Origin of the sequence: Siphonobacter sp. SORGH_AS_1065, from assembly GCF_030818595.1 — a bacterium.
Classification (GTDB): domain Bacteria; phylum Bacteroidota; class Bacteroidia; order Cytophagales; family Spirosomataceae; genus Siphonobacter.
This window is the reverse complement of sequence record NZ_JAUTAM010000007.1, coordinates 57,672-115,342: the sequence shown is the minus strand read 5'-3', so window position 1 is coordinate 115,342 and position 57,671 is coordinate 57,672. Positions and strand designations below refer to the sequence as shown.

The window sequence follows — 57,671 nt, the reverse complement described above, 5'->3', positions numbered from 1 at the left end:
AATGTTCGTCTTAAAAGTATAATCCCATTCCTCGCTGCTGATTTCCTGAATGGATTCATGCGACATCTGAAAAGCGGCGTTGTTGACGAGAATATCAATTTGACCAAATTCGGCAACAGCTTTTTCAATAATAGCCTTGCAGTGAGCCTCCTCACTAATATCGCCGGACACTAAAACGGCTTTTCGTCCAGCTTCCTTAATATATTTGGCCGTTTCTTCGGCATCTTCGTCTTCATTCAGGTATGAAATAAGTACATCGGCTCCTTCGCGGGCAAAGGCAATGGCAACCGCCCGACCAATACCTGAATCACCACCCGTAATAATCGCTTTTTTACCCTCTAATTTTCCGTGCCCCACATAGGAGTTTTCGCCGTGGTCGGGTGTGGGTGACATTTTGGATAGATGTCCAGGAACATTCTGCTCCGTATTGTCATACGGAGGCGTTGGATATTTTTCCTTGGGATCTTGCTGGGTTAATGCCTGTGTTTCTGATAATAGAGTCATGTGGATTGGAAATTTAAGTGAAACCATAGACCTGTTGGTCTTGCTTATCACCCAAAAAGACACGTACCAGAAACTCCAAAATAACGATCAGAAAGGAAGAAAATACCTTACATCAAGCGTAAGGGTCACGCCGTTACAGCCATTTTTCCAGTTGAGAACGATACGAAGAACCAATTGGAATCTGTCGATCTGGTAACTGAATGTCGGCCCGTCCGATGCGTTCAACGTGCTGCATATTAACGACAAACGAACGATGTACGCGAATGAAATTTCCCGGTGGAAGCATTTCCAGCAGTTCAGGTAAGGTACTACGAACAAGTACCGTTTGCTGAGACTGGCGAATTTTTACGTAATTATCCGCTGATTCCAGGTAATGCACCTGTTCAGGCTGAATACTTACCCATTCATACCCATCTTTGATGAACAAAGGCATCACTTTTGCAGGTACGCGAGACTGCCGAGCCTCCTGCACTTTTTGACTGGCTTGCAGAAAACGGTCAAATGCAATGGGTTTCAAGAGATAATCTGAAACCTCCAGTTCATACCCTTTCAGTGCGTGTTCGGGATAAGCCGTTGTGAAAATAACAGAGGTCTGACGACGAAGAATTTCCGCCATTTCCAAGCCATTAATAACCGGCATATTCACATCCAGGAAAATCAGATCGACGGGTTGGGTTTTCAGGAATTCCAGAGCCTTACGGGGATTCGTAAACGTCGCTTTCAAATCCAGAAAGGGAACCCGATCGGCAAAGGTTTGAATGATTTCCAATGCGATAGGCTCATCATCGACAGCCAGACAGCTTAACATAGGTGTACACGATTAAATATTTTTCAACTGGATCCTCAAATCAACCCGAAACGTTTGTTCATCCGACTCTATTTGTAAGGTATGCTGAGTAGGATACATCAACTCCAGACGCTTGCTCACATTACTTAAGCCAATCCCAGATTTTTCCTGTAATATCGTTTTAGGCACAATGGTATTAGCTAACTGCATAGCTAACTGTTGCTCATTGACACTGATTTTCAGACAAATCCAACACGGAGCGTCCGTTCTGATGCCATACTGAAACGCATTTTCAACAAAGGGAATCAATACTAACGGAGCTATTTCTTTAGGAGGAATGTACGAAGGAAATTCAACTTGAAGGTCAATATCGGCATCCGTAGGTAACCTTTTTCGCTGAAATCTGATGTACTCATCAATAAAATGAATTTCTTCCGCAATCGGCACCTTGGTTTGTCCATCGGTTTGTTGTACATAGTCCATTAAACTTATTAATTGTTGCAAACTTTCCTCCGTTGCAGTTCCTTTTAATTCCTCTTCTATGCCTAATAAACCCTGCAATTGCGTTAATAAATGGCTATTACTCTCCTGCTTTTTCTGTTCTTTCAATTGCTTTTCCAGATTTTTAGACTGGGAAATCCACATAAGGGATGTATAGATGATAGCGGTAATTACGTAGGGAATAATACTAGTAACGCATATGACTACAACACTTCGAATGATTCCTACATAGAAATCTACATTTATTTCCTTCTCCCAAACATACTTCAAATCAGATCCAGGTAAAGATGGAAGTGCATAAGGTGATTTCGTTCGTATTAACCAGGTATTGAGCTCATTTTGAATATTCATAATAATCGAATAAAACACAGCTAAAATGAATAAACCTAAAACATACAATGGCAACTTATAAAATATCGTATTTCTATTTAAATTAGTAAACCAAATCGGTTTAAAAACTTTTTTAAAGTGCACTAAAGTAAAAATTGAAAAAAGAATAGAACTAGCCAAAGCTCCCTGAGGATTCAATATCATCTTAACCCAAGCATGAGCAATAAAATTTGCCTTTTGGGGGTCGCTAGAAAAAAAAGAAATAAGCAAAGAATGAATAAAGGCTAATGTTCCAATAGCAATGGAAACAATGTATAGTATTGTATTTTCGGAATAGGTAACCGTTTTATAATCAGACTCTTTCAGAACTTTCTTTCTGGCTTGCAAAGCCATATGCTGGATTAAGTCAGCAAAAGTATCCAATCTTTCTTTTATAGCCTGCCCATAAATTGTGTTGAGTGCATTGTATAAAAAGTGTGGATTAATCTGAGATTTCAGCAAAAAAAGCTCTGATTGTTGATTAGCTATGTACAGTTCTCTCTTTCTATAATAACTATCCACTAATAAGTAAAAAAAGCCTAAACTTATAAAAAATATGGCAAACTTCATCAAGCCAACTAGCAACATGCTCCTTTCGGGACCGCTATGCAAAGCCCGATTAAACATGGCTATATTCTTTTTAAAATCAATGAGGTTATTTAAATATTGTTTAACGTCAGTACTTTCCTGATTTCCTATGATTGAATCAATAAATATACTTAGACCTAATACACTAATAAATAATAGTAATTTATATAAAGTGGTTTTATTAAAATTATTGATAAAAATAGGTTTAATGAACAACTGATAGCTCAACAAACCCATGGAACAATAGAATAGACTAAACAGCCCGTATTTTATATAAAAGTACAGTTGATGCTCTATATACTTTGCAAAATTAAAAAACAATAGCAACAAGCTAAGTTGGGCAATAAAAACGGTTTGGTGTCTGGGTAAGCCGATCATGTTCTTGTCATAAATGGTTCAGTGACAAAAGAAGTGCCCTGAATTCGTCCCTAAAAATAAATGGGATGAAGCCCTAGACTGGTGGGGTAAATGCATGAATCTTTTCATGTAAAGGTAAATGCCACAACCACGACGAATGAAAGTATACTTGCCAGATCATTAAAACTGCCCTTGACAATACTCTATATTTGGCGATGGCTTTACGTGCAGCCATTGCCACTATTTTTATGCAAACCAAAATTCTGCTGGTAGACGATGAAACCCGGCTTAGAAATTTACTGGCCCGTCTGCTTCGATTAGAAGAATATGAAGTGCTGGAGGCTGAAAATATTCAGTCGGGCTTAACCTTGCTTCAACTCCATCCAACGATTAAAGTAGTCTTGCTGGACGTTCGACTTCCTGATGGAAATGGGCTGGAAACGGTTCCCAAAGTGAAACAGATTAATCCATCTGCCGAGATTTTATTACTTACTGCGTACGGAACGATTCCTGATAGTGTACAGGCCATAAAAAATGGGGCATTCGATTACCTGGTTAAGGGCGATGACAACGATAAAATTATTACCCTGGTTTCGAAGGCAGTCGAGAAAGCGAACCTGCAATTCAGAATTCGTGAACTGGAAAATCAGGTCAGCGAAAAACTCATTTCATTGGAAGATATTCAGGGAGAATCACCGGCTATTCTTAAGGCAAAAGAATTGGCTCGAAAAGTTTCTCATACGGATACGACCGTTTTGTTAATTGGAGAAACAGGTACGGGAAAAGAACTCTTTGCCCAGGCCATCCATCGCGAAAGTAATCGTCGGACTAAAACATTTCTGGCCATCAACTGTGGGGCTTTTTCTCGGGAATTATTGGAAAGTGAACTGTTTGGCCACCGGGCCGGAGCTTTTACCGGAGCCACCAAAGATAAAAAAGGGCTCTTCGAAGAGGCTAACGGCGGTACGTTGTTTCTGGATGAAATGGGCGAAATGTCACTGGATCTTCAGGCTAAACTGCTACGGGTGCTGGAAAACAGGGAGTTTTTCCGAGTGGGTGACACCAAACCTACGCAGGTGAATGTACGCATCATTGCAGCTACCAATCGAGACTTGTTAAAAGAAAGTCAGGAGGGGCATTTCCGGGCAGATTTATATTACCGCCTTTCCGTTTTTCAGATGGATTTGCCTCCTCTCCGCGAACGGCTTAGTGATTTACCGATCCTGGCCCAGGGACTTGCTCAAAGTTTATCTCGCCGCTTACGAATCCCCTTTCAAACGATAGAACCTGATTTTTTAAAACAATTGAGTCAACATAACTGGCCGGGCAACATACGAGAGCTTCGAAACGTAATTGAACGGGCTTTAATTCTGTCAGATACTGGCTTATTAAAAGCAGAAACGTTACCTTTCCATACGCAAAATCAGTCAATCGATTCTTTTGAACTTTCAGTGATCGAGCAGCAACATATCAGGAAAGTTCTTCAACATACAAAAGGTAATAAAACCGAAGCAGCCCGATTATTAGGCATTGGTTTGACCACCTTATACCGAAAAATTGAAGAGTACCAGTTGAATGAATAACCCCCTTATTACGACAGTTATGAACAAAGAATTGATTGAAAAGTACATTGAGGCTTACAATTCCAAGAACGTACCCGGTATGATTGCTCTCCTGGAAGATGATGTTCTGTTTGAGAATGTTTCCAACGCTTCTGAAGGCATAACAACGCATACTAAAGTCGAATTTGAACGCCTAGCGGTGCAATCATTAGCCTACTTTTCGGAGCGAAAACAAACCATTCGATTTATAACTGAATCCCAGAATTCCATAGCTATTGAAATTGATTACCAAGCAACTTTTGCTGCTGACTTTCCAGATCCTACCAAAGCAGGACAACAACTGAACCTTCGGGGAGTTAGTGTTTTCGAAATAAAGAAAGGCAAGATTACCCGAATTAGTGACTATAGTTAGACAATACTAATGTAAGCTATCCTTCACTCACTCTGCGTAACAAGCTTGGAAGTAACGACAGATGGGAACCTGTCTTAGGGCAGGAACGAGATGGGATCTCGTTCCTGAGTAGTTATAAAAGAAAAGAGAGATCCAGTATGGTCTCTCTTTTCTTTTAGGATCTTATTCTTAGACCGCCTCTTCCAATAGTAAACAAGTTATTTACTATGAATAGCTTAGCTTTATTTCCGCTATGCCTTAGGCAACTACTCATTTTATTATGAAACACTTTTTCTTTCTATTCACATTGTTTTTTAATCCCTCCGTTGCTTTAGCTCAACAGAGTCTGAAATTTGAGTCTACCCTGGCAGTAGAATACTTTAGTCATTTAACCACTATGCTACAAGTAGACCCTGGCCCTGGCTGGAAAGGCTATTATCTACCAGAAGACAGTCAGGGATTCAAGATCACCTCTATGAACGGAATCGTTAAGAATCAATCTTTGCATATTGGTTTAGGACTTAGTTACGCCAGACTTGCTCAAGTTGATGGAGCTTTAGCTTTTGTGGATATGCGTTTTGACTTCAGTAAAAAACGACTGGCTCCTTATTTCTATCTCAATCCCGGTTATTCTCATTTCTGGAATCAGTACGAGGGCGGAACGGGTTCATTTAACTGGGAAAATGGTCTGGGTGCACGTTACCGCATCAGAGGCAAAAGTAGTGTACTGGCCAGTGTCGGCCTGGCTATTATGCAACAAGGGAGTATGTTTCTAACGACAAAAGTGGGCTATACCTTTTAATATTCGGAAATGTCTACCTAAGCTTCAGAAAATTTCTGAAGCTCTTGCTTTATTAGGTAGGTAAATTACTCGGATGCAGGCAGCTTTTCCAGTAATTGTAAATAGTTTGAATCTGCTCTTTTAACTCTATGAATGAACTTCCTTTTCGGTAAAATCCCTGTATCATTTGCTGGTAAGCTTCGTCAATTAGTTTGGCATTCGCAGCTGTTGTAAAAAATATGAAAGGGATAGATTTTTTCTTTAATTCTTCGTTTGAAATAAGATGCATATGTAACTCCAGCCCATTCATGATAGGCATATTGACGTCACAAATGATGAAGAAAGGTTGTTCTTCCGTAACCAGTAAATAATCAAGAGCAGCTTTTCCATTATTAAAAAACAAAAGCCTGTTTGTAATACCTAATTCATCAATTACGGACTGAATTAAGTATTGATCGTCTTCGTCATCTTCGACTGAAATGATTGGACCTTGCAAGGACATAATGATATTCTATTCTGTTTAAATGGGTTGCTTAAACATGTGTATGCTTAGGCAAATATAATTCAAATCCACTTTCTAAACAGCATTATCGATTCGGTATTAGATTAATTATTATTAATTAGATAAGTTATTTTTTAAATACTCACGTATTTCTACTTTATAGGTATTTAGTTACCTACAAGGTTACTAGTAATTTTTACAGTTATCATACCTACATTTGACTTTTAAATCTAGAAAGCCTGTCCAGATTCCGAACAGGCTTTTGTATAATAGCGTTTAAACCGCCAGGATTAAACACTGAGTTAATAAATCCAGGGCCTAAATTATAGGCATTCTCTAGTTTCTGCAAATCACATCCTATCTAAAGTCAATATTTATCGACCAAACGAATAATAACGTATACCCATACGGTTAGCACTACGTATAGTATCAAAGGTTAGACTTTATTCCCTAGTGGCATTTACTTTATAATTGATTTAAATAAAGATATTCTTACAAAATTGTTTCCGTGATTACACGATAAACCCTAACCGGAACCCAGTCAGGGTTTATGATAACTTAAAGTCTGTACAAATCTCACTAGAGAGCCCTACAAACTCCAAGTGTTTACGATGTTAATATGAGGCATATATTTTATAAATTCTAACTAAAACCTTTTTTGTTTGGTCGTTCTGCTACAATTAGTATGTCATTTAACCATCTAATATTTAAGCATTAATAGCTATGCACTTTCCCCCTCAGTTGGTACCTAGTTATTCTTTTGACCTAACTATTGGCATCATTACCCTACGCTCAGAAAATAAATAAAATTCTTCTGTTCTTATTGGTATAAACGCTATGCTTTTAATGGATTAGTGTGGTGATCTCAATAGTCAATAAGTGCTATCAGATAACTTTATTTGACATCTATAAATCCCACATAAAATTAAAAAATCGGGTAGGTTAAGTATTTATACAAGTCAAAATTAGCATTAACACTTATCCATTAATTTAATTTGTGGTAACAATACTTAAAATTACCTTAAGCAACGAATCCATTTGCGAAAAAGTAAGTTATCTGTCTATGGATAGACCCTTCTACTGGTACTCGGTTTGTCTTGAAAATTAGATTTTATGTTGGGATTATTACTTTCCTTTTCCAGCCTGATTTTTTCGCCACCTCCTAATCTGACTGATCTGAGGCGGGAAGACTCGCTTAAGCCTTCTCCTGTCAGAGCCGTCTTTAACCTGGATTCGAGAAGCTCCTTTATTGAACATCAACCCGTTAACATTTGGGGAGTAAACGCGGGTATTTCCTTTGGGGCTAAACGTAACCAGCTCACGCTGGGTTATTACTGGATGAATTATGCCACCTATATGCGTCTGATTAACTGGCGAAAGGAAGCTGCCCACCGTATTAATCTGGACTATTATACGCGTACCGATTTATGGTTTACGAGTCTGCTTTACTGGTGGAATCTCAAGAATAGCAAACGCTGGATGATTAGTATTCCTATGGAAGTAGGTGGAGGGTTAGCCTACGCCATCCCGCATGATTTAAAAAGCGACGTGCCGATTGATCGTACGACCCGTCATTTCTTTGCTCCCGTTCAAATGGGTATGTACGTTCAGTGGAAAGCTACCCGTTGGGTAGGTTTTGGCATTCAGGGGGGGTATCGCTATTCTGTTTTCCAGACTGATATAAATCAGCATTTCAACGGAACGTATTACAGTTTTGGAATGACCATCTACCCTACCTTTCTGAAAGATTCCTGGCGTTTTTTAAAATATAAAGACCGCATTTCTCCTTTTCACCCACCCCGCCCACGCAATAAATCAACGGTTCCTCAGTAGATAGTCTTCATCTGCATTGTTAGAGCAATCCATCCTTTCCCTGCTTTTTACCGACTTTCACGAACGGGCACTTGCCCTCAGATTGGTATTTGCGTTTTCCAACTAACGCAGTCCATTCGTACCTATGGATTGTTGACTTCGACTGGTTCATTAGAGGTCACGCTTCAATTCTTCTCCAAGCGTTTTTCTTGCGTTTTAAGCCCCTGTTACGTGAGATTCGAAAGCGAATTGATTTCCCTCTCCATCGTCCACCCTTCCAAAATGAAAAACTGACCTTTTCAAAATGAAAGACCGATAAGGATCAATGCTTCAACCAATTCTCTTATCTATCTGATTTTCAATAATATATAAACACTTTTTCAAGTTGGCACGGGGCTTGAATAAATACAGACGTACAAACATTTTTCCCATGCTCATCACCATCGCATATCTTCTGGCTGGCCTGCTCTGCTTCGGGCTTTTCTTCAAATCCGTCGACTATTTCGAAAAAATCTGACGCCATGTTTATCGCACTTTTCATACTGTCGCTACTGGTTTTTGCTTACATGATTTACGTCCTGCTGAAACCCGAAAATTTTTAAGAAATGAATTCTGAACTTCTGGGCATCGGTCTTATTTTTCTCATTACCCTTGTCCTTTCTATACCTCTGGGTCGTTACATGGCCCGGGTTTACGCCGGGGAACGCACCTTTCTGGATCGTATTTTAGGTCCTCTTGAGCGACTATTCTTCCGAATTTCTGGCATTGACTCTCTTCGGGAAATGACTTGGAAAGAGCACTTAAAAGCTTTGCTAACCATTAATCTCATCTGGTTTTTCTGGGCCATGTTTGTGTTAATGAATCAAAGCTGGCTGCCCTGGAATCCCGACGGTAACCCTGACATGACCGCCGACCTGGCCTTTAACACGGCGATTAGCTTTCTGGTTAACTGCAACCTGCAACACTATTCCGGCGAAACGGGCGTGTCTTACTTTAGTCAGATTTTCTGTCTGAATTTCCTTCAGTTCGTTTCTGCGGGCACGGGTATGGCGGCAGCAGTCATTGTCTTTAAAGCCATTCGTGACCGTCAGACTACTCAATTAGGTAACTTTTATGCTTTCTTTCTGAAATCCTGTACGCGGGTGTTGTTACCGCTTTCACTCGTCGTAGCAACGATTCTGGTGTTTAACGGAACACCCATGAACACCGCCGGGAAAGCCTCTTATGTTTCGATGCAGGGCGATAGCATGCAGGTATCGCAAGGACCAGCCGCGGCCATGATTGCCATCAAACACATAGGTACTAACGGGGGCGGTTACTTCGGCGTAAACTCTGCTCACCCCCTCGAAAACCCCAATTACTTGACCATGGTCGTTGAGCTCATTGCTCAAACGGTTATTCCTCTGGGGATGATTTTTGCTTTGGGTTATTACATCCGAAACCGCCGATTCAGTTACATGGTCTTTGGCGTAATGACGCTTGGATTTCTCCTCTTGCTGGCTCCAGCCATTTACAGCGAAACACAAGGGAACCCTGCTATTGCACAAATGGGGATTAATCAGTCTGCGGGGGCAATGGAAGGAAAAGAAGTTCGGTTTGGTACCGTGGCCTCGGCTTACTGGAGTATCATTACTACCGTTATCTCTACGGGTTCGGTTAACGCCATGCATGACAGCACCATGCCGCTATCTGGGATGGCCGAATTATTAAGCATGATGACCAATGCGTTTTACGGAGGTTGCGGCGTTGGCATTCTGAACTTCTACATATTCATTATTCTGGCCGTATTCATTTCGGGATTGATGGTGGGTAGAACGCCTGAATTCATGGGTAAGAAAGTAGAAGGCCGGGAGATGAAAATCGCCATGATTGTGGCCCTCCTTCACCCCCTGTTAATCATGGCCGGGACCGCCATCGCTAGTTACCTTGCGGCCAACGACGTAAACATGGGCTGGTGGTACCTCAATGCCCAAGGACAACCCAACACCGCCACTGCCTGGCTGAACAACCCCGGATTTCACGGTTTTTCAGAAATGCTTTACGAGTATACATCCTCGTCAGCTAACAACGGTTCGGGCTTTGAGGGTTTGGGAGATAACAACCCATTCTGGAATGTTACTACGGGTATCTGCCTGATTTTCAGCCGATTCATCCCCATCATTGGGCCCATAGCCATTGCCGGATTGCTTGGTTCCAAGAAATACATTCCAGAGTCGGCCGGAACCTTACGCACCGACACTGGAACGTTTGGCATCATGGTCTTCGCCGTCATCGTCATCCTGGCTGCTCTGGCCTTCTTCCCAGCCCTAGCCCTCGGACCTTTAGCTGAATATTTCTCTTAGTTGAGTCTAGAGTTTTGGGTTGAGGGTTTGGAGTTTATGCTTCACCCAAACACTGAGCCCCTAACTCATAGCATAATTTCCATGATTGGGTAAAGTGTTTGGGACGTAGAGATTAGGCTTAACTCATAACCCAAAACACTAAACTCCTAACTCAAAACTCTAATCTCATGAACAATTCCACCCGGTTGTTTGAGCCTGCTTTGGTTCAGACTGCCATCCGGCAGGCTTTCATTAAACTTAATCCCCGCGTCCAGTTTCGTAATCCGGTTATGTTTACCGTTGAGCTGGGTACAGTGGTGATGCTGCTGGTGACTCTATACATTGCCGCTACGGGCGACCAAAGTCAGGGATCGCTGGCTTACAACCTGATTGTGTTTGTAGTTTTATTATTGACCTTGCTCTTTGCCAACTTTGCCGAAGCCCTGGCCGAAGCACGGGGCAAAGCTCAAGCCGACAGCTTACGAAAAACCCGCGAAGAAACCCCCGCCCGGCTCATCCAGCCTCTGGGCGAAATGTACGTCGGAGAAATCAAAACGGTTCCTTCGTCTCAACTGCGAAAAGGGGACGTCTTTCTGTGTGAAGCAGGAGACATCATTCCATCCGACGGTGAAATCATTGAAGGGATTGCCACCATCGACGAATCGGCCATTACGGGAGAATCAGCTCCGGTTATTCGGGAATCCGGCGGGGATCGTTCCAGCGTGACGGGTGGAACAAAAGTGCTTTCTGATCAGATTAAAGTGCTGGTGACGACTGAACCGGGCGAGAGCTTTCTCGATAAAATGATTGCTCTGGTCGAGGGAGCTTCCCGCCAGAAGACTCCCAACGAGATTGCCCTGACCATTCTGCTGGCAGGATTTACGCTGGTTTTCGTCATTGTTTGTATTACCCTGAAACCCTTTGCCGATTACGCCCAAACCCCCATTCCCATTGTAGCCTTCATCTCGCTGTTCGTTTGTCTGATCCCTACAACGATCGGGGGTTTATTATCCGCAATTGGTATTGCCGGAATGGATCGGGCCTTACGGGCCAATGTCATTACCAAATCCGGCAAAGCGGTAGAAACTGCTGGAGATGTAGATACCTTGTTATTGGATAAAACCGGCACTATCACGCTGGGCAACCGCCGGGCTACGCATTTCTGGCCCGCTACGGGCATTAGTGAACAATCGTTCATCGAAACGGCTCTGCTTTCTTCGCTGGCGGATGATACCCCTGAAGGTAAATCCATTGTCGAACTCGCCCAGCAAAAGGGTAGTAAAGCAAGTTTACCCGAAGGCGTTGAACTCATTCGCTTTACCGCCGAAACCCGTTCCTCGGGCGTTAATCTTCCTTCTGGACTACGGATTCGGAAAGGAGCCCAGGATTCGATCCGCAATCTGGTCACTCGTCAGGGAAATGCCGTTCCGGCAGACATGAGTGATCGCGTAAAAGCCATTGCTCAAAATGGCGGAACTCCGCTGGTGGTAGCCCAGAATGAAGAAGTTCAGGGAGTGATCGAATTACAGGACATTATTAAACCCGGCATGCAGGAACGCTTTGATCGACTGCGGAAAATGGGAGTAAAAACGGTAATGGTCACGGGCGATAACCCGTTAACAGCCGAATACATTGCCAAAAAAGCGGGCGTTGACGACTTTATTGCCGAAGCCAAACCCGAGGATAAAATGCAGTACATCCGCATGGAACAGGCCAATGGTAAGTTGGTAGCCATGATGGGTGACGGTACTAATGACGCCCCCGCCCTAGCTCAGGCCGATGTAGGAGTAGCCATGAACTCGGGTACGCAAGCCGCCAAAGAGGCGGGTAACATGGTCGATTTAGACAATGATCCAACCAAGCTGATTGAGATTGTAGAAATTGGGAAGCAGTTATTAATGACTCGCGGCACGTTAACGACCTTTTCCATTGCTAACGACGTAGCCAAATATTTTGCGATTGTTCCGGCCTTATTCATTCTCAGCATTCCCGGACTGCAAAGCCTGAATATCATGCACTTGCATAGTCCAGAATCGGCCATTCTCTCTGCCGTCATCTTTAATGCGATTGTCATTCCCATGCTGATTCCACTGGCTCTAAAAGGTGTGGCGTATAAACCCATCGGTGCCAGTGCCCTACTCCGCCGCAATTTGTTCATCTACGGTTTAGGCGGAATCATTATTCCTTTCATCGGTATCAAATTATTAGATCTGGCTGTTTCCGTTTTCTTTTAATACATGGATGAGCAGCTATCTAAATATGAAATTTTATGAAAACGTATCTGTTTCCAGCTCTCAAACTTACCCTGCTTAGTATTGTCTTTTTCAGTGTAATCTATCCGGCAGTCGTTTGGGGCATTGCTCAGTTAAGTCCGACTAAGGGTAACGTAGCCTGGTTTGAACACAAGGGCAAGGTCGTTGGAGCAAAGCTCATCGGACAATCTTTTACTCAGGATCAGTATTTCCAGAGTCGACCATCGGCGGCGGGTTATAATGCTGCAAGTTCAGTCGGCTCCAACAAAGGCCCGACGAATGCTGATTACCTGAAAGAAGTTCAGGCTCGCATTGATACTTTTCTGGTACATAACCCAGGTATTCCGAAAAACCAGATCCCGGCGGATTTGGTAACCGCCTCAGGTTCGGGCCTTGATCCTGACCTTAGTGTGCAGGGAGCTTTGGTGCAAATTCCACGCATCGCCCGTATTCGTCACATTTCCGAAGAACAGCTTCAACAATTAGTAAAAAACCACACTCAAAGGTCATTCATTGGGGGTGTTGAAACGGTCAATGTTCTTGCTCTCAATGCGTCTTTATAGGAGAAGGTTGGGAGTTGAGGAGGTTATGTTTAGGGTTTAGGGTTTTGAGTTGCTATTAATAGAATTCTCTCCATGCCGCTGCCAGCTTTTCCGCTGGCAGCAACCACCCAGGACTTTGTAAAAACTTCCTAATCCCTACTCAACGCAGCCGCTGCCAGCGTGGCCGCTGCCAGCTTTTCCGCTGGCAGCAACCACCCAGGGCTTTATAACAAACCTCCTAACCCCTACTCAGCGATGCCGCTCGCTGCCAGCAAAAAGCTGACTGAACCACACTAACAACCTTCTCCCGACTTCTACACAAAATCTGAAAAACACAGTTTATAGTATTACATCACTTTATTCATGAAAACCATTCTTACTGCTCTATTTGTCAGTGCATTTGCCAGTACCATTCATGCTCAGACTGATTCTACCAAAGCCCTAACCGTCAGCGGTTATGCAGAGGTATATTACGGATATGATTTCAACCGTCCGGCCAATCATACCATGGACGGTTTCCTCTACAATTATAACCGCCATAATGAATTCAATTTAAATTTGGGCTTCGTAAAAGCGGCCTATCAAACCGATCGCGTTCGCGGAAACATAGCCCTGATGGCTGGGACGTATGCTCAGTATAACCTCGCCGCCGAGCCTGAGTTACTGCGTCACGTTTACGAAGCGAACATCGGCGTAAAACTGGCTAAAGATTTCTGGCTGGACGCCGGGATCATGCCTTCTCACATTGGTTTTGAAAGTGCCGTTGGCAAAGACAACTGGACGCTAAGCCGAAGTTTACTCGCCGAAAATTCTCCTTATTACGAAACCGGGGCTAAACTTTCCTACACTAGCGGGAAATGGTCTTTCTCCGGACTGGTTCTCAATGGCTGGCAACGCATTCGTCGGGTAGACGGCAATCAGACGCTCGCGTTTGGCTGGCAGGTGCAATACAAGCCATCGGATCGGATAACGCTGAATTCCAGCAGTTTCATTGGGAATGACAAACCGGACTCAACCCGGCAGATGCGTTACTTTCATAACTTCTATGGCATTTTTCAACTCAGCTCAAAAGTTGGCCTGATCGCCGGATTTGACAGCGGCTGGCAGCAGTCGGCTAAGGGTTCAAACGATCTGAATTTCTGGTATTCTCCCGTAGCTATCCTGCGGTATGCCATTACTGATGCTTTTTCACTGGCGGCCCGGGCCGAGTATTACCAGGACAAAAAAGGCGTTATCATCACCGCTCCAGCTCCGTTTAAAGTGTATGGATTTTCAATCAATGCTGACTATAAAGTAAGCCAGGAAGTATTGGTTCGACTGGAAGCTCGGCAGTTAACCAGCTCCGAAGACGTATTTCAAAAAAATGGTACGTATACGAATACCAATACCAGCGTGAAAACCGCCCTTTGCATCGCCTTATAACGAACTATTTTAACCGTGGAGACGCGATTGATCGCGTCTGGGTATAGGCCGACTATGGATTTGATGAAGAGACGAGTTAGGTTTCCCTTAACTGGATCTCAGCCAGACGCGATAATTCGCGTCTCTACATAAAAAGATACACTTGCTCTTCGCAGTCGCTCGATTCTGCCGAGTGGCAAAATGAACATAGGCCTCTGGTAGGATAGTATTGAAAAACATTGGAATCTGGCAAACATTGGTTTGTCTACGGTCTAGCAAACGACAAAGCCGAGCGACTGTAGGGTAATCTAAATCGCTTGTTAATCAGACAAACGTTGCCTCTACTCAGACGGAATCCATCGCGTCTTTACCTATTACAATCATGGAACCGAATACCAGCCATTTTCTGGAACTCATTCAAAAATCCCGACGTGGGAAATTCAAAATTTACATTGGAATGAGTGCCGGTGTAGGGAAAACCTACCGAATGCTTCAGGAAGCACATGCTCTGCACCGGAATGGTCTGGATGTTCGCATCGCCTTTGTTGAAACCCATCGGCGGTCAGAAACCGAGGCCCTGGTGGAGGGCCTTCCTTTATTACCCCGTCGAAAAGTTTTTTACAAGGGCAAAGAGCTCGACGAAATGGATTTACCCGCCGTGCTGGCGGCTCATCCCCAATTAGTAGTAGTCGATGAGTTAGCTCACACGAATATTCCCGGCAGCAAGAACGAAAAACGCTGGCAGGATGTGCTAGAAATTCTGGATCAGGGGATTAGCGTTATCTCAGCGGTTAACATCCAACACCTGGAAAGCCTTAACGAAGCCGTTGAACGCATTTCGGGCGTGTCGATTACTGAACGTATTCCCGATCATTTATTACGGTTAGCGGACGAAATTGTGAACATCGACCTTACCGCCGATGAGCTCATTACCCGCCTCCGCGAAGGGAAAATTTATCAGCCTGACAAAGTAGAACAGGCCCTTCGTAATTTCTTTCAACCCGAAAAAATCCTGCAACTGCGGGAACTGGCCTTACGGGAAGTGGCGACTCAGGTAGAGCGAAAAATTGAAAAAGAATTACCCGGTACCTTCGAGGCGGAGCGTTTTTTAGCCTGTGTTAGTTCTTCCGACCAAACCGCCCGTAAAATTATTCGCAAAACCGCCCGGCTGGCCTCGTATTACAATGCCCAGTGGTATGTGTTATACGTACACACGCCCCGCGAAAACCAGAATAATATTTCCCTGGCCTTACAGCGACATTTGATTAATAACTTCAAACTCGCCACCGAACTGGGGGCTGAAATTATTCAGATTCACGACCCAGACATTGCCCAAACCATAACTGCTACCGCCGAAAAATACAAAGTAACAACCATTTGTATCGGCAAGCCTCATCTGAACCTCTTCCAGGTTATCTTGCGTACCAACGTTTTTAATCGACTGCTGAAAGAACTTAGTGCGTCGGACATCGATTTGATTATTTTATCATGAAACTCAAGGTTAAATTATCGCTGGGCTTATGGTTTCTGTTTCTGGTAAGCGGGGCCCTGGGGGTGCTGGGCGTTTACTTTTTGCGGGAATTAGCCCAGGATTCGCAGGACATCATCAAGGCTAATTACGAGTCGCTTACGTATGTCGATGAACTAAGTTCGGTGATTGATGCTCAGGAAATGAAATCGTCTATTCCTGATTTTCAACAATTTGAATCTTTATTAAAACGACAGGAAAAGAACGTTACCGAGCTGGGCGAACGGGATTTAACCCGGCAAATCAGGCTGGGCTATGAGCAATGGAAAAGGAATACTTCCCAATTTCAGTACTTAAAGAACCTTCGCCTACCCCTGCATCGCATTGCAGAATTAAACCGAGAAGCCATTTTCAGAAAAAGTGAAACGGCTCGGGAAACTGCCGATTCGGCCCTTTTATTACTCACCTGCATCGCCACTTTTTGTCTGCTCGTCACCTTTTCATTTGCCGTTAATTTTCCTTCCTTTATCGCCAATCCCATTCGGGAATTAACGCAGAAAATTAAGGAAGTAGCCGCCCGCAATTATTCCACACGACTAGGTTTTCGTTCCGACGATGAATTTGGCGAGCTGGCCGAGGCCTTTAATACCATGGCCATTAAACTCGATCAATGGGAAAACAGTAATCTGGCGAAAGTTCAGTTTGAAAAACGTCGCATCGAAACCGTCATTGCTTCCATGCCCGAAGCCATAATCGGCTTGGATGATCAACGGATCATCCTGTTTGTGAACGAGCTGGCTCTGGGATTATTAGGCATGAAAGAGTCCGATCTGGTTGGCAAGTATGCTCCCGACGTTGCCCTTCGTAACGATCTGTTGCGAACACTTTTGCAGGAAAAAGCGGAAGATTTACCCATTGTGGTGGATGGACAAGAGCAATATTTCAGCCGGGAAAAACAATCTGTCATCAATGGTACTACCGTTATTGGGGAAGTCATTGTCCTTAAAAACGTAACCCGTTTTCACCAACTCGATCAGGCAAAAACGCATTTTATTGCTACGGTGTCTCATGAATTAAAAACACCCATTTCCGCCATAAAAATGAGCTTACAGCTTCTCGGCGATCCCCGCATTGGTTCCCTTTCGGAAGATCAGCAACAGTTATTATCCAGTATTCAATCTGACACCCAGCGATTGCTCCGCATCACGGGAGAATTACTGGAACTGTCGCAGGTAGAAACGGGTAATATTCAACTGCAAATGGCTTCGGTAAATGTACAGCAAATTGTACAGTTAGCTCAGGAAAGTATCCAGAGTACGGCTCAACAGCGTCACGTTACCATTCAAGTAAACCGTTCTGAGTCCCCCCTTTCCGTCTATGCCGATGCTGAGAAAACAGCCTGGGTATTAATTAACTTTCTGACCAATGCCATCCGGTACAGCCCTGAGCAAAGCACCGTTGAAATCAACATTCAGCCGCTTGATTCCTGGGTTGAATTTCAGGTAAAAGATCAGGGTAAAGGTATTGAAGCGACGTACCTCAGCAAAATTTTTGACCGCTATTTTCAGATTCCAAACGGGCAGGGAAAAACAGGGACAGGTCTGGGACTAGCCATTTCCAAAGACTTTATCGAAGCTCAAAATGGATCCATCTCCGCCAAGAGTCAGGGTTTGGGCTATGGAAGTACTTTTGCCTTCCGACTGCCAAGAGTAACTTCCCAAAATTAATGAAATAAAAATTGCCAGAATCGCTTCAACAGAGGAATGAGTATATAGATATGAAATAGGAGACAGAGAAGCACTAGTATTGCCCAGGTATAAACGTTATACCACTTTATCGTCGTTTTTCTTTTGTGCATGGATAGATTTGTGGTTGGGTTAATTAAAGCTAATCCATGGCGGTGGGGACTTTAAAGATATGGTAGTTTTTCCATAGAAGATGAATTTTTTAATTATATAATTATCAGTAGCTTACTTTATAGCTAAAAATACCCAAAAATAATATATATCTTTAGAAAAAGTAATCATATCTGATTATCAAATATTTAACTATAAAAGGGACAAATCTGCTGAATTTGAGGAAATATTGGCCAAAAGTCTCTTAGTTGTTAGCCTACTTCATTAGGAAAATAGAGAAGAGCTAAACTGGTTCGATGGAAAAATATAAATTTCAAAAGGTTTTCTAAGAGCTTCACTTTTTCACGATTTGGTTATAATTAATTAATATTCAACTATTTACCTATTTTCAAAAATACACTTTTTCTGAGTTAGGCTGTATCTATAAAAGAAAAGGCCGCCATCGAATTTACGTAGCAGCCTTGATAGAGTATAGGGTTTATTAGCTATTCAGCCTCAACCATTACAGTAACCTTAGCTGAAAGAGCCTCGATGAGATTTTCCAGCGTCTTAAGACCAAGTTTGCGGGTACCTTGCTCGATATTCCCAATGACTGGTTTGGGATAGCCGATGGCCTCCCCTAGCTCTGCCTGGGTCATTCCTCTGAACTTCCTCAAAGCCGAAACCAGAGTTGGTATTCGTTCGACCTCGCAGGAAATTTTGAATTTGCTGCCATTAAGAGAAGCAATGAATTCTATCAGATCATCGGTCCCATCAAACCAGGCAGCCGTTAGTTTGCCTGGTTCTAATTCATAATAAACGAGAAAGTTAGGGTTTACCTCAACTTCTTCAATTTCTAGAGCAGGGTAATCTGTCGTAGGAAGAGGCACGGCGGTACCAAGTCCTCCGCTCTGCATACGTTCTTTTAGTGTTGACATGTCATTAGGCGTCGTTTAGGTAAACTTCTAGTCCTATAATTTGCCCATTAAATTTTCGTGGGGATATCTTCATTACGATAAACGAAGATGGTGCCCTAAACAATACTTCGTCTTCTTGAGGATAGTGAGCCAATTCTTTAATATGGCGTCCTAGCCTAGACGAGATAATAAACATCACATTACCTCCAAATTTAAGTGCCACTCCTTTTGATCTGGAAGTACTGGTAAAGGCAGGAAATGTAAGTAATCGGTTCTGCTTGAGATAACTAATATATCCAATCAGATCTTCCTGCGGAATTGCAATGGATCTGTAAAACTCTCCTTCGATTGGAGGTAGTTTCGATAATGCCTGATTCAGTAAATTAATACCGGCTTGGATACTAGCCGAAACTTCGGTTCCTGAGTTTAGTGGATAGTTTAGATCACGGTATCTTTCTTTTGTGTACTCGTAGATCGCTGAGAGTTCTTCTGGCGATAAAGACATGGTCTTGAGTTAAAGATTATAGTCTGCATACATCGAACGTTTTATGTTCCTGATAAAAATTAGTCAAACAAAAATAATACTTATTTATATTACTTAAAACAATTAGGTAATATAAATAAGTATTATTTCAAAATTTCCGTTTCGAGGTTACGTGTCGAAGGGCTTGTTGCTCTGTTTCCGCTTCCCTAGGTACTCTATTTTGAAGCATCTATTTATCAAGATCAGATCGCAGGAAGTACATCAGCTTACCACTGGGTTTATAGTATAGTAAGGAATCATGCGGGTGCAGGTCATATTCCGGAGAGTACCCCGGGCCAGCCCTGTGCACCAGGATGCTTCCTCTACCGTCAGAATACGCTTATTATAGTATTCCGGGAATTCGGGTTTTACGGTTTGCTTTTTCATAATCTGATAAGTTTAAAGGCTTGAAGGAAAGTTAGAGAGAATCCCACTCACCTTCAAGCCTTTAAATAAATACTACTTACTTTAGAAAAAGTTAGTGCTCCTTACTTGACGTTAAGTAATGGCACTAATTTCTCCGCCATTCGCTCATAACCCGTTTCGTTGGGATGTAGCCCATCCGTAAAAAGTGTCTCATCAATTTTGCCATTAGCAAGTAAAAGTGCCTTACCCGGTTGCGTAAATAACACTTGTTCATCGCCCGCCGCTTTTGCTAGCTGAAGATTTAATTCCTCCAGGCGACTTTCCTGGTTTCGACGCGGTAGGATGCCAATCAGTACAATTCTTGCTTTCGGCTGTTTCCGCCGAATGGCCTGTATCAAAAACCGGAGGCCTTCCACAATCTCTTCATTTGTGTTCCATTCCAGGTTATTGGTGCCAATCATTACGGCCACTGTGTGGGGCTGATAACCGTCCAATTCACCGTGATACACCCGCCAGAGCACATTTTCAATCCGGTCCCATCCAAAACCAAGATTCTGAACCCCTAAAGGCTCCATGTATTTAATCCAGGTTTTAGGACCATTGGAACGTTCGCTCAGCGGTTCTCCTCCCCAGAAATGTGTGATGGAATTTCCCAGAAAAACGATCGGTGGTTTCTCTTGCTTCAACCGCTTCAAAATAGCCCGATGGCGAGTTTCATAATTATAAAAATCACGACTTTGGGGAATGGGCCTCGTCGTAGAAATACTGCCTTGCGGTTCATTCCAAATCATACGAATCTTTCGCTGGTAAGCATCCGCGTAGGCCTGCATGCCTAAATCGGAAGGGTGCGTTCCATCCACCATCGCATCGTTACTCAGGTTAATCTCAGATTTTGACAACAGATATAATCCCTCAGGAAAACTGGCTTTCAATTCCTGATAAGCTTCCTGTAAAATCGCATTTACCTGAACGACATACTCATTTCGAAGCAGATTCATGCCCGCATCCGAATAACCCGCGTGTTCGACTACTAATACGGGCACTTGGGGGTGCTTCTGTTTCAACGCCTTCACCGATTCCACGATTCTCTTTCTGATTTCTTCGGGAGCAATCCCCACACTGGCCACCAGATTAGGCAAGCAGTCCAGCACAAACAGCCGGGCATCGATTTCATTCACATAGTGCAGTACCTCTTTCTCAAGTCGTCCATTTCCCGAAAAACCCAGGTTAATAAGCGGATGGTCCAATTGCCGTTCGAGAATTGAGGTCCAGGCCATGCCGGGACGGGATGCACAGGCTCCCTGAGCAATGGAAGTGCCGTATACCACCATCGGCTTCTCTTCTCTCAAGGCCAGCGGCGTTAACTTTTCCTGTTCAGGAACACCAATTTCCAGCCATTCTACCGAATTATAAAGGGGCAGATACAACCTGAACTCCTGCCCTTTAGCCACGCTTTTGAGGTTTGAAAATTGATAGGTAATGGTATCTCCAAAGGTGTATTTTCCACCACACCAGGCAAAAGCTCCATGCGGATCACGGGCGTATAAATCCACTCCACTAACCCCTGTAGCGGGCATGTGCGGCAAACCCGGCTGCTTTTTGCCTACGGTATACCTGACCTTAATTTGGGTAGCATTACTAATAAAGCGAATGAACATTCCCGCCGATTGTCGCGATAAATCCCAAACGGGCAGACGGACCTCTTTTTCAGCCGAAGCAGGTAAACGATCGTAGAACTTCTGTAGCCCCTTAGACCAGCCCTGGCCTTCAATCACTGGAAATGAATGACTGGCTGGATTCCACCAGGAAATTTTAGACTGAGCCTGAACGGCAAGGTTGAAAAACAGAAGTAAGACTAAGGAAATTTTATGCATAGAAATCAAAAGTCAATCGTAAGAATTACCTCAAACCGATCAAAATAAATGCGAACGTTTATTCTTAGAGTCTCCAATTTTAGCAATATCTAATCATTTATCAATGAAAATAGCTCAACGCGATGTCATTTATCGAGCAAACACTACCATTCATCGAATAAATACCTTACCGGCTTCAATTATACACAAGTTTGTATTACATACTCGCTAATTACTCCGCTCATGCTCCGCCATTTCTTACTTATCACGCTAGTATTAACTTGTTTCCTAAGCTCTGCCGTACCTCCCAGAGAAATGCATTTGCCTTTCGGAATGAAGTTCGGAATGAACGCTCAAGAGCTGACTCAGGTACTTGGTAAAAAAGTTATTTCAGAGTCTAAGGATGAGTCAATCGAGTATAAAGGAGTTGTATACCAGAATCGACCTGCGATCCTGAAAAGTTATTTCAAAAACAACCAGCTTTATATGGTTTCTATTGAAATGCAGGCGAAGACAGATATACAAGCGGATTTTAACCAATGCAAGCAGGAGTTAAGTACGCATTATGGTCAAGCATCTAAAGAGTCCGGTTTTGATGCTCGTTTACAAGCCGCTACCTGCCAGTGGAATTATAAAAACGGCTTTTCTACATTAGTATTAGCAGATCAAACTCTTGAGGTTTTTTTTGTAGATACTTCTGATGTATTGACTGCACAGGTTACGCATTAGACATTCCCCCTTTTATTGCTATACGAAGCCAGTAAGAAACCTCTTACTGGCTTTTTTGTGCTCTTTACGCTCCATGCCTTTGATTAATTTGAGGCTTAAGTAACTACCTTAGTGTTTCTAGTACTCAAACTTTATAGATTTTACAGACTTCCCTAAGCCTTATGTCATCTTTAACGCAAGAAAAACCCAGCCTCAAAACTCAGCTGAAATCCATTGTCGGAGGGTCTATCGGCAACATGATAGAGTGGTACGACTGGTACGCTTACTCGGTATTTTCGCTGTATTTTGCCGGATCATTTTTCCCGAAAGACAACGAAACTGCTCAGTTATTAAATACGGCTGGAATTTTTGCCATCGGCTTTCTCATGCGACCCGTTGGCGGCTGGATTATGGGAGCCTATGCGGATCGTAAAGGTCGGAAAGCGGCTTTAACCCTTTCGGTTTTATTAATGAGTGCGGGTTCATTAATGATCACGTTTGTACCGAATTATGAGAAAATTGGCCTCGCGGCTCCGCTCATTCTCGTGTTAGCCCGAATGATTCAGGGAATCAGTATTGGCGGCGAATACGGCACTGCCGCCACGTACTTAAGCGAAATGGCTCCGCCTCATCAGCGGGGATTTTATTCCAGTTTTCAGTACGTATCAACCACGATGGGTCAGTTAATTGCTTTGGCAATCCTATTGGTGTTGCAACGATTTTTATTGACCGAACAACAACTCAGCGACTGGGGCTGGCGAATTCCCTTTGGGATTGGAGCTATTCTGGCCGTGTCAGCGATATACCTAAGAAAAGAAATTTCCGAGACCGATTCGTTTCAACAAACACACGTCAAAGCCGAACAGCGGGGTACATTCAAAGAATTGCTACGCTACAAACGCGAATCTTTGCTGGTGGTGGGGTTTACTATTGGCTTAACCGTAGCCTATTATACGTTCACTACGTATATGCAGAAATTTCTGGTAAACACGGCGGGCTTCAGCAAAAACGAATCCACTACAATTACCGTCATAACCCTCATTTTATTCATGCTCGTACAGCCCTTATTTGGGGCATTAGGCGATAAAATTGGGCGTAAGCGACAAATGATTATTTACGGCAGCATTGGGGTTTGTACCAGCATTCCGATTTTAACCTGGCTCGGTGAAACGCAGAATTTCTGGATGGCCACGGGATTAATTACCCTTGCTTTGCTCATTACCAGTTTATGCACGTCGATTTCGGCCATTATTAAGGCCGAAATGTTCCCAGCGAACGTGCGTTCGCTGGGGGTTAGTTTTCCGTATGCTCTGGCCGTTGCTCTTTTTGGCGGAACCGCCGAATACGTGGCTTTACTTTTCAAAAATGCAGGTCACGCTCATTGGTTTTACTGGTATCTGACGGGCTGTCTGGCCGTTTCGCTGATCGTCAGCATTAACATGCGGGATACCGAGAAACACTCGCAGATGAGCGAATCCTAACGTACGGCATCTCTTTTCAGTACGAAGTAATAAACCGGAATTCCCAGTAAGATGATTCCCAAACCTGGTAAGGTGTATTCTGCTTCAAAAATTAGTAATAAGACGGCTAGGGTTGCTGCTACCACCACATAAATGGCGGGCAAAAAAGGGTAACCAAACGCCTTGTAGGGACGGGCCATATCGGGCCTTTTCATTCGCAGAATGTAGATTCCCAGAATCGTCAGAATATAGAATAGCAATACCCCAAAAATAACCAGAGCCAGCAGGCGGTTATATTCGCCCGTCAGGCATAACAAACTCGCCCAGGCACACTGAATCCAGAGGCTGTAGGCGGGTACCTGCTTTTCATTTAATGTTCCAGCCTTCTTGAAAAACAGACCGTCTTTTGCCATGGTATAATACACACGAGCCCCCGACAGAATCAGTCCATTGTTACAACCAAAGGTCGAAATCATGATCATAATTGCGATGGCAATGGTGCCGCCTGAGCCAAAAATGTAATCGGCAGCCACCACCCCTACCCGGTCATTCGGAGCAAAGGCAATCTCTTTCAACGGCACTACCGCCAGGTACATCACATTGGTAGACATGTACACAACGGTTACGATAATCGTGCCCAGCAGTAGACTTAGTCCAATGTTTCGTTGAGGATTTTTTACTTCCCCGGCAATGGAAGTAATAGAGTTCCAGGCATCGCTGGAGAACAACGTGCCCTTCATTGAAATCGCGATGGCTCCCCAGAAAGCCAGCCCGGTAAGAGCCGTTTGCTGAAGCTGACCATTGTCCAGCGTAAGGTTGGAAAGCGTCCAGGCGTTCTGCCAGTTTTGCTCCCAGATTTCAGCTTTTGCCCCCCAGATAAAACCGGCAATAGTTAATCCAATGAGTGAAATAATTTTGACACTGGTCAGAAATGTCTGGAGAAATACACCATTTTCAACGCCACGGCTATTAATATACGTCAGCAAAACAATAGTAATAATAGCCACTAGCTGAGCGGCCGAAAACTGAAAACTTCCTAAAGCAAAAAGGATCTGTTTTTCACTAAAAGCCGGAATGAGATAGGCCGTAAATTTGGCGAACGCGACTCCAACGGCGGCAATCGTTCCGGTTTGAATAACCGTAAAAAAAGCCCAGCCGTAGAGAAAGCCGATTAGGGAGTTGTAAGCTTCCCGCAGGTAAACGTATTGCCCGCCCGCACCGGGAAACATGGCCGCTAATTCTCCGTAACTTACGGCAGCGATAATGGTAACCAGCCCCGCCAGTAACCACATAGACAACATCCAGCCAGCCCCGCCGACGCTACGGGTAATTTCGGCACTTACAATAAAAATTCCCGAACCGATCATCGATCCGGCCACGACCATCGTCGCATCTACTAATGTTACCCGAGGCTTAAAGCCGTTTTCGTTTGTTTGTGAAGTCATTCGTACAGTAAAGGCTCAATGGTTAAGCTGATTTTTCAAATCAAAGTCTTTCTGTAAAGAAAACAGCTTTGCTCGATTTTTAAAGTATTTAGCGATGAAACCTTCTATATCGGAGGGATGTGAGTAACACTTGTCGAGTAACTCCTTGCTTGTCATTCAAAGTAACTCACCCTTACCGCTGCCGGCTTTTTCACGGGTAGCCTGTGTTAATAAGTGCAATGCCGCTGCCAGCAAAAAGGCTGGCAGCGGCATTGCACTTATTTGGCTTCAAAAATCAGACGACGATACTTATCCTGTTCGTTCGCGTTCGTAATATGAATTTAAATTCTTACCGCTACCAGCTTTTCCGCTGGTAGCATGTGCCAGTAGATACCAAAGCTAATTGCGAAATTGCATAGCACGCTTAACTGGTGCGAGATTCCATCTCGTTCCTATCCTATACGGCAGGTTCCCACCTGCCCTTATGCTCCATAACGTTGAAATTCGTAGACTCTTTCCTCAGCCATTCGCGACTGTATCGTGGACGAACACATGTGTTGGTAAGTAGCTAAAGCTGCCAGCAAAAAGGCTGGCAGCGGCTTTGCACTCATTTGGCTTCAAAAATACTTCTTTCCTTATATCAGGCCTTTTTATAAGCTTATCCAGAGCTATTCATTCTTATTGCTGGCAGCGGGAAAGCTGGCAGCATATGCCGATAGATAGGTAACAAAGCTTCCAGATAACTCAGCCAGCTTTTCGCAGCCCCAAAAATCGCTACTAATTGACCTTCCTTCTCCCCCCTATATGGGATAGACAAGTGACTTTCTCGGGTTATCTTTGTTAATCCTAATCCCTGAATTATATGGCCATCCGAGTGTTAGTTTACGAAGACAATCTGGCTCTTCGGGAAGCCCTGACGGTACTGATTTCAGATGCTGAAGACTGTATCCTGGTCGGAGCCTTCGGTGACTGCCTTCGGGCCAACGAACAGGTTTACCGACTGCAACCAGAAGTGGTTTTGATGGATATTGACCTTCCCGGACGCGATGGCATTCAGGCCGTATCGAGTATTCGTAGAGAGTTTCCTTCGGTGGAAGTAGTCATGCTCACCGTTTTCGATGATGATGACCGGGTTTTCCGAGCTTTGTGTGCTGGAGCCTCGGGTTACCTTCTTAAACAAACCCCTCCGAATCAGTTACTGGAAGCCATCCGTTCCGTACGTATGGGTGGGGCTCCGATGTCACCGAGCATTGCCCGAAAAGTCATCCAGACTTTTCCTGCCCGTCATACATCCGCAGCGGACTTAGACCAACTAACCAGCCGCGAACGACAGATTTTACATTACCTGGCACAGGGACTTAGTTATAAACTGGTCGCCGCAGAATTAATGATTAGTCTGGAAACCGTACGAAGTCATATCAAACGTATTTACGAAAAACTTCAGGTTCACTCCGCTACCGAAGCTATTGCCCGGTATCGTCCTATCTCGTAGAGATACCCCCCTTTTATGGGATTGTAGGAACCTTTGGAACTGATCACATTTGTCTTGGTAATCAAAGAGCATTAAGTCGCTTTAGTATCGTTCAACCTTCTATATCAATGCTTTCTCCCTAAGAGGCTATCCTAGAGGTAGTCTCTTAGTTTTGGGGTTGATTATCAATGGTTAGTAACCACACGCCATGAAATTTGTAAAAGCGTACCACTTTCGGGAGAACTCGTCAAATTATAAGTAGCCCCCATTTGCGAAGCTCTTTCCCGAATATTTTTCATACCCAGACCGCTGACTTCCAGCGTAGAATCAAATCCAATTCCATCATCTTTTATATGTAGGGTTACGTCATTGACGTCAACATCCAGATTTACCCAAACCTGATCCGCCCGGGCGTGCCGAAGGACATTTGTCAGGGCTTCTTTGACGATCAGGTGTAACTCCCGACGCTGGCGTTCGGATAATCCCAGCGGCTGGCTAGATTCAGGAATTTGAATGAACAAACGAGTCGATGAATCAGCAAAGAGCGAATAGGCAGTTTCCTGAATTCGTAAGCCAATGTTTAGTAAAGAGTCGCTGGAGGAGTTGAGCGACCAGACAATTTCCCGCATACTGTCCATCACCTGACGGGCACTGTCGCCGATTCGGCTGAGCCGTTGCTGCACTCGTTCGTCATGAACCAGAGGCACAATCGTCTGACTTAGAATATTAATACTGCTCAGGTGCGAACCGATCTCATCGTGTAGATCGCGAGCAATTTCATCACGAATCCCATTCAGCCGCGATTGCTTGCGTTCGTTTTCCTGTAACTGCTCAATCAGTTGAGCCTGTACGGCAATTTTCTCCTGCTCGGTTCGGTAATTGGTATATCCAATGCCGGAAGTAAAAAATAAGACTTCTAACACCACGCCGCCCTGAATCCAGACGCTTGGGGTCATGTACGGCGTTACGCCCATGACTAAAGCCACAATACAGCCCAAAATAAAGAAAAAGGACCCAATGATAAAGTAGGGGGTAACGACGTTTCGGATTCTTAAAATCCGAGGAATGACGTATAAGCCAATGGCTGCCAGTATGAATCGGCTGATGGAATAAAATGTACTTCTGATGTTGGCATCGGCTTTACTAGCCCACAAGAGGGTATCCAGTGCTACGGCTCCAATCAGGAATAGCTCCATCGCCCGTAGAAACTTTAAACTAATGGGATCAAATCTGGGCAAATTCATTAATAAAATGATGAATCGCATGTAAAGTAAAAAAGCCAGCGATTCGAACAGCAGCACTATATAATTAGTACCGGGTTTATACGAAGGAAGGTGGTAACTGGCTTCATTCAAGCGGCAGGCAATGGTAATACAGAGGATATAAAGGGCGTATAAAGAATAGATTTTTTTCCGCTGTTGTACGAACAGTAATAACATGTATAGAAACATCATCAGCAACATTCCATCCATAAACAGATGCAACTCTGAAAACGTAATGGAAAGCTGTCCCATACCTTCGTCTTTGTTCTTAAAACCACCCGAATAAACCGTAATTAACACCTAAAGCATTAGTAATCCCATTTCTTGTAAACGTTGAGCCACCTTTCAATAGTAACTGATCGATCGAATGTTACCTTTTACTTATTCTCATCAATCATAAAAAAATGGTCTCAGAAAATAGTTTCTAAGACCATTTACGGTATTTTTTATAGTTCGGATTACCTCTTACGTTTCAGGTTCTTTGGACCGCTTGAACTAACTAAATTTAGCCGTTAAAAACCATACTACCCAAAAACCAATTCCCAACACACAGATGGCGTTTAAACTCATGGTATAGATCCGAACCTGAACAGCCTTGGTTACTTTTCTACTGCCGTGTACTTTCAGGTAACAATGAATTCCTAAAACTATACAGATTAAAATAAAGTAGTTGCAGTTTTCTGCTAGGAAAGTGAGCATAAGTATGTTTTTTAAGTTAGGTAAGCTCATGGGTAGAGCGGATAAACAAAGATAAAGACAAGTTGATTCTGGAAAAACTCTCTTCACCATTTTAACATGTAGATGTTTACTTTCTTTCCTTAATAGAGCAAGCAAGATAACCTTGTATAAAGGTTCGCTTCTCAGCTAAAAGCACATGTAGCTTATCCCCATTCTCTTCTGTCATCCAGAGCAAAGCGAAGGATCTTACTAGAGTCAGGTAAGGAGTTAGTTTTAGGAAAGTGCAGATGGGTCGCTCTAAAGCCGTCCCATTCCAAAAGAAGTTCTCTCACTTCGTTCGAGATGAAAGGTCATGAGGGAGTTTAGCTAAAAGATAGCGATGCTTACCCAAACATCAACCGGAGCATGAACAAATGCTACTGTTACCGCTACCAGCAGAAAAGCTGGTAGCCTTTCTTTTTGCACCCAATACCTCCCTACTACCTGTCATCCAGAGCGAAGGACCTTACTTACCTTCCGAATATCTACTAGCAGAACCGCTTAGTTATCTTCATACTTATTCGTAGCTCTAAGATGACTTGGGAGAAAGAGAAACGGCACACTGTTTATAGCTATTAGTTGTAATTTCAATCAGACTACGTATATAAATTTACGTTATTATGCTTTCCATACTATCCTATTAGCTGAAGCTTCGCAAAGTATACATTATAACTATATTACCATATAATATTTTGATATAATGATTTTCAATAAAATATAACCTACTTCATCGGTAGTAAAAGGCAATTTTATTACTTTACCTTTCTGACTTTGTTCTATTAATCTGAATTGAAAATGTTATCGAAGTTTTACCTCCCCCTGCTGGGGCTGGGCTTGAGCCTTGGTTCGGCCCTTGCTCAGCGTCCTTTTTCGGATCAGGAAGTCAAGGCGATGCGTGCTCAGGCCAAACGCATTGAAATTATCAAAGATACATATGGTGTCCCTCACGTTTACACGAAAACGGATGCTGATGCTGTTTTTGGAATGATGTACGTGCAGTGCGAAGAATTTTTCGAAAAGGTGGAAAACTCGCTCATTAGTCGCACGGGTCGTCTGGCTGAAGTAGAGGGCGAGGCAGCTTTAATCCGCGACCTTTGGTCGAAGATGTTCATTGATTCTACGCAGGCGAAAGCGTATTATCAGCAATCACCTGAGTGGCTACGCAAGCTTTGCGACGCCCACGCCGCCGGGATCAATTATTACTTGATTACTCATCCTCAGGTGAAGCCCAAGCTCATTAAACGGGTGGAACCCTGGATGAATCTGATGAATAACGTGCCCGCTATGACGGGAAGTAACGTTTCGGAAGCAGACTTCAAAGCCTTTTACCTGAAAGATACGCATGCCATTCCGGGCCGGAGTTTTACAGCCGAACCTCCCAAAAACGATGGCTCTAATGGCTGGGTACTGGGACCGTCCAGCACCAAAAGCAAAAAACCGATTTTGCTTATCAACCCCCACTCGGAATATTACGGTCGAATTGAAATTCAGGTGGTAAGTGACGAAGGCCTGAATTCGTATGGAGCACCATTTCTGGGACAATTCTCTATTTTTCAGGGCTTCAACGAATATTGTGGCTGGATGCACCCGGTATCCCTTTCCGATGCGAAAGATCTTTACGCCGAGGATGTGCAGTGGAAAAATGGGAAGTTGATGTACAGGTACGACGGTGCCTGGAAAAACGTGGATAGCACCCTTCACGAAATTAAGTACAAAAAAGGCGATGGCTTTGCTACTAAAAAAGTGGTTACCTATCGCACGCATCATGGCCCCATTGTCTACGCCACCGCAACGCGTTGGGTGTCTCTGAAAACGCACGAGCCGAATATTGATTTACTAGCCATGCATTGGCTGAAAATGAAGGCGAAAAACCTACAGGAGTTCACCGAGGCCATGAACAAGCGAGCCATGGTAGGCAGCAATGTGCTGTACGCCGATAAAGACGGGAACATTGCGTACTGGCACGGGAACTTCGTTCCTAAAAAGAATCCAATTCTGGATTGGAAACGCCCGGTAGATGGCACTACTTCCGCTACAGAATGGCAGGGAACGCACGAACTTTCCGAGATTCCCCATTACCTTAATCCTACAAATGGCTGGCTACAAAACTGTAATTCTACGCCTTTATACGGTGCGGGAGAGTTATCGCAGGAAATCCTGAAACTTCCGGCCTACATGCACCCTGATGGACATACGCCCCGGGCGGTTCATGCCGTCAAAGTATTAACCCCTTTGAAAGAAGCGACGATGGATGACGTCGTGAAAGCGTCTTACGATCATTACTTACCCAGCGGAGAGCGTTATGTACCCAGTTTGATTGCGGCGTATCACACCTTAACTTCGGACTCTCTGAAATCCTTGCTAAAAGAGCCGATTGACGTTTTGAAAACATGGGATTTCAAAACAGATACTAATTCCATCGCAACTACACTGACGGTTCACTGGCTGGAGAAAATCATTCAACTGGACATGGCTCGCCTGCCCCGCCCAATTACGACCGAAGAGCAATATTCATTAACGAATGGAGCTGCGATGACAACGGAATTCCTTTCAGCCCGTGAACAGGTTATGGCTTTGGCTCAGGTAGTTGAGGAGCTCAAAAAAGAATACGGCACTTGGGAAGTTACCTGGGGCAATGTCAATCGTTTTCAACGCACCGACGGTGACCCGAGTGACGATAAACCCAGTTGGGCCGTGCCTGCAACACCCGGTTTCATGGGTTCACTGAATGCTTACGTCAGTCGCAAAATGCCTCAAACACACAAACGCTACGGTGTGACGGGGAACACCTTCGTGGCCGCCGTAGAATTTGGTGATAAGCTACGGGCTAAAACTATTCTGACGGGTGGTTCCAGCAGTGATCCGAAATCTCCACATTATACCGATCAGGTTCGCGGGTATATCGATGGTACTTATAAGGAAATTTATTTTTACAAAGAAGATGTATTGAAACACGTTGAGAAAAAATACCGCCCCGGCGATAAATAATTCAACGTTTTCCCGGAATTTCCTTTTTGGTAAGCTGGTAATTGCTTCTACTGTTTGAAAGGTGACGGCACTTCTATCATTTCCAAAAATTTAACTAACGTAGAGACGCGATTAATCGCGTCTGGGTAAGAGGCGATTTTTATTATCAGTCATTTACGCCCATTCATAGCCAGACGCGATCAATCGCGTCTCTACATTTTTCTAGGTTTTTGTCGCTTGCCGAAATAGCTAAACGCTCGGTCTTTTACCTAAGCTCTATCGCTGCCCTTCAGGATGAAGGCCTTAGGGAAAAACTGAATAATTGGGTTAGTTTTAAATTCATTTATTCGTCTCTCACTGCGTTCGAGATGGTAATGTGAAGTAAGACTATCTCTACTCTCTCTTGTCATCCAAAGCGAAGCGAAGGACCTTACTTACCTTTTCAAACTTACTTGGTCATGAAATAGCTTTCATAAAATAAAAGCCGACGTATTCCGCAGAAGGTCTCTCACGTCGTTCGAGATGACAGGGTTTGAAAGATTATTGATGCAAACGCTTACCCTAATCATTTTCTGTAGGTACTACTATCCAGCAAAACTTACCAGCACTTAACATTTATCGTAAAATATACTTTTCATCGTTTAAATACCGTGTACTGTCATTGCTTCGTTTGAACGTCAACAATGGTGGAGGCCTTTTTTATAATCCTTACTTGCTATGAGATATTCCTATGATCTTACAATTATCCTTCTGTATTTCTAAATAGGGCGTACCTCCATCATAATCAGCTCCTTTATTGAGAGTTCCTTCTACAATCCATACTTTATTATCAATCAGTTTGGCTTTATAAGGTTTTGTATTTAATACATTTTCTCCATATACATTAAGCCATATTATTTCTGCAATCTTAACGGCTGTTGTACTGTCTGGAATTAACCCGTCGCTTTCTTTCCATTCTCTAGCTGCATTTTTTTGCTGACAGCCAGCTAATAGTATTGTCACTATCACTAGTATTTTAATAAGATTGCGTTGCATAATGTGTTTGCAATGAAACATAACTATTCTTTTGCCCAGCCTGAATAAGTGTTCGTTTCATTTACTTAATGCTTACTTAAGCTCTTCAAACTTTGAAGCACTACCAAATGTGTAGAAAGGCTTTTTATCTAAATCTTTTCAACAAAATACATCTGTATTTCGCCTTTTCCTTTGGCGTTGATACTGCCCCGAAGTTGAAACGTAAAGTTTTTGTCGTCTTTTAAGAGATGAAAGATGGCTTCGCTTACATTTACCTTTCCTGGCTCGCCATTACTCTCCATTCAACTAGCCGTGTTTACCGTATCGCCCCATACATCATACTGAAATTTCTTAACGCCTACGATACCCGCTACTACAGGACCGCTGTGGATACCAATACGCATTTCAAAAGCTGGCTTGTCGTTGATTTCATTTTCGAGTTTTCGATGTTTAATAAACTCTTGCATCTCCAATGCGGCCAAAACGATGTTTCGGGTAGAAGCCTGATCCTGATTTGATAAATCATCCTGCTTTTTTCATAAAGTCGAAACGTTTCTTCATAATTCCCCTGATAGTAATACACCAGAGCCATTCGATTGATACTGTTTCCCACGTTACGCTGTAGGTTCAGTTCCTTGTAAATAGCCTGTGTTTGCTCGAAAATGGACTTTGCCTGCGAATACGCACCTGTGTCTAACAGCCGATCCCCTACCCTAAATAGACTATCAGCCTGTTGTTTTTTAGAGTCATCAACTGATACTTTTGATTGAGCAAATACAGGTTCTGAGACAATCCATGCAAACCCTATAAAAACGCAAAGTCGGTAGAAATAGGTCACGGGAAGTACTTTTAAATGACGAAGTATCTATACTAAACTAGTCCATACACCACCACGTTACTAACTACAAAGGTGGTTTCGCGACTTTTATCGTGATAGGGGACAAAATCAAAGGTATTGGTTAACTTTAAAAAGCGGCCAGTATTCAAAAAGTTAATGTGATATTCTTAGTAACTGGTTATGTTTTGAAGTATCAGCACTTGAGGTTTAAGCGAACTACGTACGAGCATGCATATCGTTTTCCTTTCAGTAATGGCTACTTTTCCCTGACTCATAAGCTATTTCCCCCAGTTGGACAAAATCAGATCAAGCCTTAAGGAGAAGAAAAGTAGGTTTGAATCGTTCAACAAAAAGAGTCAAACCTATGCGGTTCCTATGCTGCTTAACTTTTTCGCTTTTTCCCTTCTGTAATTTATGGGCTCAGTCAGTTGCAGAAACTACCCCATCGCTCGCAGGGTCGAGCCGCATACGAATTATATTGACTGACGCTACAAAACAACCCCTATTCGGAGCCACGGTGCGGTTGCGAGCCTGGTCAGATTCTACTAGTCAAATCGCTATTATTACCGACACGGCGGGTGTAGCTCAACTAAGCCTACGGTCTGACATACCCTATGAACTGAACATAACCGCTCTGGGCAAAAAAACAATTACGCAAGGTATCCGACTGACTAACGCTCTATCTACTTTTCGGTTCACACTGGAAGCCGAGGCCAAAACCTTGCCTTCCATAACTGTTACAACCCGAAAAATTCTTATGCAACAGGAGGACGACAAGACCATCATTAACCCAGAACTTATAGCCAATAGCAGCACCAACGCCTTCGAGCTACTGACCAAAACACCCGGCTTATTTCTGGATCAGGATGGCAATGTTTACCTAACGAGTGCAGTACCTGCTACGATTTACATAAATGGACGGGAGCAGCGGATGAGTGCTGAAGACGTGGCTACTCTGCTGCGAAGCCTCCCTTCGAACAGCATTGAACGAATAGAAATCATGCGAACGCCTTCGGCCCGTTATAATGCCTCTAATGCTGGTGGAGCGGTGAATATTATCCTCAAAAAAGGAATCAAACTAGGTCGGACCGGTAGCGTAACTACCACGATGAATCAGGGACGATTAGGCAATCAGAGTATTGGGTTTAGTTTGAACGACGGCACAGGCAAGCGAACTACTTACCTGAATCTAAATTACAACCGACGAAATAGTTATGACCTGCTTATCAGTTCGCGTCAATTACCCGGCAAACAAACCATTCGCCAGCAAGCCTATAACCGCAGCCCTGGAGAAGCCTTCTTTGCTGGTTATGGCCTGAATTACCAGCTAAATCGGCACTGGGACATAAACCTTGATGGACGAACGAATTACGGATTTACTAACCCCATTGCTACTAACAGTACTCAAATTCGAACAGCAGAGAGCGGACAACTTTTGATTGATAATTTTAATAACGTTCAAAATAAAGGACGGAACGGATCTCTGACCCAGGGCTTATCAAGCCGCTATAAACTTGATTCACTAGGTTCAGAAATTACCACTGATTTTTCGTACAGTTATTTGAGTAATCACACGAATCAGGATTACCAGACGGAATACAAAATTCCGACAGCTCTACCCTCAAAGGGCGAAGGTACTTTTCTAACCGGGCGGCATCTGGCGACCGCTAAGCTAGACTGGATTCAAAAGTTACGTCATAAACTCACGCTTGAGGCGGGCTTACAAACCAGTAACCAATGGTTTTCCAGTAAAACTAACTATTTGACTGTTCTCCAAAAGGCTCGTCAGCCTGATCTTTCTCGTACAAACATCTTCGATTATACTGACGGTATCCATAGTGGCTATCTACAAGCCGCTAAAACGTTTGGTAAGTTCACGGTGAAAACGGGGCTTCGCATCGAACATACCCATATGAAAGGTCACCAGCGTGTACCTACGGATACGACCTTTCAGGTTCGACGCACCGATTTCTTTCCCTATCTATACCTAAGTCAACCCGTGGTGTCTATCGCTAATTTTCCCGTTCAAGCCTCGTTCATTTACCGCCGATCCATTACCCGACCGGGCTATGATCAGTTAAATCCAGCGATCCGCTACATAGATCAATATCTTTACGATACGGGCAATCCAGCCTTACAACCCCAGTTTACTCAGAACGTAGAAGTCAACCTAAACGTAGCGAATCTACCGATTCTGGTTATCGGACAAAACCATACGCAGCAGATTTTTTCTAGCGTACTCTATCAGAACCCTGCCCATACCAATATCGCTTACCGAACCACTGATAACATCGGTCAAAATCGGGAAACGTATTTTCGAATGTTGCTCGGCATTCCTCCCGGTGGCCGCTACTTCTTTGTGGTCATTAGTCAGTACAACCATAATCAGTACGCCGGGCAATATGAAGGCCAGCCCCTTACTTTTAGCCGCGGATCATGGACGCTGCTAAGCTATCACCAGCTCGACCTTGATAGTCGCTCTACGCTTCAGGTTAATGGGTTCTGGTCTATTCATGGACAACGGCAGTTTTATGAACTCGGCAATTTTGGCACCGTCGATATGAGCATCAACCGCAAGTTTCTTACTAGCCGACTACTAATTACGCTTTCGCTCTCCGATATGTTCTACACCAACCGCAATACCTTCGTCCTGAATCAGGGAAATATCCTGGCCGAAGGTTCTCGAAGGGGCGACACACGCCGGGTAGGTTTCAGCGTACGATATAACCTTGGACTAAAAAAACAGCGGGAAGAAAGCGTAAATCCATTTAGTTTTGATGGTCTCAACCAGTCGAAATAATGAAAATTAAACAGAAACCTTTTCGTAAACCTACCCGCTCTGACTGGATACTGATTGGCATTCTCTGGCTAATAGCGTTCCCGTTTATGGTGGTGGGAAACTGGGAACGCCCCTGGTGGTTTATATTAATTGGCTGGTTAGTTAACGTAGCTACCCATACCGGGCCAGTGCTTGTAATGGTATACGTTTTATTTCCAGTGTTTCTCGTTACCCGGCGGTATGGGCTGCTATTCCTGTCAATGCTGATTGTACTGCTGATTTTCGGTTTGTTTGACCAATTGTTTATCTGGCAATGGTATCATGCCAACCAGCCGTTTCAATGGTTCAGTGTATTGTACAGTTTTGTAAGTGTTTCTACCCAGGCCGGGGTACTTGCTGCGGTTCTGACGGCCAAGCATTTCTATGAAACCCAACAACGGCTGATCAGAATAGAAAAAGAACGTACTGAGGCTGAATTACGGCACCTGAAAGCACAGATTGACCCGCACTTTTTATTCAATAATTTGAATGTACTGGGAGCTTTAATCGAACGAAATCCTAAGGAGGCGAGTGCCTACTTGCACCGATTTTCAGCCCTGTATCGTTACCTCATCCGGCATAGGGACGATGATGTGATAACGCTGGCTGACGAGCTGGCCTTTCTCAACGATTACGTATACCTGATTCGACAACGCTTTGGCCGTGCCTACGAAATCCTAACAACTGTACAAATTCCTGATACACTGGTAGTACTGGTATTGCCTGGTAGCTTACAATCCCTGGTTGAGAATGCCGTCAAACACAACCGCAGCAGCGAAGGTGATCCGTTACTGATTGAATTAATTGTCAACGATGAAACAATCGTGGTGCGGAATGAACGACGGCCCAAGCTTACTCCCATCGAATCGACGGGTACGGGTCTGCAAAATTTACAGGCCCGTTATGCACTATTATCCGATAAAACCGTACTGGTGAAGGCCACCCCTACCGAGTTTGTGGTTACCTTGCCCCTCCTGCGACCTGTGGTTGCCGAATTGAATAATCCGTTTACTGTTACTCCTTTGTTACCTTAACCGTGACCATTGTTTTACTTGAAGACGAAGCCATAGCCGCCCGTCAGCTTGCCGATTTATTGGCACACTTATTACCCAGTGCTCGTATCCTGGCCATCCTGCCCAGTGTTCAGGAAGCCATCAACTGGTTCTCTGAAAACACTACTCCTGACTTACTTTTTTCGGATATCGAATTACTGGATGGTAATGCGTTTGCTCTTTTTGATCGGGTACAAGTAAGTTGTCCCATTATTTTCACTACGGCCTACGATCAGTTTTTACTGCGAGCTTTTCAGGGAAACGGGATTGCTTACTTACTCAAGCCATTTACCGAACATCAGTTGCAGCAGGCTCTGAACAAATATATGCTTCTACGAACGTCGCTGACCCCACCTCTACCCATACTAACGGAGACCATTCTGAACCAACTCAGGGATGCACTTCGTCCTGCCCAGGCCAACTACCGCCAGCGTTTTGCGGTCAAACTCCGCCAAGGCATTCACCTGCTGGACATTAACGAAATTACTTACCTTCAGGCTGATGAGGGTATAATTTTTGCCTTTGACACGAAAGGACGAAAATACCCACTGAATGGAAGTCTGAATGAACTAGAGGGGAATCTCGACCCTGCTCTTTTTTTCCGGCTTAATCGGTCGGAAATGATTCATATCCGCTATATCGTCCGACTGGAACCTTATTTTAATGACCGGCTGGCTGTGTGGATCGTTGGCAGAGCTGAACCGCTCATTAGTAGCACCGCACGCACGCCTGATTTACGTCGGTGGGTTGAAGAGTAGCTGTCTATAACTAACGTTCTTATAAAGATTACCTCTTGAATTGAACCTTGGCTCATCTATTGGGGCCTTTTGAAAACTTCATCAACCAAATATACAAATCTCTTTCCTCTTAGTAATTAACTGATAAATAGAGAGTCCTTTTTTCTAATAGCTGATTATGCAATTCTTTAGCATAAAAAGCAGGATCATTTTTGAATATAGATTTTATTTCCCGAGCATGAGGCAAATAAAAATAATAAGCCTTACCATCCTTAAATGTAATTGAACATCCAACTATTTGAGCCCTTATTTCTTTAAACATGGTAATATCATATACTTCCTGTTTGAAAAGATCACGTAAGTAAATTTTACCGTTTTCATAGTATATTTCTTTATACATATTTTTAGAAAATAACCAATAGCATATATAGAGTATTATTAATAGTATCAATAACTCTATATAAGAGAAATTAAAACATAAATAAATGATATATATTACTAGAAATAAAGAAACCATCATACTACCTATCATTTGTCCAAATCTAATTCCTTGTCCACTTATTTTTAAATAATCATTCATATAAGCTATAGATTACAAGCACCTATACATTAAGTAATAATGGTCTCTTAGAGAAACTGATAAATAATAGCTATTTTACAATTCAATTTTCGTAGAAACTCTTTTGACTGAGAAAACCAGTTCCAGAAAATAAAACCTAAATCGCTAAATAACCCAGTCAGGGTCGAACTGATAGGTATGTATAGCATCCTCTGTTCTACAGGGTGAGCATACCCTTGTATCCTTTACTTTTTCTATCCAAAGCTCATTACCCCATTCATCTATAAACCAAATGGTGGCAAATCTCTTGTTAGTTCCAATCCTACTGAAATTGCAAATTCTTGACCCGTAAAGTCGAATGGTACTTTACGGCCTTGACTAAATCATAGTAGGATTACTTAGGGATACTAGTAATACGGTGATCACTTTTTTATTTGTTAAGTCAATACTTAAAAACCAAATAACTAACCACCAAAGGAGTATAAGTACCATCATTGATACGATAAGCCCCATTTGCTCCTAGCTTTTTGCAGTCTTTAAATAATTGGTCTTTCACATACTTATCATTGTCCATACCTGCGTTACCATTAATTATTAAAGAAACCACGCCTAATCGTTCTATATTTTGAGGAATATCTCTTTCCAATAGAAAAACAGTAACCGAAGATGTATCTACTTTTGAGCTATGTGTTACCTGAGAATAAGGTTTGATTCGTGAAGTAACGCAAGAAGCAAAGCCCATACTTAGGGCTATTGCGAGTATGGAAAGGTTGATGTATTTTCTTTTCATGGCTGGTATTTTTAAGGTTTAGAATTGCGTAATATTTTCTTGATTAAAACAATCTGGCCTAAATGGTAATGGGTATGTTCAATCATCCCGTGAAGATTGCGGTAATATGTTCCGTATTTCTCATCCACAAAAGTCTTTTGCCAAGCCTCCTCCGGCATTTGTAGTACTAATTCAGCTAACGCATCAACATCGATCCAAATTTTATTAACCAGATTTTCCCAGTCTTCGGATGATTGAATGGGCGGATGATCAAAACTAAATTTATCACTTGCATTAATATCAGTCCTCGGAAGACGCGTAATATAGCAGCCACGTAGTAGTGCACGTGATAAATTAAAGCAACAATTGTGTTCAGATCATAAACTTGGGTAGTGGCCTGCTCCCAACTTACATCCGCAAGCTGATCTCTTAGATTCGAAAAGGTCCAATTACCCCCAAAATATACTTCGCGAAGATGTTTGGAAATTTGTTGAGAAAGATTGATCATGGGATGCGTTTCAACTGAGGTCGATAATTGATTCTCTAAGGTATTATTCTTTTTAAAGATTGCCTAAGATCTAAGTATATTCATGCAATACTAAGTAGTTTGTTACTAAGCAAAATTTATTACTGCGTTCAAGAGGCTAACTAGGGCATACGAACTCTCTTCTCTGTCATTCAGAGCGAAGCGAAGAACCCTGCCGGGGATTGCATAACTCTTAGGAGAAGACGAAATAAGTAATACCCAATTATTCTTTTATTGACAGACGTACTTGGCATTCCGAAAGGATGCTGTCAGCTTTTCGCTGGCAGCGGTAAAGCCAGCTACTTCGTTATCAGCGTAGCCCGGCCAACGTGGCCCGACCAACGTGGCCCGGCAGCTTTTCATTCAAAGTGAAGTAAACTCTCTCCCTAAGTTTGAGATAAGGCCCCTCGTGCAAGATTCCATCTCGTTCCTACAAAACAGTAAGTTCCTTCCTACCCTTACTACAAACCTATCCATCCCCACCGTCGCTCGGCTTCTTATCTAGTCCATCCCATTTGTACAGCAGGTTTCTGCGTTCGAGAGGATAGACAGCATAATAAATCATCCCTGTTAGGAACCCTCTGTGTCCCCTCTTTCTTTACTTCACTTAGAAATTTGCTGGGGTTACTAACGTTCGTAAACGGGCGAACTTTCCTGTAGAAAGCCTTAATTTCTTTCCTAAGTAAGCTCTCACTACGTTCAAAAAAATATAATTAATATTTGATAATTACATTACCTCTCCTATCTATTAAAAATTCACCCTCAAAAAATACTTTTGAAATTTCAATAGAAGGCTGTTCAAAGTTTATCACTAAAGCAGAAAACAAAATCGAATCTCCGATCGATTATTACTTTTCTTCAGGCTCATCGACGCAGCTACTTTGTGAACATAAACTAAGTTCAATTAACATATAACATCCTGATTCATAAATATCTACCTTAAAAATTTTATTATATTTTTTGATAACCTTTCCTCTACCTTTTACATAGAGCTTTGAGGCCAATTGTTTATTTTTAAATGACGTTACCCACCGCATTAACCAAACTATGTATGAACCAGACAGACGCTTACACTGAAGCCAGAAAGTTCTGGAAAAAAGCAACTCGCTACCAAGACGCCACCGATATTAATCTTGAATTTGAACTAACTCTACACAAAAAATTATTAAACATCTTTCACGTTGGTCCTTATTTTTATTTCATCTTCAATTTAACGAACGGTGAAATAGAATATGTAAGTGATTCGGTGACTCAGGTTTTAGGGTGTAATCCCGAAGAGTTCGGCGTTAAACATACGCTGTCTCATATCCATCCCGAAGATTTAACGGTTTTTCTAAATTTTGAAAATACAGCCGTTGAATTTTTCAGCCAATTGAGTCCTGAGAAGGTTCTTCGGTATAAGGTAAGCTACGATTATCGAATCCGCCGAACGGATGGAGAGTACATTCGAATTTTACATCAACTGGTAGCCATTCAAACGGGAGAAAACGGCAGTGTCCTTCGTACCCTGGGTATTCATACTGACATTAGTGAATTCAAGACTGATTGTAAGCCTATTCTTTCGTTCATTGATCTGGATAATAAGGAATCTTTCATTAATGTCAAGCCTCAAACCACCTTCACTCCCTCCAAAGCAACCCTGACACCCCGGGAAAAGGAAATCCTGAAGGCACTCATTGATGGTTACCCGAGTAAACAAATTGCGGGTTTGTTTAATATTACTAAAGAAACTGTTGACCGCCACCGGAAGAATATGCTCGCGAAGACAGGGGTCAAAAGCTCCGCTGAACTAGTAGGAAAGGCTATTCGGGAAGGATGGTTGTAAATTACTTTCTCTTGCTTTCCCTATTTTTATAGCCTTGAAAGCTTTCTGAAGGTTCTAAAACTTCGGGAGGCTTTCTATGGCAAATACCGCCTACGTCTCCCCTAAAGCAGGCTTTATCGACAATTTGCCCATTTTTTACTTAAATAGTTCCCTAAATACTTTTATTTATAATTAGTCTTAATACATTTGCAAATAGAAGCGATTGTATTAGGCATTACTTAATACTTATCCCACTTATCCTCTCTTTTTCTCACGTATTCTGGGTTTCTCACCATACGTTTTCATGAGCAAAAAATACACGTTCCGTAAAGTAGTTAATGACCTGCACCTTTGGGTAGGACTTCCATGCACGCTGGTGTTATTCATCATGTGTCTCACCGGAACTATGTATGTCTTTAATCGTGAAATTACGCAATGGGTAGATCAGGATAAGTTTCAGGTTTCTGCACCTGCCCAAGCTCAGGTTCTACCCATTTCGCAGCTGATTAGTATCGTTGAGAAGGAAAAGAAAGATTCCCGCGTTTCAGTTATTCAGATTCCTGAAAACACGAATGAAGCCTGGACTTTTGGATTTTTACCCAAGGGCAAAAAAGGAGAAGGAAAGGAACCCGCTGGAGTTAAAGCCGAAAAAGGGAAGCAAGGCAAAGCTCCTAAAAAAGAGAAACCTAAAAATTTCTGGGTTAATCCTTACACCGGAGCCATTCAGGGCGATGCTCAGACACCCACTGTAAAGTTTTTTGCTTCCACGCTTCAATTACACCGCTGGTTGATGATTGAAAATCACGATATCGGTGGACTTATCACGGGTATTGCGTGTTTTGGCATGCTTTTCCTTTGCATCTCAGGTTTTATTCTCTGGTTACCCGCGAAAATCAGTAGCTGGAAAAAATGGAAGGTCTGGAAAACGGGTTTGGTCATTAAAACTGATGCCAGCGGTAAACGTCTCAATTTTGATCTGCATAAAACGCTGGGCTTTTATGCCTTCGTTTTCGTAACTATCATGGCTTTGACTGGTCCTATTTTTGCTTATGAATGGTACCGCGACGGCTATAGAAATTTATTTGGCTTTAAAGCTATTGAAGAAAACACAGAGGTAGCCGTAACAGGCAACGCCATCGTTTTTGAGAAGCTCATTGCCGAAGCCAATCGGGTTTATCCGTATACCGGAGCTCTTCGCATCAACATTCCTAAAAAAGCCGAAGGAACCGTCTCTATTCAAAAGAACCACAGTGGATTTTTCGCTTCAGCAGGAACGGATCGCATCGTCTTCAATCCCTATTCAGGTCAAGCCTTACTTATTGATCGCTTCTCGGAAAAACCTTTCGGTCAGAAAATGACTTCGCTAACTAAGGCCATTCACACAGGCGAAATCTTCGGTACGTTTACCAAGATTCTCTATTTTCTGGCTTGCCTAATTGCCACCAGCTTACCTATTACCGGATTTTTTATCTGGTGGAATCGGGGTAAATCTGATAAGGGTAAGGCAAAAACCAAAGTAGCTGCCACACCAAGCATACCTATTCCGGCACGAGCCGTTCGCCGTAGTCCGGTTATGCAGACTTCTGCAAAATCTTAAACTAGGATTCATTCCTTCCAAAGAGAGCATTTTATCCAATGCTCTCTTTATTATTTATACAGGAACTTCGTGAATCAAAATGCGGCTTTCTGGCTTAGCTATGCCAATGATTTTAAATAAATCTTTTAGGTTTGCCGGAAGTTTGGGAATCTTCATTGATTTTTAAAGTACGATACCATCTAAAAATTATATAGATTATGATCATTACCCCTAAAATTCGCGGGTTCATTTGTTTGACTTCTCATCCGCAGGGATGCGAGCAAAATGTGCTGAATCAGATCAACTATACCAAGTCTCAGGGTACAGTTGATGGCCCTAAAAAAGTTCTGGTTATTGGAGCTTCTACGGGTTTTGGTCTGGCTTCGCGGATTACCAGTGCTTTTGGTTCCAATGCCTCTACCATTGGTGTATATTTTGAAAAACCAGCGGCTCCCGGCAAACCCGGTTCAGCGGGCTGGTACAACACGGCTGCTTTCGAAAAATTCGCTCAGTCCGAAGGGCTGTATGCGAAAAGTATCAATGGCGATGCCTTCTCTAACGAAATCAAGCAACAAACCATCGATCTGATCAAAGCCGATTTAGGTCAAATTGATTTGGTGGTTTATAGCCTTGCGTCTCCCCGCCGTACAAACCCCGTTACAGGGATTACCCATCAGTCAACGCTGAAGCCTATCGGTGGTACGTTCACGAATAAAACGGTTGATTTCCACACGGGTACCGTTTCAGAAATTTCTATTGATCCTGCCAACGAAGAGGAAATTGCAAACACAGTTGCCGTCATGGGTGGTGATGACTGGGAAATGTGGATTGATGCCTTGAAGGCCGCTGACGTGCTGGCCCCCGGTGCAACGACAGTAGCGTATTCTTACATTGGCCCTAAACTGACAGAACCCGTTTACCGTAATGGTACGATTGGTCGGGCGAAAGATCACCTCGAAGCAAAAGCTTTCGATATTGATGCAAAACTGAAAGAGGTAGACGGTCGTGCGTATGTTTCGGTGAACAAAGCCCTAGTTACCCAGGCTAGCTCGGCTATTCCCGTTATTCCTTTATACATTTCATTGTTGTATAAAACGATGAAGGAAAAAGGCATTCACGAAGGTTGCATCGAACAGATTAACCGTTTATTCCGCGATCGATTGTACACCAATGGTGAAGTTCCGGTTGATGAAAAAGGCCGTATTCGCATTGACGATTGGGAAATGCGGGAAGATGTTCAGTCAACAGTTGCCACCCTTTGGGAAGAAGCTACGACCGAAACCTTACCCGCCATCGGTGATCTGGAGGGTTACAAAACTGATTTCTATAACCTTTTTGGTTTTGAAGTTCCCGGTGTGGATTACGAAGCAGAGGTCAATGAAGTAGTAGAAGTTCCCGGTCTGCAACAGGCTTAGTTTTACTTCTTTATCGTACTAACGAAAAGCCGGTTCTCAGATGGGAATCGGCTTTTTGTTGTAAAACCCTTCCCGTCGTTCAGAGCGAAGCGAGGACCTCCCTTTTCGATTAGGGATAATTAGTTTCACCCAAACTTTGTCTCATATCTAAGTAAGTTCTCTCCCTACGTTTGAGATGACAGCAAAGGGGTGATTGATACGCCGAAGTGATGCTGCCATCGGAAAAGCTGGCCGGGCCACGCTGGCAGCGGCAGAGATCACTTTTCTTTCTCGTTATAACACTTCTCTATGCAACCGCTACCAGCTTTTCCGCTGGTAGCACTATTCTAAAACTTCCTTACCTAAAATAAGGTCTCACTACTTCGTTCGAGACCACTTTTTCTTTCTCGTTATAACACTTCCCTATACAGCCGCTACCAGCTTTTCCGCTGGTAGCATTGTCTCAAACTCTCTTACCTAAACTTCATACCCAAATAAAATCTTTTTCTGCGTTTGAGATTACAGCAAGGGGATGTTCGATATGCCGAAGTGATGCTGCCAGCAAAAAAGCTGGCCGGGCCACGCTGGCAGCGGCAGAGGTCACTATAACACTTCTCTATGCAACCGCTACCAGCTTTTCCGCTGGTAGCATTGTCTCAAACTCTCTTACCTAAACTTCATGCGTAAGTAAGGTCTCATTACTGCGTTCGAGATGATCGTCTACAATACCCATACAAAAAGTGGCTGGTGTCCCCACCAGCCACGATAAATGCAGTACTCATTAAGTCAGAGAGATGGTCACCATCAAACTAACTTCAAACCCATCACATTAACCCTAAATGCCAGGATACCCTGGATTCTGCGGACGCAGGTTAGGATTATTCAACATTTCCTGACGACCCAAGGGTAGTAATAAATGTTTTTCCTGTAAAGGACGGTTCGAACTCAGGTTTACGTGACCCACAAAATCATCAAAACCCTTGGTGGTTACGTTAAATACTTTGCGAAGACGCACCATGTCGAACCAGATGATTCCTTCGTACGAAAGTTCATACCAACGTTCCCGCCAAACGGCTTCCCGGAAACTATTCTGCGTAAACGAGCTTAGAGCTGGCGTCGTTAGCTTCGCCCGATCTCTTACTTTTTTCAGGGCATCATAAGCAGCCTGGGTGGGAGTCCCTAACTCATTCTGAGCTTCCGCATAAATCAACAACGTCTCCGCGTAACGAATCTGAGGGACATTTAGGTTGTTCTGACGCGTTCCGGGCACGCCCCGTGTTCCGTTCGCCGTGACGTTAAAGTGCTTGAATACATAGGGTGCCCCCAAATCAAAAAGAGCTCCATCTCCATTCGTGAAATAGCTCGTGTAAAAATACCCTTCGCGATCTTTCGCCCGTAAATCTCCGGTTTCGTAGGAACGATAGAAGTTAATTTCAGGTACCGTACTGCCCGTTCCTGAAGGACCGTTGTAAGTAACGGGCTTGAAGTTAGGATAATAATTATCCAGCGGATTTGCGGCTACGACTGTGTTGTACTGCAACATGAACAAATGTTCCGTGCGGTTTTTCAGACTTTCCTGATGGACTTCACCATAGGTAGAGAACAGATTAATCGTACCGGGATTGGCATTCGCGTAAGTAACTACCTCCAGAGCTTTATCAGCCGCCAGTTTGTAATGGGTAGCTCCTTTTCTCAGCGGGAAACCTGCCATCGTCAGGTATACTTTTGCCAATTGCGTCTTCACCGCCGCCAGATTCACGTGACCAGACACATCCATCCAGGGTAAGCCTGCTGCTTCTGCGAAAGTCAGGTCTTCAATAATCAGGTTATACACCTGCTCAGAAGGCGTTCTGGAGGGACGGAAATCTTCGGAAGTTATGGTTTGCGGTTTCGTTACCAGAGGCACATCTCCCCATAAACGAACAGCCGTGAAGTAGGCCCAGGCCCGGAGGAATCGAGCTTCACCAAGAATTTTTTTCTTGGCTGCTTCATCCATCGTAATGCCCGGAACTTTTTCAAGCACCTGATTCGTCTGAGCAATAACCCGGTATAAGCCATTCCAGTAGTTAACCACATGGGCCGTATTCCCATCGTGAATTAAACCGTACAGGTTATTTAAATCCGAGTTCTGAGCTGTTTCCGTGGTTGCATTACCTGTTAATGCTTCGAGCAGTTGCCAGTTGGAAGAGAAAATACCAGCCCCATCTCCAATAAATCGAAGATCGGCATACGCTGCATTTAATGCCGCCGTTGCGTGATCGGGCAAGGTATAAAAAGCATTCTCGGTTAAATTGGAAGGGGCCTCTTCGGACAGGAATTTGGTACAGCCCGTAGCCGCCAGCATAAGCGTACAAGCGAGGGCCGCTTTCCCTATATTTTGACGAATATGTAATTTCATGATCATTTCTTTAAGTACCTACGATTAGAAACCTACCTGTAAACCAACCATGTAAGTAGTGGGCTTGGGATAGTTATGCCAGATCATCCCCTGCGTAAAGGCACTGCTGTTGTCACCCTGGTTGGTAGGAGTTACTTCAGGATCACCAATCACGGGATCTTTCACGAGCAGGAAGAAGTTCTGAGCTGAAGCGTACACCCGTAAACGGCTAATCTTCATCTTGCTCGTCATTGTAGCAGGGAAGTTATAGCCAATCAGGGCGTTTCTACCTCTCAGGAATGAACCGTCTTTGATCCAGTGGCTATCTACGTTTGTGACATAACCCGCACGCGTTTCGCGGATTTCAGCAATCGGCGTATTCTGGTTCGTGGGTGTCCAGGCATTCAGAACTGTAGTGTAACTGTTCGCCAAAGCCTGACGATCTTCGCTAGCATGGAGGTTCATCAACATCACATCGTTACCGAACATGTACTGAAGTTCCAGCGTGAAGTCTACGTTTTTGAAACGCAAGGTGTTCGTCAACGCTCCCCAGCCTTTCGGATTACCATTACCGATGATCGAACGGTCGGCATCCGTAATGGCCCGGTCACCATTTACATCCAGATACTTAATATCACCAGGTAACATCGTCAGACCATTTCGGTAACTGGTGAAACGAGCCGCTTCCTCACGCTCAGCCTCACTCCAGGTTCCCAGGCGAGTAAGTCCCCAGAACGAACCTACGGACTCACCAATACGAATAATGTTTGTCTGGTTGGTGAAATTAGGTCCGCCTACTCCGAAGATATCCGAAGGCGTTGCCAGCGATAGAACTTTGTTTTTGTTCATCGAAATATTGAAAATCGTGCTCCACGAGAAGTTCGGACGCTCAATATTGGTGCTGTTTACGCTAAATTCCAGACCCTTGTTTTCCATGGATCCCACGTTTTGGCGAATCGTCGCATAGCCGCTGGTACGGGGAACGGGAGCATCCAATAACATATCCGTTGTTTTACGGTAGTATAAATCCACTTCAACGTTGATGCGATTTTTCAGTAAGCCCAATTCAAAACCGACATCTGCCTGAGCCGTTTTTTCCCATCGCAAGTCGGGGTTAGCCAGACGGCTCAGCCCCGTTCCACCCTGACGAGTATCATTAAATACGGTCGAGAAGTTAGCACTTAACAGAGCCAATGAGCTGTACGGAGGAATCTCTGAGTTACCCGTCATACCGAAACTAGTCCGAAATTTCAGGTTTGAGACCACGTTACTATTCTTCAGGAAGGCTTCTTCCGAGGCACGCCAGGCTAATGCCGCCGAGGGGAAAAAGGCATATTTGTGGTTGGCTCCGAATTTGGAGGAGCCATCGATCCGACCCGTTACCGTCAGCAAATATTTGTCCATGAAACCATAGTTCACCCGACCAAAATACGAGTTAAAGGCATTACGCGAAGCTTCTGATTCAACCGTTGGCAGCAGAGCTCCAGCACCGAGGTTATTGAAACCGAAATAATCCGTAGCAAACGTTCGAACGCTGGCACCGATGCGGAAGAAATTCGTTTCCTGCCAAGAAATCCCTAACAGAGCATTCAGCGAATGGTTTTCAGCAATTTGCTTGTTGTAGGTCAGGTAGTTTTCCAGCGACCAGAAACTTTCTTTCCGGTTACGGGCCGAAGCGGTTCCCTGAGCACCAATCTCAAGCGTACGCGTGCTGGATTCGTTTTGTTCCTGCGTTAATACGTTAACTCCCAAAACCGTACGCATCTCCAGACCTTTAGCCAGATTGATATTGGAGTATAAGCTACCCAACGTAGTCTGCGTATTGAGGATGTACTTACGACCCATTAAACGGTGAACCGAACTCATGGTACCTTCCGCATAAGGATAATCACGGTTATTGGCATACGTTCCGTCGGCGTATTTTACGGGCAGGAAAGGGAAATCTTCCACAATCTGACGGGCCACGGCATCATTCTGATCGACGATGTTTTCGGACTGGTTATTATAACTCAGGGTACCGCCAATTTTCAGCCATTTCTTCACCTGATCGTCGATGGTTAATCGACCTGAATAACGTTTCAGATAAGAAGTCTTAATCAGCCCCTGGTCGTCACGATAGCCCAGTGACAGAGAGTATTGCGTCCGTTCATTACCGCCACTGAACCCTAACTGATGGTTTTGAGAAATTTTGTTCTGTGTTGATTCTTTAAACCAGTCCGTGTCGTACAATGGATTTCCATTACTATCAAAAACCCGGGGATCTGTCCGGCGTAGCTTCGGATTAAGGTAAGCCCATTTACCGGAAGCCCAACCTGCGGGATCATACTTCGCAATATTGGCGAAAGCCAGATCTTCAACGGCCAGGTATTCTTTAGCATTCAATACCCGGGGACGATTGGGACCAATGGTATTTACACTCAAATCCGTGCTATACGTCACGGTTCCCTCTCCCGCTTTCCCTTTCTTGGTTTGTACCAGAATAACGCCATTGGCACCACGAGCCCCGTAAATAGCTGTAGACGAAGCATCTTTCAATACCTCAACCGATACGATGTCGTTCGGATTGATGTAATCAATGGCAGAGCTAAACTGAGCCTGGGTTCCCTGCGGCATCATTACCCCGTCAATTACGTACAACGGGTTATTGGAAGAGTTAATCGAACTAAATCCCCGAATCCGTACCGTAGTTCTCCCACCGGGGCGACCTGAGTTAGTATTTACCTGAACACCAGACACTTTTCCAGACAAAGCCTGGTTCAAAGAAGGAGCTGGACGCTCGCGTAACTGGGCTTCTTTTACAGAACCTACTGCACCCGTCAAGTCGGATTTCTTCGCAGTACCGTAACCCACCACGACGACCTCATCTAGTACTTTATTGTCACTCGACAGTACTACATTTAGTGAAGTCTGATTACCCACCACTACCTCTTTGGGAGCAAAACCTACGGAAGAAAAGACCAGCGTAGCTCCATTTTCAGGAATTTCGAACCTGAAGGCCCCTGTACCATCAGTAACCGTTCCGCGTTGGGTTCCCTTCAGAATTACACTTACGCCGGGAAGAGGCTCGTTATTTTCGTCAGTTACTTTTCCAGTGATGGTTTTGTCTACACTGTGCGTGTGAGCAAGAACTTCACCACGATCAGTAGCAAAACTAACCTGAAAGCCGACACAGGTCAGTAACAGCTGTCCTAGGGAAAGCCGTGTCAATCTGCCCAACTTTTTGAGATCAAGTAAGGGTTTTAACATAGGTTTAAATTATGTAAGGAATTGTTAATTTTTAAAGGCATAGGCCTACCATGACAGGTACCTATTGGTACTCGTTTCAATGGATTTTATAGAAGAAATTAATGAGAGTAATACGGGCTTTTTAATGATGAAGCCACACACAGTCATCCCGCCCGAAGCAGTTTTCTGTTTTGGATTAAGTGTTCAATAATTTAAATCAAAATGATTCCGCCCTGAGCTCGATTAAGGGACTGGATAGAAGTATTTATTAGGCAAAAGTAATGATTGGAATAGTACTAGTTAGTCTGTACTATAAGCGGGTAAGAATACTCATCAATGGTGTAAAAAGTTTCATAGAAATGTTCAGGTTATTAGAGTTTACAAGCAAATGTATTTCTTTTAGATTCATATTTCCTAACCTTTTTCTTAAATAATTAAAATTTTTACTAAATATAATCAAATACACTGCCTGGATATTGCTGGCATTAATTGCAAAGCATTTCCTGCATTTTCTGCAAGAATTGGCTTTCAGAGACATTATAACCATAATAAATTTGCAAAATTGGGGCATTCAGCCCTCTGAAATCCATAAATGTCAGGAAATGACCGAGACCTACGGTTTGCTAAAAATTTACTTCAACCATCCACTGCATTTCTTAGAGAGCTACGTTCCCCTAAAACTCAATTTCCAATTTTTTCTATAAATGCTTCCATATTAAATTACTATTTATTTAGAGCTTTTTTATAGTACGGAAAGCTTGAAAATACATCCGGCATATTTTGAAATAGAATAGAGCGTGTATTTTAAATAGGAGAAACGAAATGGTGTCATTCCTAAGGTACTATTATTGGCTGAAAACTAGCTCAAGCAAAGCTGGTAGTTAATCCAAAAAAATGGCGATTAATGATTAAAAACCATTAATCGCCATTTCTGACTTCTAGCTATTATTTCGCTTGATAATTTCCGTATAATTTGATCAAACGATCAGGGTAATTGGAGATAATTCCATCCACGCCATACGATGCCATTAACTCCATGTCTTTCACTTCGTCCACCGTCCAGGGTAATACCTTGATTTTTCTTTGATGTAGCTGTTCTACCATTTCCCTGGTTACCAACATGTAATGCGGGCTAAAGTATTCTGGCGTAAAACCCAGACGCTTCAGGTTCTCTTCCACCCCATCTTTGTTATATATCAATACCGACAGCGATTGTGCAGGGAATTTTTTATGGATATCCTGTAGCGTACGGATGTCAAAAGACTGAACGGTTACCCGCTTCGCGATTCCCTTGCGGTTGATTACACCCATCATCAAATCCGCAAAAACCTCAGGGCTGGGGTTATACTTCCCATCGCCCTGGGGCGAACACTTGGTTTCAATATTGTAAGCAACGGGTTGCAGTCGGTTTACTTTAATGAACGTTTCCACACTATCAATCACTTCCGAAAGCAAAGGTTTACGTACCTTCATTTTTTGCTGCATCGGAAAGTTAGGATGTGGCTTCATACCAGCATCGTACTTCTTGATCTCCTCGTAACTCATCTGATACAACGCCAGATTCTTTTCTTCTTCTTTCGTGATGGGCGAACCGTCTGGTTTCAGCATAATGACCGAAGACATATAGGGATCATGAGAGACCACTACCTGATGGTCTGATGAAATAACGCAGTCCAGCTCCAGCGTTCGGCTTCCCATTTTTACGGCATTGATCATGGAAGCTACGGTATTTTCGGGGATTAACCCCATGCCGCCCCGGTGGGCCTGAACGTCTAATTCTTGTTGAGCCGAAACGCTTAACATTCCCGCTGCACTTAGGACCAGCGTACAAATCACTTTCTTCATTAGCTAATAGTATGTTTTTAAAGGGGTAGAAAGGAGGATTCTGATGAGATTTAGTAGGGTAATAGCTAAGGATTTACTTAAATCCAGTATGATGAAAACGAATATCGCCTGAGGCTTTTCGCGACCACCAACCTATCTACTCTTCCAAAATCCTTTCTAGTAGCCTTCATTTTAAAAACATCAAAAGTAAAAAGTGAAATTTCGTAGAGGGTTACGCCTTCGTTAAATCATCAAGCGTTGGCTTAATGCTAGGATAATCTGGTTAAATTTCCAGAGAATCAGGGTTTATCTCCCCTCACTTGTCTTTCATTGCGTCATTACCTCTTTCAATAACCTATGAAAAAATTGCTAGTTGCCCTCGGGCTCAGTGCGACATTGGCTGCTACTGCTCAGACTGCATCTACCCTCTCCTACAGCCGAGCTCCACTGCATCAGAATCCCTATCAGGAGCTACCACTGGGAGCTATTAAACCTAAAGGCTGGCTCAAAGAGATGCTGGTTCGCCAGAAGAATGGAGCTACCGGGCATCTGGACGAGCTTTATCCACTGGTTATGAATCATAGAAACGGCTGGCTAGGCGGTGACGGCGATCAATGGGAACGCGGGCCTTACTGGATTGACGGCTTATTGCCTCTCGCCTACCTGCTCGATGATGCCGAATTGATTTCGAAAGCTAAGCCCTGGGTAGAATGGGCACTTAAAAGCCAGCAGCCCGACGGCTATTTTGGTCCAGCAAAAGATTATGGGCCCGAACCAGGTATTCAACGCGATAATAGCCGAGACTGGTGGCCCAAAATGGTAATGCTGAAAATATTGAAACAGTATTATTCGGCCACGGGTGATCAGCGGGTAATTACATTAATGACGAATTATTTCCGGTATCAGCTAAAGGAGTTACCGGCTAAACCACTGGATCACTGGACTTTCTGGGCCCGGTACCGGGGCGGAGACAATTTGATGATGGTGTATTGGTTGTACAATCAAACCGGGGATCCCTTTCTGCTCAAACTCGGAGATTTAATTCATAAGCAGACCTTTGATTATACCGATGGTTTTCTGAACACTGATTTTCTGACCCGGGCGGGTAGCATTCACTGTGTCAATCTGGCTCAGGGTATTAAATCTCCCATCATATATTACCAACACCATCCCGAGCAGAAATACATCCAGGCCGTTGAGAAAGGATTCGCCGATATTCGGAAATTCAATGGCATGGCTCACGGACTCTACGGCGGTGATGAAGCCTTGCATGGGAATAATCCTACGCAGGGGTCTGAACTATGCTCGGCGGTGGAAATGATGTTTTCTCTGGAAAGTATGCTGGAGATTACGGGTAAAGTTAGCTTCGCAGATCACCTGGAAAAAATTGCTTTCAATGCCCTCCCCGCTCAGGTTTCAGAAGATTACCTGACACGCCAATATTTCCAGCAGGCGAACCAGGTAATGGCTACCCGACAAATCCGGAATTTTGATGTTAATCATGGCGGCACAGACGTTTGTTTTGGTTTACTTTCCGGCTACCCTTGTTGCACCTCTAACATGCACCAGGGCTGGCCAAAATTCACTCAAAACTTGTGGTATACCACACCCGATCATGGGATAGCCGCCTTGGTCTATGCTCCTAGTCAGGTAAAGATGAACGTAGGCTCGGGAACGGAAGTTACGTTTACCGAAGAAACTAATTATCCCTTCGAAGAATCGATTCGCTTTACGCTTACCATGAAAGAGAAAGTAGTAACCTTCCCTTTCCAGCTACGTATTCCTGAATGGTGCAAACAAGGGCAAATTCTGATTAATGGCAAAGTAGTGCAGGAGCCTAAAGGTAATCAGGTAGTAACCTTAAACCGATCGTGGAAATCGGGAGATGTAGTTGAATTAAAGTTACCCATGCACATCTATCATAATTCCTGGTATGAAAATTCAAGATCCGTAGAACGTGGTCCTATCATTTATGCCCTAAAAATTGGTGAATCTATGAAGAAAGTTAAGAATGAAAAAGACCCGATTGATTACGGTGACTCTTACGTAGAAGTTCGCCCGACAACTCCCTGGAACTATGGTTTAGTTAACATTTCTCCAGAAAAAATTGATCAGCATTATTCAATCATAAAGACAGGAAAATTTTCTAATTTCCCATGGAAATCTGAAGAGGCTCCTATCCTACTCAAGACGAAAGCAAAACGCATTCCATCCTGGGGATTATACAACGACATGACTGGCCAAGTTCCTTATAGTATTACCTATAATCTTGAAACCGGTGAGACCGAAGAGATAGAACTAATTCCATACGGATGCACGAAGCTTCGTATTTCTCAGTTTCCAGTAGTCCATTGATTGAAATAGACAATGAGTTATTTATCTATAATAACTACATATAAATAACTCATTGTCAAACATTTATTATCATATTATACTCTAAAATAAACACTAATTTTAACGTTATTTATCTGTTGTTATCTATACAAATTTAAAGTTATTTTTAACGTTAAAATTACAGGTATTCATCTTCAAGTGATTTACTAAAAATAACGTTTAATTTACCGTCAAAATTTACGTTAAGTTACGTACAACAGCAATCTTACTTTTAACGTCTTTTTTAGATTTAAAATTAGAACTGTTTTTTCGAATCTATCTAGTCAATTTTACCTTTAATTTTAACGTTAAAATTAAAGGTAAAATTGACTTTTTAAACATAAGCAATAGCACTAAAAATACCTTTAATTAAAGAGCCCTTTTTAACGTTAAAATCAACGTATATTTTTCAGTAAAATTCACTTCTTATTTACGCTTATTTTTAACGTTAATTTTAATTCTATTATATACGTTGTTTATAACTTCTTAACTAGCTCTGTTTTAAGAGTCTATTTTAACGCTATTTATAGCTTTTTTATCAATTCTGAATATAACGTCAATATTCATTCTGAAAATACCTTCCACTTATGAGTCAAAAACAGAGTCAGTAAAGAAGTTTATTTGGAATCTATTTTTAACTTTGTACCCAACTCAGTAAAAGGCGTTCATTTTTAAGTTATTTTTAACGTCTTTTTTAACGCTATTTTTACACTTTTATCTAACGCTATTTTCAAAGGCTATGGTATTCACCGTTGGAGGAATCAAAGGAGGGAGTGGCAAAACCACCATCGCAACCAACTTGACCGTTTTACTTTCCAAACAGGGTTTTGACGTACTCCTGGTAGACGCCGATGAACAGGAAACATCGACCGATTTTACGACCTGGCGGGAAGAGAACTTGCAGGGAGAAATTGGCTATACGGCCATTAAACTTTCGGGTGAAAGTGTACGTAGTCAAATTTTAAAACTCATTCCGAAGTACGATCACATCGTAATTGATACGGGTGGACGTGATACCACAAGCCAACGGGCCGCTATGACGGTTTCAGATGTGTATCTGGTTCCTTTTAATCCCAGAAGTTTCGATTTGTGGACGCTTAACAAAGTAGAGAAGCTGGTGCAGGAAATCCGGGCGGTCAAGGCCAATCCTTTAACTGCTTTTGCTTTTCTAAACCGAGCTGACCCTAAAGGTTCAGACAATAACGACGCAGCAGAATTACTGAAAGATTCCGAAGTCTTTACTTACCTGCCTACAGCTCTGGTGAATCGTAAAGCTTACTCCAATGCCGCGTCTCAGGGCTTGGGTGTAGTCGAGCTCGAAGTCAAAGATTCGAAAGCTATTTCAGAAATCACTACTCTTTTTGATTCTTTTAAGGAGTTGATTTCCAGTGAAATAGAGTAATTATATAGCGTTGATAATAACTTTATTTTAGAAGTTAATTCTAACGTATAAATTACCCTTTAAATTGAAGTTCTTTTTAACGTCACCATGAATTGATAAGTAACGTCATATTAAGCACTTAACGTTATGGCCATATCCTCAGCACCAAAAAAGAAAGCTCCGGTTGAAGTAGTAAATGAAGATGAAATTATGCAGGTGATTAATCGGGGAGGATCTACCACCCGGTCATCACCGGAGCCCCCACAGCCAGAGGAATTACCTAAAGTAACCAAAACCAGGAAATCGGCGGAAAAGAAGGTGGTCGCCGAAGTTGTGCCTGAAGTATTGAAACGGTTTTCGATAGAACTGACGGAATCTGAAACCGACATGATTAAGCAATTACGTACGCATCGGCCTCAACGGGGACGAGCCCGCAAGATTACCATATCCGTTACCGACTGGATTGTAGAAGCGGTTCAGGAAAAAATAGAGCGGGAAAAACGTAAATACGGTGTTGATTAACCTCAAAGCTGGGGTAGGGGAGGGGTTAAGACAGTCCAAAGGACTTAGCCGTATAACTCCCCACATTTTTTATTTCGTTATTCGCCAACCGAATTTCAATGTCGTAAAGAATTTTATTGATTTTATCGATTGGAAACGATTCTATCACTTCCTCGGCCTGATCCGCCCTCAATTTAAAACGGGTCATCAGTCGGTTGATTAAAGGATTGAGATCAATGACGCTGGGTTTATTGAGGTAAGACACTTCGAATTCAACCTGCTCAACGGGCTTGCGACCCCGTCCGGGGCGGTCGCCCAAAATAGGAGAGTAGGTGAACGTTAAATCTGTGTTACCATTGATTTCACGGCTGGCCACTTCCAGAACGTCCCGCTGAAATTGCGTCCAGATTGGATACTTATCCTTACCCGTTTTGGAATCTATTACTCCAAGCATCAGTTTCAGGTCCATCAGGTTCCGGCGGAAGGTTTTGTTCTTCATGTTTTTATACATGCAAAGCAACTCGTAAATCCGCTTGGCATAAATCGACTGAAGGCTGATGGCAGCCTGTAACTGAATCTTGGTAAACTTCTCTTTCAGGTCGACGTAGAAAGGACGAATTTCCTGGGAAAGTGCAATTTCTATAATCCCTGTTCCTTTCTTATATTTGGCAGAAGCCGCAAAAGTAGTTTGCAGAAAATCGCCATTGGGAAGATACCCCTGCACCAAACGGGTTACAATACGGGCAGTAGCATTCTTGTAAGATTCAAAATTGATTTCGCCGCTACCCATGATGTGGGCAATCTCCTTGATGGATACCTTGTACACCTTAAGCGGTGAGTCATCGGGACGAACCTGGGCAATCACCATGTACATGATGTTTCGCTCCGTTTCCGTCATTTCATAACGAGCCTGGGTAATAAAGTTATCCTGATAGATTTCAATCGGCGTATTCATAGGATGAAGTTGTGATTTTCAGGCAAATAAAGATAAAAAAACAATATAATGTACTCCATTCAGTAAAATACATTTTTTTACCGACCAAACCTCCTTTTTTTAAGACCTAAATACCAACCAAACCCCATTTTTTTAGACCTTACTGACCAATTAAACCCCATTTTTTTACCAACCAAACCCCATTAAATAAAAGTTATCCACAGATTAAATATCTGTTAATCAGTTAGTTATTTAAGTAAAAAATTCCTTCAAGAGATTATCAAGAGAATATTGAAAAACACAATCTCTTGATAATGAAAAATTCCTC

General features: G+C 43.2%; 42 protein-coding genes and 1 pseudogene (1 of these 43 only partly in view). 23 read left to right on the top strand and 20 right to left on the bottom strand.

The window, feature by feature from the left end; genetic code table 11:
• The 3 genes from QE390_RS22190 to QE390_RS22180 all read right to left on the bottom strand — a co-directional run.
• Positions 1-504: the 5' portion of an SDR family oxidoreductase gene (locus tag QE390_RS22190; RefSeq protein ID WP_307143924.1), read on the bottom strand. The gene continues 399 nt to the left of window position 1, outside the view; the window shows 504 of its 903 coding nt (coding positions 1-504); its start codon is at positions 502-504; its stop codon lies beyond the left edge, outside the window.
• 133 nt (positions 505-637) lie between these two features.
• Complete coding sequence (locus QE390_RS22185) at positions 638-1,312, bottom strand: LytTR family DNA-binding domain-containing protein (protein ID WP_307143923.1); 675 nt, start codon at positions 1,310-1,312, stop codon at positions 638-640.
• A gap of 12 nt (positions 1,313-1,324) precedes the next feature.
• Positions 1,325-3,127 (bottom strand): histidine kinase, encoded by a 1,803-nt coding sequence (locus tag QE390_RS22180; protein WP_307143922.1) that lies wholly within the window; start codon positions 3,125-3,127, stop codon positions 1,325-1,327.
• A gap of 194 nt (positions 3,128-3,321) precedes the next feature.
• Between QE390_RS22180 and QE390_RS22175 the strand changes: the two genes are divergently transcribed.
• The 3 genes from QE390_RS22175 to QE390_RS22165 all read left to right on the top strand — a co-directional run bounded on the left by QE390_RS22175 (position 3,322) and on the right by QE390_RS22165 (position 5,861).
• Entirely contained in the window at positions 3,322-4,689 is a 1,368-nt protein-coding gene (locus tag QE390_RS22175) for a sigma-54 dependent transcriptional regulator (RefSeq protein ID WP_307143921.1), read from the top strand.
• Between the two features lie 19 nt (positions 4,690-4,708).
• The gene (locus tag QE390_RS22170; protein WP_307143920.1) at positions 4,709-5,080 is read left to right on the top strand and encodes a nuclear transport factor 2 family protein; all 372 of its coding nucleotides are present in this window, start codon (positions 4,709-4,711) and stop codon (positions 5,078-5,080) included.
• A gap of 259 nt (positions 5,081-5,339) precedes the next feature.
• A complete protein-coding gene (locus tag QE390_RS22165) occupies positions 5,340-5,861 on the top strand; it encodes a hypothetical protein (protein WP_307143919.1) in 522 nt (173 codons plus the stop codon).
• Between the two features lie 52 nt (positions 5,862-5,913).
• Here QE390_RS22165 and QE390_RS22160 read toward each other — a convergent pair whose 3' ends face one another.
• On the bottom strand, positions 5,914-6,342 hold the full coding sequence (locus tag QE390_RS22160) for a response regulator (RefSeq protein ID WP_307143918.1): 429 nt from the start codon (positions 6,340-6,342) through the stop codon (positions 5,914-5,916).
• Between the two features lie 1,113 nt (positions 6,343-7,455).
• Here QE390_RS22160 and QE390_RS22155 point away from each other — a divergent pair.
• The gene (locus QE390_RS22155; protein WP_307143917.1) at positions 7,456-8,175 is read left to right on the top strand and encodes a hypothetical protein; all 720 of its coding nucleotides are present in this window, start codon (positions 7,456-7,458) and stop codon (positions 8,173-8,175) included.
• Between the two features lie 337 nt (positions 8,176-8,512).
• On the opposite strand, the gene QE390_RS22150 is transcribed toward QE390_RS22155, so the two are convergent.
• Complete coding sequence (locus QE390_RS22150; RefSeq protein WP_307143916.1) at positions 8,513-8,695, bottom strand: hypothetical protein; 183 nt, start codon at positions 8,693-8,695, stop codon at positions 8,513-8,515.
• 64 nt (positions 8,696-8,759) lie between these two features.
• Here QE390_RS22150 and kdpA point away from each other — a divergent pair, with 64 nt between their 5' ends.
• The 6 genes from kdpA (at position 8,760) to QE390_RS22120 (ending at position 17,865) form a co-directional block, all read left to right on the top strand.
• On the top strand, positions 8,760-10,496 hold the full coding sequence (kdpA, locus tag QE390_RS22145) for a potassium-transporting ATPase subunit KdpA (protein ID WP_307143915.1): 1,737 nt from the start codon (positions 8,760-8,762) through the stop codon (positions 10,494-10,496).
• A 167-nt stretch (positions 10,497-10,663) separates the two neighbouring features.
• A complete protein-coding gene (gene kdpB, locus QE390_RS22140; protein WP_307143914.1) occupies positions 10,664-12,709 on the top strand; it encodes a potassium-transporting ATPase subunit KdpB in 2,046 nt (681 codons plus the stop codon).
• Between the two features lie 35 nt (positions 12,710-12,744).
• Positions 12,745-13,290, top strand: coding sequence for a K(+)-transporting ATPase subunit C (gene kdpC, locus QE390_RS22135; RefSeq protein ID WP_307143913.1), 546 nt, complete (start codon positions 12,745-12,747; stop codon positions 13,288-13,290).
• A 342-nt stretch (positions 13,291-13,632) separates the two neighbouring features.
• Positions 13,633-14,691, top strand: coding sequence for a porin (locus QE390_RS22130; protein ID WP_307143912.1), 1,059 nt, complete (start codon positions 13,633-13,635; stop codon positions 14,689-14,691).
• Between the two features lie 361 nt (positions 14,692-15,052).
• On the top strand, positions 15,053-16,162 hold the full coding sequence (locus QE390_RS22125) for a universal stress protein (RefSeq protein WP_307143911.1): 1,110 nt from the start codon (positions 15,053-15,055) through the stop codon (positions 16,160-16,162).
• Positions 16,159-17,865 carry an ATP-binding protein gene (locus QE390_RS22120; protein ID WP_307143910.1) on the top strand — a complete coding sequence of 569 codons (1,707 nt, stop codon included), beginning with the start codon at positions 16,159-16,161 and terminating at the stop codon, positions 17,863-17,865. The genes QE390_RS22125 and QE390_RS22120 overlap by 4 nt, the downstream gene beginning before the upstream one ends.
• A gap of 614 nt (positions 17,866-18,479) precedes the next feature.
• On the opposite strand, the gene QE390_RS22115 is transcribed toward QE390_RS22120, so the two are convergent.
• From QE390_RS22115 to QE390_RS22100, 4 genes are all read right to left on the bottom strand, one after another.
• Entirely contained in the window at positions 18,480-18,911 is a 432-nt protein-coding gene (locus tag QE390_RS22115; RefSeq protein ID WP_307143909.1) for a helix-turn-helix domain-containing protein, read from the bottom strand.
• Between the two features lie 4 nt (positions 18,912-18,915).
• On the bottom strand, positions 18,916-19,395 hold the full coding sequence (locus QE390_RS22110; protein ID WP_307143908.1) for an ADP-ribosyltransferase: 480 nt from the start codon (positions 19,393-19,395) through the stop codon (positions 18,916-18,918).
• A 240-nt stretch (positions 19,396-19,635) separates the two neighbouring features.
• Positions 19,636-19,800, bottom strand: coding sequence for a hypothetical protein (locus QE390_RS22105; RefSeq protein WP_307143907.1), 165 nt, complete (start codon positions 19,798-19,800; stop codon positions 19,636-19,638).
• A gap of 101 nt (positions 19,801-19,901) precedes the next feature.
• Positions 19,902-21,653 carry an SGNH/GDSL hydrolase family protein gene (locus QE390_RS22100; RefSeq protein ID WP_307143906.1) on the bottom strand — a complete coding sequence of 584 codons (1,752 nt, stop codon included), beginning with the start codon at positions 21,651-21,653 and terminating at the stop codon, positions 19,902-19,904.
• A gap of 294 nt (positions 21,654-21,947) precedes the next feature.
• On the opposite strand from QE390_RS22100, the gene QE390_RS22095 reads away from it, so the two are divergent.
• Both QE390_RS22095 and QE390_RS22090 read left to right on the top strand, forming a co-directional pair.
• On the top strand, positions 21,948-22,361 hold the full coding sequence (locus QE390_RS22095; RefSeq protein WP_307143905.1) for a hypothetical protein: 414 nt from the start codon (positions 21,948-21,950) through the stop codon (positions 22,359-22,361).
• A gap of 161 nt (positions 22,362-22,522) precedes the next feature.
• Positions 22,523-23,821, top strand: coding sequence for an MFS transporter (locus QE390_RS22090; protein ID WP_307143904.1), 1,299 nt, complete (start codon positions 22,523-22,525; stop codon positions 23,819-23,821).
• Here the strand turns inward: QE390_RS22090 and QE390_RS22085 are convergent.
• Positions 23,818-25,245, bottom strand: coding sequence for an APC family permease (locus QE390_RS22085; RefSeq protein ID WP_307143903.1), 1,428 nt, complete (start codon positions 25,243-25,245; stop codon positions 23,818-23,820). The genes QE390_RS22090 and QE390_RS22085 overlap by 4 nt on opposite strands.
• 841 nt (positions 25,246-26,086) lie before the next feature.
• Between QE390_RS22085 and QE390_RS22080 the strand changes: the two genes are divergently transcribed.
• Positions 26,087-26,716 (top strand): response regulator transcription factor, encoded by a 630-nt coding sequence (locus QE390_RS22080; protein ID WP_307143902.1) that lies wholly within the window; start codon positions 26,087-26,089, stop codon positions 26,714-26,716.
• Between the two features lie 164 nt (positions 26,717-26,880).
• Here the strand turns inward: QE390_RS22080 and QE390_RS22075 are convergent, their stop codons facing one another.
• The gene (locus QE390_RS22075) at positions 26,881-28,257 is read right to left on the bottom strand and encodes a 7TM diverse intracellular signaling domain-containing protein (RefSeq protein ID WP_307143901.1); all 1,377 of its coding nucleotides are present in this window, start codon (positions 28,255-28,257) and stop codon (positions 26,881-26,883) included.
• 1,212 nt (positions 28,258-29,469) lie between these two features.
• Here QE390_RS22075 and QE390_RS22070 point away from each other — a divergent pair.
• Positions 29,470-31,662, top strand: a complete 2,193-nt coding sequence (locus QE390_RS22070) for a penicillin acylase family protein (RefSeq protein WP_307143900.1) — start codon at positions 29,470-29,472, stop codon at positions 31,660-31,662.
• Positions 31,663-32,349: 687 nt separating this feature from the next.
• On the opposite strand, the gene QE390_RS22065 is transcribed toward QE390_RS22070, so the two are convergent.
• Positions 32,350-32,676 (bottom strand): YbbC/YhhH family protein, encoded by a 327-nt coding sequence (locus tag QE390_RS22065; RefSeq protein ID WP_307143899.1) that lies wholly within the window; start codon positions 32,674-32,676, stop codon positions 32,350-32,352.
• 128 nt (positions 32,677-32,804) lie between these two features.
• Positions 32,805-33,158 (bottom strand): annotated as a pseudogene (locus QE390_RS22060) (adenylate/guanylate cyclase domain-containing protein); the annotation flags it as partial.
• Positions 33,159-33,971: 813 nt separating this feature from the next.
• On the opposite strand from QE390_RS22060, the gene QE390_RS22055 reads away from it, so the two are divergent.
• Genes QE390_RS22055 through QE390_RS22045 form a run of 3 tightly spaced genes read left to right on the top strand, consistent with a single transcriptional unit; the run spans position 33,972 to position 38,121 of the window.
• Entirely contained in the window at positions 33,972-36,293 is a 2,322-nt protein-coding gene (locus QE390_RS22055) for an outer membrane beta-barrel protein (RefSeq protein WP_307143898.1), read from the top strand.
• The gene (locus QE390_RS22050; RefSeq protein WP_307143897.1) at positions 36,293-37,345 is read left to right on the top strand and encodes a sensor histidine kinase; all 1,053 of its coding nucleotides are present in this window, start codon (positions 36,293-36,295) and stop codon (positions 37,343-37,345) included. Before QE390_RS22055 ends, QE390_RS22050 begins: the two co-directional genes overlap by 1 nt.
• 2 nt (positions 37,346-37,347) lie before the next feature.
• Positions 37,348-38,121, top strand: a complete 774-nt coding sequence (locus QE390_RS22045; protein WP_307143896.1) for a LytTR family DNA-binding domain-containing protein — start codon at positions 37,348-37,350, stop codon at positions 38,119-38,121.
• 109 nt (positions 38,122-38,230) lie between these two features.
• Here the strand turns inward: QE390_RS22045 and QE390_RS22040 are convergent, their stop codons facing one another.
• The 3 genes from QE390_RS22040 to QE390_RS22030 form a co-directional block, all read right to left on the bottom strand.
• On the bottom strand, positions 38,231-38,680 hold the full coding sequence (locus QE390_RS22040) for a hypothetical protein (RefSeq protein WP_307143895.1): 450 nt from the start codon (positions 38,678-38,680) through the stop codon (positions 38,231-38,233).
• Positions 38,681-39,101: 421 nt separating this feature from the next.
• Positions 39,102-39,449 (bottom strand): hypothetical protein, encoded by a 348-nt coding sequence (locus QE390_RS22035; RefSeq protein ID WP_307143894.1) that lies wholly within the window; start codon positions 39,447-39,449, stop codon positions 39,102-39,104.
• Between the two features lie 736 nt (positions 39,450-40,185).
• Positions 40,186-40,317, bottom strand: a complete 132-nt coding sequence (locus QE390_RS22030) for a hypothetical protein (RefSeq protein ID WP_307143892.1) — start codon at positions 40,315-40,317, stop codon at positions 40,186-40,188.
• Positions 40,318-41,005: 688 nt separating this feature from the next.
• Here QE390_RS22030 and QE390_RS22025 point away from each other — a divergent pair.
• From QE390_RS22025 to fabV, 3 genes are all read left to right on the top strand, one after another.
• Positions 41,006-41,779, top strand: coding sequence for a LuxR C-terminal-related transcriptional regulator (locus QE390_RS22025; RefSeq protein WP_307143891.1), 774 nt, complete (start codon positions 41,006-41,008; stop codon positions 41,777-41,779).
• A gap of 283 nt (positions 41,780-42,062) precedes the next feature.
• The gene (locus QE390_RS22020) at positions 42,063-43,355 is read left to right on the top strand and encodes a PepSY domain-containing protein (protein WP_307143890.1); all 1,293 of its coding nucleotides are present in this window, start codon (positions 42,063-42,065) and stop codon (positions 43,353-43,355) included.
• Positions 43,356-43,552: 197 nt separating this feature from the next.
• Entirely contained in the window at positions 43,553-44,749 is a 1,197-nt protein-coding gene (gene fabV / locus QE390_RS22015) for an enoyl-ACP reductase FabV (RefSeq protein WP_307143889.1), read from the top strand.
• Positions 44,750-45,563: 814 nt separating this feature from the next.
• Here the strand turns inward: fabV and QE390_RS22010 are convergent.
• The 3 genes from QE390_RS22010 to QE390_RS22000 all read right to left on the bottom strand — a co-directional run bounded on the left by QE390_RS22010 (position 45,564) and on the right by QE390_RS22000 (position 52,175).
• Positions 45,564-47,126 carry a RagB/SusD family nutrient uptake outer membrane protein gene (locus QE390_RS22010; RefSeq protein WP_307143888.1) on the bottom strand — a complete coding sequence of 521 codons (1,563 nt, stop codon included), beginning with the start codon at positions 47,124-47,126 and terminating at the stop codon, positions 45,564-45,566.
• Positions 47,127-47,150: 24 nt separating this feature from the next.
• Positions 47,151-50,351, bottom strand: coding sequence for a TonB-dependent receptor (locus QE390_RS22005; RefSeq protein ID WP_307143887.1), 3,201 nt, complete (start codon positions 50,349-50,351; stop codon positions 47,151-47,153).
• 924 nt (positions 50,352-51,275) lie between these two features.
• On the bottom strand, positions 51,276-52,175 hold the full coding sequence (locus QE390_RS22000) for a glycerophosphodiester phosphodiesterase family protein (protein ID WP_307143886.1): 900 nt from the start codon (positions 52,173-52,175) through the stop codon (positions 51,276-51,278).
• Positions 52,176-52,511: 336 nt separating this feature from the next.
• On the opposite strand from QE390_RS22000, the gene QE390_RS21995 reads away from it, so the two are divergent.
• The 3 genes from QE390_RS21995 (at position 52,512) to QE390_RS21985 (ending at position 56,430) form a co-directional block, all read left to right on the top strand.
• A complete protein-coding gene (locus QE390_RS21995; RefSeq protein ID WP_307143885.1) occupies positions 52,512-54,509 on the top strand; it encodes a beta-L-arabinofuranosidase domain-containing protein in 1,998 nt (665 codons plus the stop codon).
• 757 nt (positions 54,510-55,266) lie between these two features.
• On the top strand, positions 55,267-55,929 hold the full coding sequence (locus QE390_RS21990; RefSeq protein WP_307143884.1) for an AAA family ATPase: 663 nt from the start codon (positions 55,267-55,269) through the stop codon (positions 55,927-55,929).
• A gap of 126 nt (positions 55,930-56,055) precedes the next feature.
• The gene (locus QE390_RS21985) at positions 56,056-56,430 is read left to right on the top strand and encodes a hypothetical protein (RefSeq protein ID WP_307143883.1); all 375 of its coding nucleotides are present in this window, start codon (positions 56,056-56,058) and stop codon (positions 56,428-56,430) included.
• A 25-nt stretch (positions 56,431-56,455) separates the two neighbouring features.
• Here QE390_RS21985 and QE390_RS21980 read toward each other — a convergent pair whose 3' ends face one another.
• Entirely contained in the window at positions 56,456-57,364 is a 909-nt protein-coding gene (locus QE390_RS21980; RefSeq protein ID WP_307143882.1) for a replication initiation protein, read from the bottom strand.
• Between the last annotated feature and the right edge of the window lie 307 nt (positions 57,365-57,671).

Excerpts from the sequence above, each read along its gene's own strand:
- QE390_RS22185 (WP_307143923.1), bottom strand. The coding sequence starts at position 1,312 with ATGTTAAGCTGTCTGGCTGTCGATGATGAGCCTATCGCATTGGAAATC.
- QE390_RS22180 (WP_307143922.1), bottom strand. The coding sequence starts at position 3,127 with ATGATCGGCTTACCCAGACACCAAACCGTTTTTATTGCCCAACTTAGC.
- QE390_RS22175 (WP_307143921.1), top strand. The coding sequence starts at position 3,322 with ATGGCTTTACGTGCAGCCATTGCCACTATTTTTATGCAAACCAAAATT.
- QE390_RS22170 (WP_307143920.1), top strand. The coding sequence starts at position 4,709 with ATGAACAAAGAATTGATTGAAAAGTACATTGAGGCTTACAATTCCAAG.
- QE390_RS22165 (WP_307143919.1), top strand. The coding sequence starts at position 5,340 with ATGAAACACTTTTTCTTTCTATTCACATTGTTTTTTAATCCCTCCGTT.
- QE390_RS22160 (WP_307143918.1), bottom strand. The coding sequence starts at position 6,342 with ATGTCCTTGCAAGGTCCAATCATTTCAGTCGAAGATGACGAAGACGAT.
- QE390_RS22155 (WP_307143917.1), top strand. The coding sequence starts at position 7,456 with ATGTTGGGATTATTACTTTCCTTTTCCAGCCTGATTTTTTCGCCACCT.
- QE390_RS22150 (WP_307143916.1), bottom strand. The coding sequence starts at position 8,695 with ATGAAAAGTGCGATAAACATGGCGTCAGATTTTTTCGAAATAGTCGAC.
- kdpA (WP_307143915.1), top strand. The coding sequence starts at position 8,760 with ATGAATTCTGAACTTCTGGGCATCGGTCTTATTTTTCTCATTACCCTT.
- kdpB (WP_307143914.1), top strand. The coding sequence starts at position 10,664 with ATGAACAATTCCACCCGGTTGTTTGAGCCTGCTTTGGTTCAGACTGCC.
- kdpC (WP_307143913.1), top strand. The coding sequence starts at position 12,745 with ATGAAAACGTATCTGTTTCCAGCTCTCAAACTTACCCTGCTTAGTATT.
- QE390_RS22130 (WP_307143912.1), top strand. The coding sequence starts at position 13,633 with ATGAAAACCATTCTTACTGCTCTATTTGTCAGTGCATTTGCCAGTACC.
- QE390_RS22125 (WP_307143911.1), top strand. The coding sequence starts at position 15,053 with ATGGAACCGAATACCAGCCATTTTCTGGAACTCATTCAAAAATCCCGA.
- QE390_RS22120 (WP_307143910.1), top strand. The coding sequence starts at position 16,159 with ATGAAACTCAAGGTTAAATTATCGCTGGGCTTATGGTTTCTGTTTCTG.
- QE390_RS22115 (WP_307143909.1), bottom strand. The coding sequence starts at position 18,911 with ATGTCAACACTAAAAGAACGTATGCAGAGCGGAGGACTTGGTACCGCC.
- QE390_RS22110 (WP_307143908.1), bottom strand. The coding sequence starts at position 19,395 with ATGTCTTTATCGCCAGAAGAACTCTCAGCGATCTACGAGTACACAAAA.
- QE390_RS22105 (WP_307143907.1), bottom strand. The coding sequence starts at position 19,800 with ATGAAAAAGCAAACCGTAAAACCCGAATTCCCGGAATACTATAATAAG.
- QE390_RS22100 (WP_307143906.1), bottom strand. The coding sequence starts at position 21,653 with ATGCATAAAATTTCCTTAGTCTTACTTCTGTTTTTCAACCTTGCCGTT.
- QE390_RS22095 (WP_307143905.1), top strand. The coding sequence starts at position 21,948 with ATGCATTTGCCTTTCGGAATGAAGTTCGGAATGAACGCTCAAGAGCTG.
- QE390_RS22090 (WP_307143904.1), top strand. The coding sequence starts at position 22,523 with ATGTCATCTTTAACGCAAGAAAAACCCAGCCTCAAAACTCAGCTGAAA.
- QE390_RS22085 (WP_307143903.1), bottom strand. The coding sequence starts at position 25,245 with ATGACTTCACAAACAAACGAAAACGGCTTTAAGCCTCGGGTAACATTA.
- QE390_RS22080 (WP_307143902.1), top strand. The coding sequence starts at position 26,087 with ATGGCCATCCGAGTGTTAGTTTACGAAGACAATCTGGCTCTTCGGGAA.
- QE390_RS22070 (WP_307143900.1), top strand. The coding sequence starts at position 29,470 with ATGTTATCGAAGTTTTACCTCCCCCTGCTGGGGCTGGGCTTGAGCCTT.
- QE390_RS22065 (WP_307143899.1), bottom strand. The coding sequence starts at position 32,676 with ATGCAACGCAATCTTATTAAAATACTAGTGATAGTGACAATACTATTA.
- QE390_RS22050 (WP_307143897.1), top strand. The coding sequence starts at position 36,293 with ATGAAAATTAAACAGAAACCTTTTCGTAAACCTACCCGCTCTGACTGG.
- QE390_RS22040 (WP_307143895.1), bottom strand. The coding sequence starts at position 38,680 with ATGAATGATTATTTAAAAATAAGTGGACAAGGAATTAGATTTGGACAA.
- QE390_RS22035 (WP_307143894.1), bottom strand. The coding sequence starts at position 39,449 with ATGAAAAGAAAATACATCAACCTTTCCATACTCGCAATAGCCCTAAGT.
- QE390_RS22030 (WP_307143892.1), bottom strand. The coding sequence starts at position 40,317 with ATGAAAAGCTGCCGGGCCACGTTGGTCGGGCCACGTTGGCCGGGCTAC.
- QE390_RS22025 (WP_307143891.1), top strand. The coding sequence starts at position 41,006 with ATGAACCAGACAGACGCTTACACTGAAGCCAGAAAGTTCTGGAAAAAA.
- QE390_RS22020 (WP_307143890.1), top strand. The coding sequence starts at position 42,063 with ATGAGCAAAAAATACACGTTCCGTAAAGTAGTTAATGACCTGCACCTT.
- fabV (WP_307143889.1), top strand. The coding sequence starts at position 43,553 with ATGATCATTACCCCTAAAATTCGCGGGTTCATTTGTTTGACTTCTCAT.
- QE390_RS22010 (WP_307143888.1), bottom strand. The coding sequence starts at position 47,126 with ATGAAATTACATATTCGTCAAAATATAGGGAAAGCGGCCCTCGCTTGT.
- QE390_RS22005 (WP_307143887.1), bottom strand. The coding sequence starts at position 50,351 with ATGTTAAAACCCTTACTTGATCTCAAAAAGTTGGGCAGATTGACACGG.
- QE390_RS22000 (WP_307143886.1), bottom strand. The coding sequence starts at position 52,175 with ATGAAGAAAGTGATTTGTACGCTGGTCCTAAGTGCAGCGGGAATGTTA.
- QE390_RS21995 (WP_307143885.1), top strand. The coding sequence starts at position 52,512 with ATGAAAAAATTGCTAGTTGCCCTCGGGCTCAGTGCGACATTGGCTGCT.
- QE390_RS21990 (WP_307143884.1), top strand. The coding sequence starts at position 55,267 with ATGGTATTCACCGTTGGAGGAATCAAAGGAGGGAGTGGCAAAACCACC.
- QE390_RS21985 (WP_307143883.1), top strand. The coding sequence starts at position 56,056 with ATGGCCATATCCTCAGCACCAAAAAAGAAAGCTCCGGTTGAAGTAGTA.
- QE390_RS21980 (WP_307143882.1), bottom strand. The coding sequence starts at position 57,364 with ATGAATACGCCGATTGAAATCTATCAGGATAACTTTATTACCCAGGCT.